Source organism: Caballeronia telluris (assembly GCF_001544495.1).
GTDB lineage: Bacteria > Pseudomonadota > Gammaproteobacteria > Burkholderiales > Burkholderiaceae > Caballeronia > Caballeronia telluris.
In genome coordinates, this window is sequence record NZ_FCNZ02000009.1 from 169,875 (window position 1) to 223,470 (window position 53,596).

General features: G+C 64.7%; 62 protein-coding genes and 1 riboswitch (2 of these 63 only partly in view). Of the genes, 27 read left to right on the plus strand and 35 right to left on the minus strand.

Going from position 1 to position 53,596, the window contains the following annotated elements; all coding sequences use genetic code 11:
* Positions 1-136: the 5' portion of a CBS domain-containing protein gene (locus AWB66_RS13950; protein ID WP_087630865.1), read on the minus strand. Its footprint begins 554 nt before the window's first position; only the first 136 of its 690 coding nucleotides appear in the window; its start codon is at positions 134-136; its stop codon lies off the left edge, out of view.
* Between the two features lie 276 nt (positions 137-412).
* On the opposite strand from AWB66_RS13950, the gene AWB66_RS13955 reads away from it, so the two are divergent.
* Positions 413-682, plus strand: a complete 270-nt coding sequence (locus AWB66_RS13955) for a hypothetical protein (protein ID WP_087630866.1) — start codon at positions 413-415, stop codon at positions 680-682.
* A gap of 145 nt (positions 683-827) precedes the next feature.
* Here the strand turns inward: AWB66_RS13955 and AWB66_RS13960 are convergent, their stop codons facing one another.
* The 8 genes from AWB66_RS13960 to AWB66_RS13995 all read right to left on the minus strand — a co-directional run bounded on the left by AWB66_RS13960 (position 828) and on the right by AWB66_RS13995 (position 8,446).
* Complete coding sequence (locus tag AWB66_RS13960; protein WP_087630867.1) at positions 828-1,658, minus strand: hypothetical protein; 831 nt, start codon at positions 1,656-1,658, stop codon at positions 828-830.
* Between the two features lie 107 nt (positions 1,659-1,765).
* Positions 1,766-2,146 (minus strand): potassium channel family protein, encoded by a 381-nt coding sequence (locus tag AWB66_RS13965; RefSeq protein WP_087630868.1) that lies wholly within the window; start codon positions 2,144-2,146, stop codon positions 1,766-1,768.
* 14 nt (positions 2,147-2,160) lie between these two features.
* Entirely contained in the window at positions 2,161-3,174 is a 1,014-nt protein-coding gene (locus tag AWB66_RS13970; RefSeq protein WP_087630869.1) for a DUF2955 domain-containing protein, read from the minus strand.
* 7 nt (positions 3,175-3,181) lie between these two features.
* Positions 3,182-4,318 (minus strand): HlyD family secretion protein, encoded by a 1,137-nt coding sequence (locus tag AWB66_RS13975; protein ID WP_087630870.1) that lies wholly within the window; start codon positions 4,316-4,318, stop codon positions 3,182-3,184.
* Positions 4,315-5,838 (minus strand): efflux transporter outer membrane subunit, encoded by a 1,524-nt coding sequence (locus tag AWB66_RS13980; RefSeq protein WP_200818985.1) that lies wholly within the window; start codon positions 5,836-5,838, stop codon positions 4,315-4,317. The genes AWB66_RS13975 and AWB66_RS13980 overlap by 4 nt, the downstream gene beginning before the upstream one ends.
* Positions 5,839-5,883: 45 nt before the next feature.
* Positions 5,884-6,993 carry an AI-2E family transporter gene (locus tag AWB66_RS13985; RefSeq protein WP_087630871.1) on the minus strand — a complete coding sequence of 370 codons (1,110 nt, stop codon included), beginning with the start codon at positions 6,991-6,993 and terminating at the stop codon, positions 5,884-5,886.
* A gap of 75 nt (positions 6,994-7,068) precedes the next feature.
* Complete coding sequence (locus AWB66_RS13990) at positions 7,069-7,638, minus strand: BPSL1445 family SYLF domain-containing lipoprotein (protein WP_087630872.1); 570 nt, start codon at positions 7,636-7,638, stop codon at positions 7,069-7,071.
* 304 nt (positions 7,639-7,942) lie between these two features.
* On the minus strand, positions 7,943-8,446 hold the full coding sequence (locus tag AWB66_RS13995; protein WP_087630873.1) for a hypothetical protein: 504 nt from the start codon (positions 8,444-8,446) through the stop codon (positions 7,943-7,945).
* A gap of 293 nt (positions 8,447-8,739) precedes the next feature.
* Here AWB66_RS13995 and AWB66_RS14000 point away from each other — a divergent pair, with 293 nt between their 5' ends.
* From AWB66_RS14000 to AWB66_RS14010, 3 genes are read left to right on the plus strand one after another with little or no spacing between them, the layout of a single operon-like run.
* Complete coding sequence (locus tag AWB66_RS14000; protein ID WP_087630874.1) at positions 8,740-9,036, plus strand: response regulator; 297 nt, start codon at positions 8,740-8,742, stop codon at positions 9,034-9,036.
* Positions 9,026-10,114, plus strand: coding sequence for a glycosyl hydrolase (locus AWB66_RS14005; protein WP_087630875.1), 1,089 nt, complete (start codon positions 9,026-9,028; stop codon positions 10,112-10,114). The genes AWB66_RS14000 and AWB66_RS14005 overlap by 11 nt, the downstream gene beginning before the upstream one ends.
* 50 nt (positions 10,115-10,164) lie before the next feature.
* Positions 10,165-10,998, plus strand: a complete 834-nt coding sequence (locus AWB66_RS14010; RefSeq protein WP_087630876.1) for a class II glutamine amidotransferase — start codon at positions 10,165-10,167, stop codon at positions 10,996-10,998.
* Positions 10,999-11,214: 216 nt separating this feature from the next.
* On the opposite strand, the gene sodB is transcribed toward AWB66_RS14010, so the two are convergent.
* Positions 11,215-11,796, minus strand: a complete 582-nt coding sequence (gene sodB / locus AWB66_RS14015; protein ID WP_087630877.1) for a superoxide dismutase [Fe] — start codon at positions 11,794-11,796, stop codon at positions 11,215-11,217.
* A gap of 211 nt (positions 11,797-12,007) precedes the next feature.
* Positions 12,008-13,375 carry an exodeoxyribonuclease VII large subunit gene (xseA, locus tag AWB66_RS14020; protein WP_087630878.1) on the minus strand — a complete coding sequence of 456 codons (1,368 nt, stop codon included), beginning with the start codon at positions 13,373-13,375 and terminating at the stop codon, positions 12,008-12,010.
* 492 nt (positions 13,376-13,867) lie between these two features.
* On the opposite strand from xseA, the gene lpxK reads away from it, so the two are divergent.
* The 5 genes from lpxK to AWB66_RS14045 all read left to right on the plus strand — a co-directional run bounded on the left by lpxK (position 13,868) and on the right by AWB66_RS14045 (position 17,748).
* Positions 13,868-14,884: a tetraacyldisaccharide 4'-kinase gene (lpxK, locus tag AWB66_RS14025; protein WP_087630879.1), complete on the plus strand. Its 1,017-nt coding sequence runs from the start codon at positions 13,868-13,870 to the stop codon at positions 14,882-14,884.
* A complete protein-coding gene (locus AWB66_RS14030; protein ID WP_087630880.1) occupies positions 14,865-15,068 on the plus strand; it encodes a Trm112 family protein in 204 nt (67 codons plus the stop codon). The genes lpxK and AWB66_RS14030 overlap by 20 nt, the downstream gene beginning before the upstream one ends.
* An 11-nt stretch (positions 15,069-15,079) precedes the next feature.
* Positions 15,080-15,877 carry a 3-deoxy-manno-octulosonate cytidylyltransferase gene (kdsB, locus tag AWB66_RS14035; protein ID WP_087630881.1) on the plus strand — a complete coding sequence of 266 codons (798 nt, stop codon included), beginning with the start codon at positions 15,080-15,082 and terminating at the stop codon, positions 15,875-15,877.
* Positions 15,878-16,174: 297 nt separating this feature from the next.
* A complete protein-coding gene (gene adk / locus AWB66_RS14040) occupies positions 16,175-16,837 on the plus strand; it encodes an adenylate kinase (protein ID WP_087630882.1) in 663 nt (220 codons plus the stop codon).
* Between the two features lie 152 nt (positions 16,838-16,989).
* A complete protein-coding gene (locus AWB66_RS14045) occupies positions 16,990-17,748 on the plus strand; it encodes a 3-hydroxyacyl-CoA dehydrogenase (protein WP_087630883.1) in 759 nt (252 codons plus the stop codon).
* A gap of 51 nt (positions 17,749-17,799) precedes the next feature.
* Here the strand turns inward: AWB66_RS14045 and AWB66_RS14050 are convergent, their stop codons facing one another.
* Both AWB66_RS14050 and murJ read right to left on the minus strand, forming a co-directional pair.
* Positions 17,800-18,645, minus strand: a complete 846-nt coding sequence (locus AWB66_RS14050) for a SirB1 family protein (RefSeq protein ID WP_087630884.1) — start codon at positions 18,643-18,645, stop codon at positions 17,800-17,802.
* Complete coding sequence (murJ, locus tag AWB66_RS14055) at positions 18,645-20,195, minus strand: murein biosynthesis integral membrane protein MurJ (protein WP_087630885.1); 1,551 nt, start codon at positions 20,193-20,195, stop codon at positions 18,645-18,647. The genes AWB66_RS14050 and murJ overlap by 1 nt, the downstream gene beginning before the upstream one ends.
* Before the next feature lie 363 nt (positions 20,196-20,558).
* Between murJ and rpsT the strand changes: the two genes are divergently transcribed.
* Positions 20,559-20,837 (plus strand): 30S ribosomal protein S20, encoded by a 279-nt coding sequence (gene rpsT, locus AWB66_RS14060; RefSeq protein WP_062632653.1) that lies wholly within the window; start codon positions 20,559-20,561, stop codon positions 20,835-20,837.
* Positions 20,838-21,001: 164 nt separating this feature from the next.
* Here rpsT and AWB66_RS14065 read toward each other — a convergent pair whose 3' ends face one another.
* Positions 21,002-21,334 (minus strand): DUF3579 domain-containing protein, encoded by a 333-nt coding sequence (locus AWB66_RS14065; RefSeq protein WP_087630886.1) that lies wholly within the window; start codon positions 21,332-21,334, stop codon positions 21,002-21,004.
* 495 nt (positions 21,335-21,829) lie between these two features.
* Here AWB66_RS14065 and argF point away from each other — a divergent pair, with 495 nt between their 5' ends.
* A complete protein-coding gene (argF, locus tag AWB66_RS14075) occupies positions 21,830-22,759 on the plus strand; it encodes an ornithine carbamoyltransferase (RefSeq protein ID WP_087630956.1) in 930 nt (309 codons plus the stop codon).
* Positions 22,760-22,825: 66 nt separating this feature from the next.
* Here argF and murB read toward each other — a convergent pair whose 3' ends face one another.
* Entirely contained in the window at positions 22,826-23,842 is a 1,017-nt protein-coding gene (gene murB / locus AWB66_RS14080) for a UDP-N-acetylmuramate dehydrogenase (protein WP_087630888.1), read from the minus strand.
* A 129-nt stretch (positions 23,843-23,971) separates the two neighbouring features.
* Here murB and AWB66_RS14085 point away from each other — a divergent pair, with 129 nt between their 5' ends.
* A complete protein-coding gene (locus AWB66_RS14085; RefSeq protein ID WP_087630957.1) occupies positions 23,972-24,457 on the plus strand; it encodes a YajQ family cyclic di-GMP-binding protein in 486 nt (161 codons plus the stop codon).
* Between the two features lie 62 nt (positions 24,458-24,519).
* Here the strand turns inward: AWB66_RS14085 and AWB66_RS14090 are convergent.
* The 6 genes from AWB66_RS14090 to queG form a co-directional block, all read right to left on the minus strand.
* A protein-coding gene (locus tag AWB66_RS14090; RefSeq protein WP_087630958.1) for an IS3 family transposase occupies positions 24,520-25,883 on the minus strand; the annotation gives its coding sequence in 2 pieces (ribosomal slippage) (positions 24,520-25,421 and positions 25,421-25,883; 1,365 coding nt in all).
* Between the two features lie 74 nt (positions 25,884-25,957).
* The gene (gene plsY, locus AWB66_RS14095; protein ID WP_087630889.1) at positions 25,958-26,581 is read right to left on the minus strand and encodes a glycerol-3-phosphate 1-O-acyltransferase PlsY; all 624 of its coding nucleotides are present in this window, start codon (positions 26,579-26,581) and stop codon (positions 25,958-25,960) included.
* Positions 26,582-26,620: 39 nt separating this feature from the next.
* Positions 26,621-27,112 carry a Cys-tRNA(Pro) deacylase gene (gene ybaK, locus AWB66_RS14100; protein ID WP_087630959.1) on the minus strand — a complete coding sequence of 164 codons (492 nt, stop codon included), beginning with the start codon at positions 27,110-27,112 and terminating at the stop codon, positions 26,621-26,623.
* A 97-nt stretch (positions 27,113-27,209) separates the two neighbouring features.
* Positions 27,210-28,139 carry a site-specific tyrosine recombinase XerD gene (gene xerD / locus AWB66_RS14105; protein WP_087630890.1) on the minus strand — a complete coding sequence of 310 codons (930 nt, stop codon included), beginning with the start codon at positions 28,137-28,139 and terminating at the stop codon, positions 27,210-27,212.
* Entirely contained in the window at positions 28,136-28,606 is a 471-nt protein-coding gene (locus AWB66_RS14110) for a methylated-DNA--[protein]-cysteine S-methyltransferase (RefSeq protein ID WP_087630960.1), read from the minus strand. Before AWB66_RS14110 ends, xerD begins: the two co-directional genes overlap by 4 nt.
* Before the next feature lie 7 nt (positions 28,607-28,613).
* Positions 28,614-29,864, minus strand: coding sequence for a tRNA epoxyqueuosine(34) reductase QueG (gene queG / locus AWB66_RS14115; RefSeq protein WP_087630891.1), 1,251 nt, complete (start codon positions 29,862-29,864; stop codon positions 28,614-28,616).
* An 18-nt stretch (positions 29,865-29,882) separates the two neighbouring features.
* Between queG and tsaE the strand changes: the two genes are divergently transcribed.
* Positions 29,883-30,440 (plus strand): tRNA (adenosine(37)-N6)-threonylcarbamoyltransferase complex ATPase subunit type 1 TsaE, encoded by a 558-nt coding sequence (gene tsaE / locus AWB66_RS14120; protein ID WP_087630892.1) that lies wholly within the window; start codon positions 29,883-29,885, stop codon positions 30,438-30,440.
* Complete coding sequence (locus AWB66_RS14125; RefSeq protein ID WP_087630893.1) at positions 30,422-31,945, plus strand: N-acetylmuramoyl-L-alanine amidase; 1,524 nt, start codon at positions 30,422-30,424, stop codon at positions 31,943-31,945. The genes tsaE and AWB66_RS14125 overlap by 19 nt, the downstream gene beginning before the upstream one ends.
* Before the next feature lie 45 nt (positions 31,946-31,990).
* Here AWB66_RS14125 and AWB66_RS14130 read toward each other — a convergent pair whose 3' ends face one another.
* Both AWB66_RS14130 and AWB66_RS14135 read right to left on the minus strand, forming a co-directional pair.
* A complete protein-coding gene (locus AWB66_RS14130; protein ID WP_087630894.1) occupies positions 31,991-32,875 on the minus strand; it encodes an EamA family transporter in 885 nt (294 codons plus the stop codon).
* Positions 32,876-33,011: 136 nt separating this feature from the next.
* Positions 33,012-33,281, minus strand: a complete 270-nt coding sequence (locus AWB66_RS14135) for a hypothetical protein (RefSeq protein ID WP_087630895.1) — start codon at positions 33,279-33,281, stop codon at positions 33,012-33,014.
* Between the two features lie 174 nt (positions 33,282-33,455).
* On the opposite strand from AWB66_RS14135, the gene AWB66_RS14140 reads away from it, so the two are divergent.
* The gene (locus AWB66_RS14140) at positions 33,456-34,355 is read left to right on the plus strand and encodes a pirin family protein (protein ID WP_087630896.1); all 900 of its coding nucleotides are present in this window, start codon (positions 33,456-33,458) and stop codon (positions 34,353-34,355) included.
* A gap of 86 nt (positions 34,356-34,441) precedes the next feature.
* On the plus strand, positions 34,442-35,290 hold the full coding sequence (trxA, locus tag AWB66_RS14145) for a thioredoxin (protein WP_087630897.1): 849 nt from the start codon (positions 34,442-34,444) through the stop codon (positions 35,288-35,290).
* 96 nt (positions 35,291-35,386) lie between these two features.
* On the opposite strand, the gene AWB66_RS14150 is transcribed toward trxA, so the two are convergent.
* The gene (locus tag AWB66_RS14150; RefSeq protein ID WP_087630898.1) at positions 35,387-36,235 is read right to left on the minus strand and encodes a tRNA threonylcarbamoyladenosine dehydratase; all 849 of its coding nucleotides are present in this window, start codon (positions 36,233-36,235) and stop codon (positions 35,387-35,389) included.
* A gap of 283 nt (positions 36,236-36,518) precedes the next feature.
* Between AWB66_RS14150 and pdxH the strand changes: the two genes are divergently transcribed.
* From pdxH to AWB66_RS14165, 3 genes are all read left to right on the plus strand, one after another.
* On the plus strand, positions 36,519-37,160 hold the full coding sequence (gene pdxH, locus AWB66_RS14155; RefSeq protein ID WP_087630899.1) for a pyridoxamine 5'-phosphate oxidase: 642 nt from the start codon (positions 36,519-36,521) through the stop codon (positions 37,158-37,160).
* Positions 37,161-37,361: 201 nt separating this feature from the next.
* The gene (locus tag AWB66_RS14160; protein WP_087630900.1) at positions 37,362-38,576 is read left to right on the plus strand and encodes an SAM-dependent methyltransferase; all 1,215 of its coding nucleotides are present in this window, start codon (positions 37,362-37,364) and stop codon (positions 38,574-38,576) included.
* Positions 38,573-39,640: a DUF72 domain-containing protein gene (locus AWB66_RS14165; protein WP_407642283.1), complete on the plus strand. Its 1,068-nt coding sequence runs from the start codon at positions 38,573-38,575 to the stop codon at positions 39,638-39,640. Before AWB66_RS14160 ends, AWB66_RS14165 begins: the two co-directional genes overlap by 4 nt.
* 33 nt (positions 39,641-39,673) lie before the next feature.
* Here the strand turns inward: AWB66_RS14165 and msrA are convergent, their stop codons facing one another.
* Entirely contained in the window at positions 39,674-40,243 is a 570-nt protein-coding gene (msrA, locus tag AWB66_RS14170; protein WP_087630901.1) for a peptide-methionine (S)-S-oxide reductase MsrA, read from the minus strand.
* Between the two features lie 238 nt (positions 40,244-40,481).
* Between msrA and AWB66_RS14175 the strand changes: the two genes are divergently transcribed.
* Complete coding sequence (locus AWB66_RS14175) at positions 40,482-40,994, plus strand: flavin reductase family protein (RefSeq protein WP_087630902.1); 513 nt, start codon at positions 40,482-40,484, stop codon at positions 40,992-40,994.
* 6 nt (positions 40,995-41,000) lie between these two features.
* Here the strand turns inward: AWB66_RS14175 and AWB66_RS14180 are convergent, their stop codons facing one another.
* A complete protein-coding gene (locus AWB66_RS14180) occupies positions 41,001-41,492 on the minus strand; it encodes an Lrp/AsnC family transcriptional regulator (RefSeq protein WP_062632669.1) in 492 nt (163 codons plus the stop codon).
* A 135-nt stretch (positions 41,493-41,627) separates the two neighbouring features.
* On the opposite strand from AWB66_RS14180, the gene kynB reads away from it, so the two are divergent.
* The 3 genes from kynB to kynA are packed head-to-tail and all read left to right on the plus strand — an operon-like array spanning position 41,628 to position 44,421.
* Complete coding sequence (gene kynB / locus AWB66_RS14185; protein WP_087630903.1) at positions 41,628-42,257, plus strand: arylformamidase; 630 nt, start codon at positions 41,628-41,630, stop codon at positions 42,255-42,257.
* A 26-nt stretch (positions 42,258-42,283) separates the two neighbouring features.
* Entirely contained in the window at positions 42,284-43,534 is a 1,251-nt protein-coding gene (kynU, locus tag AWB66_RS14190; protein ID WP_087630904.1) for a kynureninase, read from the plus strand.
* A gap of 11 nt (positions 43,535-43,545) precedes the next feature.
* Entirely contained in the window at positions 43,546-44,421 is an 876-nt protein-coding gene (gene kynA, locus AWB66_RS14195; protein ID WP_087630905.1) for a tryptophan 2,3-dioxygenase, read from the plus strand.
* A gap of 3 nt (positions 44,422-44,424) precedes the next feature.
* Here kynA and AWB66_RS14200 read toward each other — a convergent pair whose 3' ends face one another.
* Positions 44,425-45,213: an IclR family transcriptional regulator gene (locus AWB66_RS14200; RefSeq protein WP_087630906.1), complete on the minus strand. Its 789-nt coding sequence runs from the start codon at positions 45,211-45,213 to the stop codon at positions 44,425-44,427.
* A gap of 114 nt (positions 45,214-45,327) precedes the next feature.
* On the opposite strand from AWB66_RS14200, the gene AWB66_RS14205 reads away from it, so the two are divergent.
* From AWB66_RS14205 to AWB66_RS14220, 4 genes are all read left to right on the plus strand, one after another.
* On the plus strand, positions 45,328-46,518 hold the full coding sequence (locus AWB66_RS14205; RefSeq protein ID WP_087630907.1) for an acyl-CoA dehydrogenase: 1,191 nt from the start codon (positions 45,328-45,330) through the stop codon (positions 46,516-46,518).
* 292 nt (positions 46,519-46,810) lie between these two features.
* A complete protein-coding gene (locus tag AWB66_RS14210) occupies positions 46,811-47,113 on the plus strand; it encodes an ElaB/YgaM/YqjD family protein (RefSeq protein ID WP_062632675.1) in 303 nt (100 codons plus the stop codon).
* Between the two features lie 217 nt (positions 47,114-47,330).
* Positions 47,331-47,711 (plus strand): phage holin family protein, encoded by a 381-nt coding sequence (locus AWB66_RS14215; protein ID WP_087630908.1) that lies wholly within the window; start codon positions 47,331-47,333, stop codon positions 47,709-47,711.
* Positions 47,712-47,787: 76 nt separating this feature from the next.
* Positions 47,788-48,291 carry a DUF3318 domain-containing protein gene (locus AWB66_RS14220; protein ID WP_087630909.1) on the plus strand — a complete coding sequence of 168 codons (504 nt, stop codon included), beginning with the start codon at positions 47,788-47,790 and terminating at the stop codon, positions 48,289-48,291.
* A gap of 17 nt (positions 48,292-48,308) precedes the next feature.
* Here AWB66_RS14220 and AWB66_RS14225 read toward each other — a convergent pair whose 3' ends face one another.
* From AWB66_RS14225 to ltrA, 8 genes are all read right to left on the minus strand, one after another.
* Positions 48,309-48,755 carry a type IV pilin protein gene (locus AWB66_RS14225; RefSeq protein WP_087630962.1) on the minus strand — a complete coding sequence of 149 codons (447 nt, stop codon included), beginning with the start codon at positions 48,753-48,755 and terminating at the stop codon, positions 48,309-48,311.
* A gap of 20 nt (positions 48,756-48,775) precedes the next feature.
* Positions 48,776-49,279: a pilus assembly PilX family protein gene (locus tag AWB66_RS14230; RefSeq protein WP_087630910.1), complete on the minus strand. Its 504-nt coding sequence runs from the start codon at positions 49,277-49,279 to the stop codon at positions 48,776-48,778.
* Positions 49,276-50,064 (minus strand): PilW family protein, encoded by a 789-nt coding sequence (locus AWB66_RS14235; protein ID WP_087630911.1) that lies wholly within the window; start codon positions 50,062-50,064, stop codon positions 49,276-49,278. The genes AWB66_RS14230 and AWB66_RS14235 overlap by 4 nt, the downstream gene beginning before the upstream one ends.
* Positions 50,061-50,462, minus strand: coding sequence for a type IV pilus modification PilV family protein (locus AWB66_RS14240; RefSeq protein ID WP_087630912.1), 402 nt, complete (start codon positions 50,460-50,462; stop codon positions 50,061-50,063). Before AWB66_RS14240 ends, AWB66_RS14235 begins: the two co-directional genes overlap by 4 nt.
* Positions 50,459-50,998 (minus strand): GspH/FimT family pseudopilin, encoded by a 540-nt coding sequence (locus tag AWB66_RS14245; protein ID WP_407642282.1) that lies wholly within the window; start codon positions 50,996-50,998, stop codon positions 50,459-50,461. Before AWB66_RS14245 ends, AWB66_RS14240 begins: the two co-directional genes overlap by 4 nt.
* Before the next feature lie 160 nt (positions 50,999-51,158).
* Positions 51,159-51,641, minus strand: a complete 483-nt coding sequence (nrdR, locus tag AWB66_RS14250) for a transcriptional regulator NrdR (protein ID WP_062632682.1) — start codon at positions 51,639-51,641, stop codon at positions 51,159-51,161.
* A gap of 6 nt (positions 51,642-51,647) precedes the next feature.
* Positions 51,648-52,895 carry a serine hydroxymethyltransferase gene (glyA, locus tag AWB66_RS14255; protein WP_087630914.1) on the minus strand — a complete coding sequence of 416 codons (1,248 nt, stop codon included), beginning with the start codon at positions 52,893-52,895 and terminating at the stop codon, positions 51,648-51,650.
* Positions 52,896-53,067: 172 nt separating this feature from the next.
* Positions 53,068-53,166: riboswitch (ZMP/ZTP riboswitch) on the minus strand.
* Positions 53,167-53,260: 94 nt separating this feature from the next.
* On the minus strand, positions 53,261-53,596 hold the 3' portion of the coding sequence (ltrA, locus tag AWB66_RS14260) for a group II intron reverse transcriptase/maturase (protein WP_087630915.1). The gene runs 1,365 nt beyond the window's last position; 336 of the gene's 1,701 nt are visible here — the last part of the coding sequence; its start codon lies off the right edge, out of view — the gene reads right to left on this strand; its stop codon occupies positions 53,261-53,263.

The window sequence follows — 53,596 nt, forward strand, 5'->3', positions numbered from 1 at the left end:
CGACGAGTTTGCCGTCCGGATCGATCACCGGCATACCGCTGATGCCGGCGAAAACCATCGTTCCCGCCGCGATGCGCACGGTCATCTCCGGATCGGCGGTGATGACCGACGTCGTCATGATGTCGACAGCTCGCATGTGCGTCTCCTTCGGTTGGACGGCCCGTCTCGTCGACGGCGATGGACCCATTGTGCTATCGGAATCGTGCGACGATCAAGCCGCTCGCTGTTCTGTCCGCCGGAACTGAGAGAGTAGAACACGAGCTTGCACGAAGCCAGACGTTTCAAGGACGCCGCGTGTGAATTCGCTCCCGGCGGCGCGCGTTCGTGCCATCATGGGTCGTCGGCGATGGAAGGCTCGCGGCGAGCAAGCGAACGCGGACCGCCATTTCAACCAGACACGGAGGAGCGTGACATGGTCGAATCGAGATTCGGATTCTGGAGGGCGACGGGCGCAATGCTGGCCGCCGCCGGACTTCTGGCGCTATCGGACGCGGCACTCGCTACCACTCAGTCGCAACAACGCCAGCAAGGCAGGAACACAAACCAGGCTGCCAAGCACGAAGCGCGCACGGGCAAGGTCGACTGTCGCGCCGCAAACCAGAAGAGCAATTCGCAGTGCCGGCACGACAAGCGCGATACGAAGCAGGAAGGCCGTCAGCAAAAACGGGACATCAAGTACTGACGAAGCGCGCCGGTCGCATGGCGTGCCCGCCAGCGGCGGAAAACGCATCGGCCGCCGCGCGACGGTTGTGACCAGGCGTGTGCGTTTCGCCGGGTGCAACACCGCAGGCCGTTGTCTCGCGTTCGGGCCGAGCGCCGAAGCGCCATCAGAACTTGAAGGTCACGTTCACGCTCGGGCCGTTGAAGCGCAGCGTTTGCACGAGTTGATCGCCCGAGCCGTAAAACGCGAGGTAGCGATAGAGCAGGCCGAAGTCGACCCGCCTCGTGGCGTAGGCCACCCCCGTCAGCGCCTGCCATGTGAACTTCGAAGTGCCCGCCCCCACGTCGAGATAGAACGGGATGTACCACGCGCCGTCCCGCGTGATGGTCGCTCGTCCGCGCACGCCCGCAAAACCATTGAAGAGGTTCTGCATCTGTCCGACGTGGACGTCCGAACTGGCGCCGGGTCCTGAGCCGACTGTCGCCGCGATTCCGACGTCGAGTGTGCCCTTCACGCCGAGATAGCGCATCCCCGCGACCGCATCGAGGTATCCCCATTCCCGCCAGACGAGCGTGCGGCTGGCGCCCAGTTGGATCAGCGTGCCCGCGAAACTCGTCTGTACGTCCTGCTGCGTTTCGCGCGTGCCGAGGACACCGTTCGTCGCATTGACAGATGCCTCGTGCCGGCCGAAGTTGAGGTAGATGCCGTCGGCGAAGATGCTCCACTCGCCCTTGCGCGCCTCTCCCTGCAGCATCAGCGCGAACCTCAGGTTCTGAAGATAGTTGTACGGGCCGCTGGACGCGTCGGCGCCGCCGCCGGGCACCGTGAAGCGCAGCGTCCCGCTCACCTCGGGCAACCAGAGGTACGGTCCCACGGCGAACTGCCACGGCGTGCCGGCATCGACCGGAGCGGAGTCGGCCGCGAACGCCCAGCCGCCTGGCGCAGTCGTCAGCGCAGCCGTCGTCAACGCGGCGATGCAGGTCGAGCGTCGAGTCATGATGTCCTCCTGTCTCTCTCCACGCGGATGCGTATCCGCCACGCGCCGGCGCAGTGTTGCGAGACCGCCGAATTGCCAGTCCCGTTGTTCCGGCCGCGCTTCCAGGACTAGTCCTGAAGGCTCGCCCGGCGCGCCGCTTCCTGGACGCCCCTGACTGCCGCGGCAACAATCAGCCCCGTGAACACCATGCCGACCATGCCCAGCAAGATCGCGTCGATGCGCCCGAACGTCGACGTCGGGACCACGTCGCCGTATCCGATGGTCAGCGCCGTGATCGCGCAGAAGTACACGGTCTCCGCCATCGGCGAAGGCGTTCGCTTCACGGTCTCGACCGGGTTTCCCATGTAATACATGGCGAGCGTCAGCAACACGAACACGACCAGAAGCCCGGCCAGAATCGCTCGCAGATACCAGAGCGTCCTGCCCGATTCCCGCAGGATGTCGCGTGCGCGCAGGTGAACCACCGCGTCGCGCGTTGCATTGCCCATTGCCGGCACCTCCTTCATCGCGCGCGGCTTCGCTGCTCGAAAATCAGCAGCATCAGACACGCGTAAACCGTGACCGCCACGAAGAGCCCCATGCGCACCGCGAACGCCGTGTAGACGTCCTTTCCCGCTGCGCTGTCCTGCACCGACTGGCCGAGCAGGATGATCATCGTGATCAGGCTGTTCAGCCAGAAGCCCGTCGAGTAGCGCGTCGGGTCGATGCCATAGAGCTTGCGTCCCACCAGCAAGCCGAACAGCAGCATCCACAGAAAGAACATCCACAGATGCACGAAGAGCTTGAGCGCAAACCAGAACAGAATCGCGAGCAGACCCCCGAGCAACGTGGAACCGATCAGATCGCGCGCCGCGCTGCGAGCGGTCGTGGTGCAGCTTTGTCTGCCGAGACTGACGGACTTCATGATGATCGGCATGTAGCTCGCCGGATCGGCCATCGCGAGCAGATACGCCGGCATGACCACGAGCGCGGCGCGCAGCGCGATGCGCACCGCCTGATCGTCCGGCATGACCCGGGCGGCGGGCGGCGCCCGCGCGCTCGCGGGCTCGGGAAACAGCATGTGAGTGACGCCCGACACCAGCACGGCAAGCAAGAGTCCCTGCACCAGCGCGCCGACGACCGTCGCGGCCAGTTGGAAGTCGGCGGTTCCGGCAGCGGAGATCATCGTGAGTCCGGCCGCGAGGAACGTCGAGACCAGATTGTTCCCGCCGCGCAGACCATAGCGAAACGCAAGGAACAGCAGGAGGCCGACGAGCATCACGCCAGCGAACGCGTAATGCCGAAGCAACGGGACGAGCAAGAGGCCGCTGCCCGTCGTCAACGCGACGACCAACGCGAGGGCCACGCCGGTCTTGAACGACAGCGGACGCGTGTGCGTCGCGAGCAGAAAGACGGCGAAGACCGGCGCGACCACGGGAATCGGCAGGTCGAGTGCGAAGCTGATCGAGAGACACAGCGCGGTCCCGACGGCCATGCGCAAGGTTCGATAATCAGGCCGCCGAAGCTCGCGTTGCATGGGCGTCTCAGTAGAGGTATGAAAACCAGCTCATCACGCGCAGGAACACGCTGCCGAGCGGATTGAGCGGATTGCCCGAACCGGGAAACGCCATCACCTCGGCCTGCCCGCCGACGCGAACGTTATGCAGACGCGCCCGCTCCCCCTGATCGAACTCGACGATGACGGGAAAGCGTTGCGCAGGGCGCAGCCAGTCGCGGCTGTTCTGCACGGTCGGCAGGCTGCCGGGCGGCGCAGGCTGGCCCACGCTCACGCCATATCCGATAGTGCGAACCCGCCCCTGGAACACTTCGCCCGGCAGTGCGTCGAGCGCAATCGACACGGCCGTGCCGGGCTGCAGATGCGCCAGATTGTTTTCGGTCATGTCCGCGCTGATCCACACATCGCGGATGGCGATCAGCGTCATGACGGGGTTGCCGGCCGCGGCGAACTGGCCGACCTCCGCGCGCAAATCCGTGATGACGCCACCCGAGCGCGCCGTGATGCGCGTGTTGGCAAGATCGAGTTCGGCTTTTTCGAGCCCGGCGGCAGCGGCGCGCAACTGCGCGTTCTCCGACTCGTTGCCGCCCTGTTGCTCGCGTGCCCGCTCCACTTCGGCGCGTGCCGCGACGACCTGACTCTCTGCCTGCTCGTGCGCCGCCCGCGCCACTTCGAGACGTCGCAGGGAGACGGTGCCTTCGTCGTCGCGGTACAGCCTGTCGAGGCGCTCGCTGTCCTGACGCGCCTTGATCTCGTTCGCGATGGCCGCGCGCAACGAGGCGCGCGCCGCGTCGATCCCGGCCGTGCCCGCGCCGATCTGCCGGCGCGTCGACTCCAGGTCGGCCCGTGCGCGATCGACGGCGATCCGGTAGGGCTCGCCGTCGATCTCGAAGAGCACGTCGCCCGCGCTGACTTCCTGGTTGTTGTGCACGAAGACGCGGGTTACGCGCCCCGACGCTTCCGCCGCGACGGACACGACATAGGCCTGAACGCGCGCCTGTTGCGTGTAAGGCGTAAAACGATCGGCGAGCAGATACCAGATCAGGCTGACGACGATCACGCACACCACCACCTTCACCGCTTTGCCCGACGGCTCGGCGGAAGGCGCCGGCGGATTCGGCGGCGGATTCGGCGGCGTGGCGGTCGGCTCGGGCTTGTCGCTCATGGGGACGCTTCTTCAGACGGGCTTCTGGTGGCGGACGCAGCATTCGGCGCGTCCAGCAAGTCGCCCCAGTCGGTGCGTTGCTGCATCTGCCGGCGCGTCGCGGCATCGACGAGCGGCTGTTCCGAATACCAGCCGCCGCCGAGCGCCTTGTAGAGCGCAATCAGACCGCCCACCGCGTTGCTGCGGTTGACGACGTAGTTGTCCTGTTGCGCGAAAAGTGCACGCTGCGCATCGAGGACGCGCTGGAAGTCCGAGTACCCTTCGCGGTAGATCGTATTGGCGAGCGTGAGCGAGCGCCGCGCGGCCCCTTGCGCGTCGTTCAGGATGGTGTCTCGCTGCAAGGCGGCGATCAGCGCCGTGGCGGCGTCGTCGGCCTCGCGGGCCGCCGAGCGCACGGTGTTCTGGTAGGCGACGGTCAACTGTTGCAGGCGCGCGTCCTGCACGCGCACGTTGTTGGTGATTCGCCCGTGATCGAAAATGTTCCATGTGACGCTCGGGCCGGCCACCAGGGCCAGCGTGTTCGGTGAGCCGGTCAGCGAACTCGCGCTCCACACGAGCGAGCCCAGCAAGGAGACGGACGGATAGAGATCGGCTTTCGCCACGCCGATGAGCGCCGATTGCGCGGCCATCTGGTACTCGGCGGCGAGAACGTCGGGGCGACGCAACAGCAGATCCGCCGGCACGTCCTGCAACACCACATGGTCCACCAGCGGCACGACGCCCTCCTTGCCCGACTGCACGTCGAGTTCCGGCAGCGGGCCGGGCGGCCGCCCGATCAGCGCGGCCAGCGCATGATGCGCAAGCACGATCTGGCTTTCGAACTCGGGAATGCTGCTCAGTGTCCCGAGATACTGCGTCTTTGCCTGCTGGAGATCGAGTTCGTCGGTCTCGCCGCTCTTGAAGAGTTTCCGGGCAATCTCGAAGCTGCGCTTTTGCAACTGGGCGTTCTCGCGCGCAATGCGCAGACGCGCCTCGGCCGTGCGCAGCGTGAAATATGTATCCGCGACCTGCGCGTGCAACAGCACCAGCGCCGCATCGCGGTTGGCTTGCGCCGCGAAGAACGCGGCGTCGGCCGATTCGATCGCGCGGCTGAAACGCCCCCAGAAATCGAGTTCCCAGCCGATGCTCAAGCCCGCGCCGTACTGCCAGTAACCGCCCGAGCGGGTGTTGAATCCATCCGAACGCTTTCCCGCCGAGTAAAACACGTCGGCGTTGGCCTGCTGCACCTGCGGGTAGCGTCCCGCGAGCGCGATGCCCAGTTGGGCGCGGGCCTCGATGACACGCAGGCCGGCGATCTTCACATCGCCATTGCTGGCATCGGCTTGCGCGATCAGGCGATCGAGGTTTGCGTCGCTGAAAATTTGCCACCACTGCCGCACGTCGGGCTGCGCCGCCTGTTGCGTGACCCGCGCGATCGACTCGCTGCTCCAGTGCTCGCGCAAGCGCTCAGGCGGCGGCTGAAAGTCCGGACCCACTCGCATGCATCCGCTCAGACACCCTGCGCCGAGCAGTATCGCCATCCTGTAAGAGCGTATGAAAGGCGACACGGACACGTCCCCGCAGCATCAAGACTGCTTTTGTTCCTGGATCTCGACGGGCGGCGGCTGGTTCGGGTCTCTCACCCATCGCCAGAACAGCTGATACCCGACTGCCAGCATCACGGGTCCGATGAACAGGCCGATCACGCCGCCCGTCACCATGCCGCCGAGCGCGCCGATCAGCACCACGGGCATGGGCACGGCGACGCCGCGGCCGAGCATCATCGGCTTGAGCACGTTATCGGCAAGCCCCGCGACGAACACATAGACCGAGAAGATGATCGTCATGACGTTCGCGCCTTCCGTGACGATCACGAAGGCGATCACGGGCACGGTGATCAGCGTGGCGGGCAACTGCATGATGCCGATCAAGAGCACCGCGAGCGCGAGCAGACCCGCGCCCGGAATACCCATGACGATGAACGCGACGCCGATGAGCAGCATCTGGATGAACGCGATCCCGACCACGCCCTGCGCGACCGCGCGAATGGTGGCCGTGCAAAGACCGGCGATCTGCGAGCCGTTTTCCGGGCCGAAGATGCGCGCGGCGATCTCCACTGCGCTCTTGTGGCCCAACGCGCCATACGCCATGAGGATGCCGGCGACGATCAGGGCCGCGAAGAACAGCAGCAGCCCCGCGCCGAGACCGGTAATGGTTCCGAGCAGCGCGAGACCGGCCTCCTTGAGTTGCGGCGCGAACTTCTGCGCGAGACCGGTGAGGTCCGTCGATGCCTGCTGCCAGAAGTCATGCACCTTCTGGCCGACCAGCGGCCAGCTCGCCACCGAGTCGGCCGGCGGCGGCACGTGGAATTCACCGCTTTTGAACATGTCCTTCGCATGCTCGATCGAATCGCCGACCGCGACGCCGAGCAGATAAGTCGGCACGAGAATGACGACGAACGCGATGAGGATGATGAGCGTGGCGGTCAGTCCGTCCTTGTTGGCGAACCTGCGCCGGAGTCTGGCTTGAAGCGGATATAGCGTGATGGCGAGGATCAACGCCCAGACCATGAGGTTGAGGAACGGGGCGAAGATCCTGAAACAGAACATGGCGAGAACAGCCACGAGCCCCGCGCGGATCAGGACATCAAGCAGTTCCTTGGACAGCACCCGCCGGCTCGTCGGTGTGAGCAGCATGACTTTTCTCCCGGCAGGTCACTTCGCGCATGTGCCGCAACCGCGCTTCACCGGTTACGCGCCGCAGCACCGACATCAGATATCGAGCTTGCTGACCTTGGTGCCTTCGAAGCTGAGATTGGCCATCAGGCCGGTGTTGGTCAGCACGTAACCGACGATGGGCGAATTCGTCGTCGCGGTGTCGAGTGCACCGTTGGCGCCCGTCTTCGCCACCGCCACCGAGCCATCCACGCCGGCCGTCCAGCCCTTGTCGCTCGTGCGGAATTTATTCAGCGCGTCGTCGGTCATGAACATGAGAAACACCGCCTTGGACTGGGCGCCGATCTGCAAGCCGAACGATGCGGTACTGGTCTTGTAATAGCCGACCGACGACCCTCCTGCGCGCAGCGCGCCTTCGCCATATTCGCCGCCGACCACGAGACCCGCGGCGATCACCGACGGAAAGACGAGAATGGCACGGGCCTTGGCGCCCTGCGCCTGCGCACCGGGCGTCGAACTGTACAGCTTGCTGAGCGCGGCATCGACAGCGGAGTCGATTTCACGGCGCTTGTTGGACGCTTCCGTCGGTGTCGAAGCCGTGTTGCACGCGGCCAGCGAACTAGCCATGGCGATGGCGGTCAGCGAAAAGAAGGTACGACGGTTCATGAAAGTCTCCTCGATTGAAATGCGGCCGATTGGGCTGTCGCGCACCGGAGATTGCCGCTCTCGTCTCGTGCAAATCACGCCGAACCGACAACAGCCGCTAAGCGGCCGTTGAACTTGTCAGGTGAATCTCGGAACAAAAACACGTCAGGTCAAGAATAGGACTGACACACGTCGGCAGGTATTGGACTTTGGTCCAAGGTCACGGAGGCGGCGTGAGCCGACGTGACGCAATGCTTGACCCGCTCGGGACGGAAAACCTGGCGCTCGTAATGCGATGAACTCGAAGGGAACCAGCGAACGTGATCTAAAACCGCCCGCGCCGGTCGCGTTCGTACATCGGGTCGGGCATCTTCTGCGTCTCGCGCAGGACGCCCTGATTGTCGAACGAGAAGTTGTAGATCAGGTGATCGATGTTGTTCTCCATGTACCGATATGACCACACCTGCCGGTCCGTGCGCTTGAAGTAGGCCGTCTCGAAGGGCTTGCCGAAATTGACGAGCACGTCGTTGCGCGTCCATTTTCCGACTTCGGCGCGATAGAACTCCGTTTCCCGCAGCATCTGGCGCACGCTCACCACCTTGCCCGACGCATCGACGTCCGCTGCGGTGGTCGTCGAACCCATCGGCTGGGTCGGCCACATCAGGCGCTTGCCGCCGTTCTGGAGGTCGTACGTTTCGCGCGGCGGTCCGAGGCGCGCGATCAGCGCAGACGAATCCTCGCCGGGCGCGACCTGCTCGTGCGGCTGCGCACAGGCGAAGAGCGCGAGCGCCCCGAACGAGACCAGCCAGCTTGCGAATCGAATCGACATGGGTTCTCTCCCGCAATGGCGCCGCGACGGATTCGGGCACTCGCCCGCTGCTTTCTCAATCGTATTCCAGGTATTGAAGCGCGCAGGAAACCACGATTTCGATATGTGCGCCGTTGCGTCGCCACGCGATGAATGCGCGCGAAACGGCGGAGCAGACATTTATGCCGATCGAATGACGGGCGAATAAAAGTCTTTGAAAAAGGCACTTTGATAACGCGATGAGCCTTTATACACTGTCCGTTAGTGCCAGCTTCCTATCTTGAGGAGGTTTGTCCCTCGTTGGACTTCACGCCATGGACAGTCAGAGTCCGTTGCCGGCTGAGGATTTCCAGCTTCTGTTCGAAGCGATACCCAGCCCGCTCTTGATGTTGCGGCCCGACTGCGCCGGGCTGCCCGGCATGAACGGCTACGAACTGCCTCGCGAACTTCGCGCCTTGTCGGGCGCCGAGGACGCCATCTTTGTCGCGTACACCGGATATGGTCAGGACGAGGACCGCCGGCGGTCGGACGAAGCGGGGTTCGCACATCATCTCGTCAAACCGGCCGGGATTCATGAATTGCAACGGGCGCTCGCCGATCATGGCGACTAGTCGTCTCGCGACCGTCACGTCGCGCAGAACCTTTCTCTCGATGATGCTGGCCTCGGCGGGCAGCGGCGTGCTCGCGGCGTGCGGCGGGGGCGGGGGCGGCCCATCCACGGACAACGTCGGCAAGGCGCCCCAGCCGGTTTCATCGGCGCAAGGTCTTTTCTACGGCATGAACGGCCACATGGGATTTGGCACCGGCATCTACAAGACGATGTCGGCTGCCGAGCAACTCGCCATCCTCAAGGATCTCGGCGTGACCAACTACCGCTGCGACGTCGCGGGCAGCGTCATGTCGCAGGTGCTCGCCGATGCGTTGAAGGGCGCGTTCGCGGGCAGCGGCGTCTCGATCCTGCCTATGCTCAATCCGTACTCGGCCGGCTGGGACTGGAGCAGCACGGAAGCGGCGGCGTACACGCTCGGCCACGACCTCGGAGCGAACTGCGCGCGCCCGCTGAAGGGGCTCGTGACGCACATCGAATGCGGCAACGAACTCGATGTGCCGCTCAAGATCGGCGGCGACGGCAGTCTCTCGTCCGACTGGAACCCGGCCTACTGGCCGTCGTTTCGCGGCGCTTTGCGCGGGATGATCGACGGCGTGAAGTCGATCGATCCGTCCATCAAATGCGGCGTCAACGTCGGCATTCCGATGGCCTATCGCGCGTTGCAGATGCTGTGGAACGGCATGTCGCCCGATGGCAGCGCAGCGGGCGTGTCGGGCGCGGCGGCACTGCGCTGGGATTTCACGAGCTATCACTGGTACAAGACTTCCGGCGACATCCAGTGCGGCGGGCGTCTCAACGCCTGCGTGGACGTGTTGCAGGTGCTGAAGGATTCGTTCGGCGTGCCGATCTGGCTGACGGAATGGGGCTGGGCCGGCAGCGGGGACACGCAGCAGTCGGCAGCCGACTATGTGACGAAGGCGCTCAAACAATACCGGTCGATCAGGGACAAGTACGGCATCGAATCGGTGATGATGTACTGTGTTATCGATCCGGACTACGGGCTGATCCAGGCGGACGGCAAGTTGAAGAATCCCGCGTATTTTGCGTTCAGGGACTTCGTCGCGGCGAATCCGGCTTGAGTCGAAAGGACTTTGGAAGAAGTGCATCGACGTTCACCAGGAGACGCATCATGTGTCGTTGGCTCGCGTACAAGGGCAACCCCGTTCAACTCGAAGCGGTGCTGTTCCGCGCCCAGCATTCACTGATCGATCAGAGCCTGCATTCACGCCTCGGCCATACGACCACCAACGGCGATGGCTTCGGCGTCGGCTGGTACGCGCCTGCGTCGGACACCCCGTTTCGCTATCGCTGCGTGCAACCGGCCTGGAGCGACCGCAATCTGCGGGAAGCCGCGCGCGCCATCCGTTCGCCGCTTTTCGTCGCGCACATTCGCGCGGCCACCGATACGCCCGCCCAGGAAACCAACTGCCATCCGTTTCGTTATGGACGCTGGCTCTTCATGCACAACGGCCTGATACGCGAGTACCCCAAGGTCAGACGCGACCTGATGCTCGCGATCGATCCGGCGCTGTTCGCGTCGGTAGAAGGTTCCACCGATTCCGAAGTCATGTTCTTCCTCGCGCTCACGTTCGGCCTGCAAGTCGAACCGGTTCAGGCGATCGAGCGCATGGTCGCGGTCATCGAGGCAACGGGGCGAAGACATGGCATCGAGCATCCGCTCAACATGACCGTCTGCGCGACCGACGGCGAGCAGATCGTCGCCGTTCGCTATTCGAGTGAGACAGAGTCACGCTCGCTCTTTCACAGTAATTCGTTTCGGCATTTGCGCGAACTGTATCCCGACGATCCACGCATCAAGGTGGCGGGCGACGACGCCTTTCTGGTCTTGTCGGAGCCGCTGGTCGACCTTCCCGGCGCATGGCAGGAGATACCCGAGAGCGCGGCGCTCGTCGCGCGCGGGTCGAGCGTCGAACATCGTGCATTCACGCCCGCGCTGCCGTGAGCAGACACATCGTCGGCCTCACCGGCGTCAAGCGCGCCGCGCGCCAATGGCTGCGCGAACGCGTGCGGCCCACGGTGAAACTGAACCGACGCTGGCCGCGCGCCGGCTAAAAGCAGCGCACACCGCGAACGCATAAAAAAGCCCTCACGTCGGAGGGCTTTCAAACACGCTACATCTTTCAAATCCTGTCGCGAATCATCCCGCTGAACAAACGACTCACGCGCCGAAATTCTTCGTGGCGAAGTCCCAGTTAACGATGTTCCAGTAAGCCTCGACGAACTTCGGACGCGCATTGCGATAGTCGATGTAATACGCGTGTTCCCACACGTCGATCGTCAGGACCGCCTTCGAGTCGGTGGTGAGCGGCGTGGCGGCGTTGCTCGTCGACACGATGTCGAGCGTGCCGTCCGCCTTCTTCACGAGCCATGCCCAGCCCGAGCCGAACGTCGCGATGGCAACCTTCGCGAATTCTTCCTTGAACTTGTCGTAGGAGCCCCACTTGGCGTTGATCGCGTCGCCGAGCGCGCCCGACGGAGCGCCGCCGCCATTCGGCGACAGGCTGTTCCAGAAAAACGTGTGGTTCCAGACCTGAGCCGAGTTGTTGAACACACCGCCCGACGACTTCTTCACGATCTCTTCGAGGGGAAGGTTCTCGAATTCGGTGCCCGGAATCAACTTGTTCAGGTTCGTCACATAGGTCTGGTGATGCTTGCCATAGTGGTACTCAAGCGTTTCTTCCGACATGTGCGGAGCGAGCGCGTTCTTGTCGAACGGCAGCGGCGGGAGCGTATGTTCCATGGTGCGAGCTTCCTTCTATGTTGATTTGTGGGGACTGTGAGGAGTGAGGCAGTGGAGCAATGGATTGTAGGCGAGTTGGGATAACCCCGCAAACCGCATGCCCTTTATGAGCAGGATCGCTTTCGGCGCCTTCTGTGCGGCGTAAATAATGCTCGACTGCCTCGTTCGAGAGGCGTCAAAAATACATTCGCGGATGCAGAAAACGCATCCTTCAAAACTCGTCGGAGAGACGCGGCTGCACGTCGGCGATGAGGACATCCGCGCTGCCTTCGGCGAGATGCACGGTCAGCGCGCGCTTCGGTTTCAGCGCGCCCGGCGCGCGCAATGCACGGCCCGTCTGCGTATCGATCAGCGCCGCGTAGCCGCGTTCCAGTGTGCGCCGCGGACTCAGCACCTGCAAGCGCGCCGACAACTCCGACACGCGCGCCGCCTCCCGCTCGTGACGCCTGCCTTGCGATGTGCGCAATCGCTGCGCCACCCGCATCAGATGCTCGCGTTCGGCGCCGAGATCCGGGCGCAGGCGCTGCCAGCGCAACTGCGCCATCGCAAAGCGGGCGCGCGCTTCGCGCGCCGGACGCGCACCCGCAGAGACGAGCCGCATCGCCAGTTGCCGAAGATGCACGCGCTGACGCTCAAGCCGCTCGGCCGGGCTCACGAGCCGTCGCGCGAGCCAGTCGAGTTGCTGCTCGCGGCGTTCCATCATGCGCCCGAACGCGCGCGCGAGCGCCGCGTGCCGGTGATCCAGATCGCGCAGCAGCAGCACGCGCTGCGGACTGACGAGTTCGGCGGCGGCAGTCGGCGTCGGCGCGCGGACGTCGGCGGCAAAATCGGCGATCGTGAAATCGGTCTCGTGCCCGACGCCGCTCACCACCGGCAGCGCGCTCTCCGCGATCGCGCGCGCGAGCACTTCCTCGTTGAACGCCCACAGGTCCTCGATCGATCCGCCGCCCCGGCACACGATCAGCACATCCACTTCGCGCCGCGCGTTCGCCGCCTCGACCATCGCGGCGAGCTTCGCGCCGACGCCCGCGCCCTGCACCGGCGCCGGATAGACGATGACCGGCACGTGCGGCGCGCGGCGGCAAAGCGTGGTCAGCACGTCGCGCAACGCGGCGGCCTGTAGCGACGTCACGATGCCGACCGCGCGCGGATGCGCGGGCAGCGCGCGCTTTCGTTCGGCGGCGAACAGGCCCTCGCTTTCGAGTTGCGCCTTCAGGCGCAGGAACGCTTCGAAGAGCCGTCCCTGCCCCGTGCGCCTCACCGCTTCGACATTCAACTGCAATTCGCCGCGCGGCTCGTACATCGTGACGAGCGCGCGCACTTCGATCTTGTCGCCCTCGCGCGGCGTAAATTCGGCGTACTGCGCACGGCCGCGGAACATGACGCAGCGCATCTGCGCCTGCGCGTCCTTGATCGAGAAGTACCAGTGACCGCTCGCGGCGCGCGTGAAATTCGACACTTCGCCCGACACCCACACGAGCGGAAACGACCGTTCGAGCAGGGTGCCGATCGCGCGATTCAGCGCGGAAACGGGGACGACGGCATCGCCGCCTGGCGATGACAGAGGATCGGAATTCATGGCAGCGCGGAGTGTTTGTAGACCTGCCGGACGATACGCCATTCGGCCAGGACACGTTAAAAAAGGACTCGGAGTGTAGCAAGTGTCCACACAGCAGGACTTACCGACCGGCGCTGCGAAGTCGCTCCGGAAGGCCGTAGCATGGAAATAAGTCGTTGATTTTGAAGGAGAATATTTATGGAACCGTTCGCATTGCCGGAGCAACTCTTTCCTGACGCGGCTTTGGGCGATTTCGGGCGCAAGTTCTTCACAGAGTTATCCACAGGTTGTGGATTCCCGCGCGGCGCGCTCCGGCCGGCCATTGCCGCCAGTTTTCGCGACTGGCGCGCGCGGCCCGCCCGCGCTAGAGTGCCGGGTTCGTGCACCGGTCGCGATCGCGAGCGGTCGAGCAAGTTTCTCGGAGATCCATGCCGATGCTGAATCCGTCGCACCCTTTCACGCCGGTCGTCCCTGCGCGCGTCCACGTCAACATCCGCGGCCGGCGGGCGGTCCATGTCTGATCTCAAGCCGCCGATCGAAACCTTCCTCGCGCGCGAATGGCGCAAGCGCGGCTACGTCGCGTGGGCGCTCACGCCGTTCGCCTGCGTGTTCGGCGCCATCGCCGCAACGCGCCGCGCGCTCTTCGACCTCGGCTGGATGAAGCGGGTCGATGTCGGCGTGCCGGTCGTGATCGTCGGCAACGTGACCGTCGGCGGGACCGGCAAGACGCCGACCGTGATCGCGCTCGTCGAGGCGCTACGCGCCGCCGGGTTCCAGCCGGGCGTCGTGTCGCGCGGTTACGGCGCGAAGATCGAAGCGCCGACCGCCGTCACCGCATCGAGTTCGCCGGACAAGGTCGGCGACGAACCGCTCCTGATCGCGCGCCGCACGCATGCGCCGGTGTACGTGAGCCCCGACCGCGTCGCGGCGGCGCAGGCGCTGCTGAAGGCGAATGCGTCGGTGGACGTGATCGTGAGCGACGACGGCCTGCAGCATTACCGGCTCGCCCGCGCGTTCGAGCTCGTCGTGTTCGACGACCGGCTCGGCGGCAACAACTTCCTGCTGCCCGCCGGTCCCCTGCGCGAACCGATGTCGCGACGCCGCGATGCGACGCTCGTCAACAGTCCCTACGAGCGCACGCTGCCGCCGTGGCCGAACACGTTCCCGCTCGACCTCTCGCCCGGCGACGCGTGGCTCCTCGACGATCCGTCCATGCGCCGGTCGCTCGCGCAGTTCGCGGGCGAGAGGGTCGTGGCGGCGGCGGGCATCGGCTCGCCCGAGCGCTTCTTCGCGACGCTGCGCGCGGCGGGCATCACGCCCGCGACGCGCGCCTTCCCCGATCACTACGCGTATCGCGAGAATCCGTTCGCCGGCATCGACGCCGACGCCATCCTGATCACCGAGAAGGATGCAGTAAAATTCGGGGCCTGGCGCGACGCGCGCATCTGGGTCGTCCCAGTGGAAGCCGTGCTGAAGCCCCGCCTCATCGCCCTAGTTGTGGAGAAACTCCGTGGACGCACGCCTCTTTGAAATCCTCGTCTGCCCGATCTGCAAGGGCCCGCTCAACTACGATCGCGCGGCGCAGGAGCTCATCTGCAGCGCGGACAAGCTCGCCTATCCGATCCGCGACGGCATCCCCGTGATGCTCGCCGACGAAGCGCGCCAGACCGTCGAAGGCACGCCCGTCGAGCCGCTCAAGCCCAGCGGCAACTGAGCGCCGCGACGATGAACGCTCCCGTCGATTTCGTCGCCGTGATTCCGGCGCGGCTCGCGTCCACGCGGCTGCCGAACAAGCCGCTCGCCGACATCGGCGGCAAACCGATGGTCGTGCGCGTCGCCGAGCGCGCGCGGCTTTCGGGCGCGCAGCAGGTGCTGATCGCGACCGACTCGCCGCGCGTCGTGGACATCGCGAAGGAACACGGGATCGACGTGCTGCAAACGCGCGCCGATCATCCGACCGGCACGGACCGCCTCGCCGAAGTCGCGACGCATTTCGGCTGGAGCGACGACACCATCGTCGTCAACGTTCAGGGCGACGAACCGCTGATCGACCCGCAACTCGTGCGCGATGTCGCCGCGCATCTCGCGGCGCATTCGTTGTGCGCGATCGCGACCGCCGCGCATCCGATCCACGATCCCGCCGACGTCTTCAGCCCGAACGTCGTGAAGGTCGTGCTCGACGCGCGGAGCGTCGCGCTCTACTTCTCGCGCGCGCCGATTCCCTGGTCGCGCGACGCGTGGCAATCGCGCTGGCCCGATGTCGCTGCGCTCGCCGCGCTGCCCGCCGTGCCGCCGAACGTGCTGCGCCACATCGGCCTCTATGCGTATCGCGCGAAATTCCTGCGCGTCTATCCGACGCTCGCGCAGGCGCCGATCGAAGAAGCCGAAGCGCTCGAACAATTGCGCGCGCTCTGGCATGGCGAGCGCATCGCCGTGCTCGTCACGCACGACGCGCCGCCGCCGGGTGTCGATACCCCCGCCGATCTCGCGCGCGTACAGGCGCTTTTCGAGCGAGGAAACTGACGCGCGAAGGCGCATGCCGCGTCTTCGGCACAAGTCGTGTAAACCCCCGCTCTCGCCCGAATAACGGGCATCACAGCCGTTTTTAACGGTCGCGATTATGACGAGCCGTGGCATAATCAAACGATTAGCGCGAGCCATCCGGTCAGCGCCACGCTCAACATCGCGCCGCTGTCGACTGGTGCCGCGCCGTCTCTCCGACCGGCCGCGCCGCCACGCTTGACGCCGCACGAGCGCGGCATCACCGGATGCATGTCAAGCCTCGCGACGCAGGTTTCAATACGATTCGGAGATATCACCATGCGTTTGATCCTGTTGGGCGCACCCGGCGCGGGCAAGGGCACCCAGGCAAACTTCATCAAGGAAAAGTTCGGCATTCCGCAGATCTCGACGGGCGACATGCTGCGCGCCGCGGTCAAGGCGGGGTCGCCACTCGGCGTCGAGGCGAAGGGTTTCATGGACGCCGGCGAGCTGGTTCCGGACACGCTCATCATCAATCTCGTGAAGGAACGGCTGCAACAGCCGGACTGCGCGAACGGCTATCTGTTCGACGGCTTCCCGCGCACGCTGCCGCAGGCGGAAGCCATGAAGCAGGCGAACGTCGCGATCGACTACGTGCTCGAAATCGACGTCCCGTTCGACGAGATCATCGTGCGCATGAGCGGACGTCGCGTGCATGCGGCGTCGGGGCGCACGTATCACGTGAAGTTCAACCCGCCGAAGAACGACATGGTCGACGACGTCACCGGCGAACCGCTGATCCAGCGCGACGACGACAAGGAAGAGACCGTGAAGAAGCGGCTCGACGTGTATGTCGCGCAGACCAAGCCGCTCATCCAGTACTACAACGACTGGGCGCAGCACGGCGGCGCGAGCGGCCTGAAGGCGCCGCAGTACCGGAAGATCTCGGGCCTCGGCAGCGTTGACGACATCCGCACGCGCGTGTTCGATGCGCTGAAATAAGCGCTTTCGTTTTTCGATTTGCATTGGCAAACCCGCTCTTCGTGAGCGGGTTTTGTTTTTCCGCGCGTGGAGAATCGAAGCCGCGCGAGCTGGCGGATACAATCGTCCGGCCTCAAAACACGCATAGCGACACTCAAGCCAAGGAGCGAGACATGGACATCCAAGACAACGTCTTTTTGATCACCGGCGGCGCATCTGGCCTCGGCGCCGCGACCGCGCGCCTCGTCACGGAACACGGCGGCAAGGTCGTGCTCGCCGACATGAACGAAGCGGCGGGCGAAGCGCTCGCGAAAGAACTGGGCGGCGTGTTCGTGAAATGCGACGTGAGTCAGGAAGCGGACGGCAAACAGGCCGTCGAGGCCGCGACGCAACTCGGCAGCCTGCGCGGCCTCGTGAACTGCGCGGGCGTCGCGCCGGCATCGAAGACCGTCGGCCGGGACGGCCCTCACCCGCTCGACCTGTTCGCGAAGACGATCGCCGTCAACCTGATCGGCACGTTCAACATGATCCGGCTCGCGGCGGCCGCGATGTCGAAGAACGAGCCGAACGCAGCGGGCGAGCGCGGCGTGATCGTCAGCACGGCGTCGGTCGCGGCTTTCGACGGACAAATCGGACAGGCGGCCTATGCGGCATCGAAGAGCGGCGTCGCGGGCATGACGCTGCCGATCGCACGCGACCTCTCGCGCAACGCGATCCGCGTGATGACGATCGCGCCCGGCATCTTCGAGACGCCGATGCTGCTCGGCATGCCGCAGGACGTCCAGGACGCGCTCGGCGCGATGGTGCCGTTTCCCTCGCGGCTTGGCCGGCCGGCCGAATTCGCGATGCTCGTCAAGCAGATCTTCGACAATCCGATGCTCAACGGCGAAGTGATCCGGCTGGACGGCGCGATTCGCATGCAGCCGAAATGAAAAACGGCGGCCTTCGCGGGCCGCCGTCTTCGTTCTCGCTGCAAGAGCGCTTCAATCGCCGTCGTGCTGGGTGCGCTGCCGGAGCTCGTGCAATTCCGTTTCGACGACGGTCGCGTCTTCCGCCTCGGGCCGGTCTTCGAGATAGCGTTGCAAATCTTCCAGCGCCGGGCGCAGGTAATCGAGCCGCGCGTACGCGAAACCGCGATCGCGCACTTCCTCGATGTTCTCGGGCAGCAGAATCACGAGCCGCTGCTGGACGGCGAGCAGCCGCTGCCAGCGCTCCGTTTGCAGATAGACGCTCTTCAGGTTGCGCAGCATCCGCGCGACGATTTCACGGCGTGTCGCCGGTTGCAGCAGCACGCGCAGCGCGCTCCCGAGCGATTCGCCGACGCGCTGCACATACGGCTCCAGCATCTCCACCATCTGCGATTCGGACAGATAGTGGCCCGTGGTCGGATCGAGCATCACGTCGCCGTCGGGCGCGCTGACGCGCAGCAGGAAGTGTCCCGGAAACGACACGCCGCGCACCGGAATGCCGAGCTGCTCGGCCATCTCCAGATAGATCACCGCGAGCGAAATCGGGATGCCGCGCCGGCGCTTCAGCACGACGTTCAGATGGCTGTTGTCCGGATCGTAATAGTCGTTGAGGTTGCTCGTGAAACCGAGTTCGCGGAAGAAATAACGATTCAGCACGCCGACTTTCTGCTTGATGTCGGCGTCCTCGGGCATGCGGCGGCGCACCCGCAGGACGAGTTCATCGACTTCGGCGAGCACGCCCTGCAAGTCGAGATCGGGATAGGCGTCCTGCGCCAGCGACAAAGCCGACTCCGTGAGCGGCAGCGTTTCGTCTTCCGCCACGAGCGAGCTGAAATAGTCGAGGATGCGCGTTGTCGTCATCAGAGCGTTCGCCTTCGGAAATACGCGTATTTAAAGCCCATCGCGGAGAGCATACCGAAATATAGCGCGGCGAAGATAACCAGGCTCGCTCCGAGCAGCACAATTCGTGCGAGCGGCGTCGCGCCCATGCCGATCCAGTCGAAGTTCGCCGACACCCAGTGCATCACGCCCGCGAGCACGAGACACGCGCCCAGCAGTTGCACGAAAAAGCGCGTCCAGCCCGCCGACGGCTGATAGATTCCGCGCCTGCGCAAGCCGAGGAACAACAAGAGCGCGTTGGCGAGCGCGCCGAGACCGATCGAAAGTGTCAGGCCCGCGTGCGAAAAAATCGGCACGAAAATGTAATTGCTGACCTGCGTCATCACCAGCACACCGACCGCGATCTTCACCGGCGTCTTGATGTCCTGTTTCGCGTAGAAGCCGGGCGCGAGAATCTTGATGAGGATCAGGCCGATCAGCCCGATGCCATACGCCGAGAGCGCCCGGCCGACCATCACGACGGAGTGCGCGTCGAACTTGCCGTAGTGGAAAAGCGTCGCGGTGAGCGGCTCCGCGAAGAAGAACAGCGCGACGGCGCTCGGCGCGGCCAGCAGGAACGTGATGCGCAGACCCCAGTCGAGGAGCGCGGAATATTCGACGGGATCGGCGTCGACGTGCGCTTTCGAGAGGCTCGGCAGCAGGATCGTGCCGAGCGCGGCGCCGAGGAGCGCGGTCGGGAATTCCATCAGGCGGTCAGCGTAATTGATCCACGAGACGGCGCCTTGCCCGATCTGCGAGGCGATATTCGTATTGATGATGAGGCTCAACTGGCCGACGGAGACGGCGAAGGTCGCCGGGACCATCTTGAGGAGTACGCGCTTCACGCCGGGATGCCGCAGCGCGCGAAAGAAATTGAGCCCGATGCGCGGGATCATGTCGATTTTCTTGAGCCCCGGCAGCTGCACGAGAAACTGCAAAACCCCGCCGACGATCACCGCGTATGCGAGCGCGAACACCGGCACTTTCAGGTGCGGCGCGACGAACACGGCCGCGCCGATGAACGAGACGTTCAGCAGCACCGGCGCGAACGCCGGCAGCGAAAACTGCTTGTAGGTGTTGAGCACGCCGGACGCGAGCGTCGTCAGCGAGATCAAGATGATGTAGGGGAACATGATCCGCGTCATCGAGACGGCGAGCACGTAAGCCTGGCCGTCGTGCTTCAGCCCCGACGCCACCGCGAACACCACCCACGACGCGCCCGCCGCGCCCGCGAGCGAGAGCACGGCGAGGCTCCAGGCGAGCACGGTGGACATCGCGTCGACGAGCGCCTTGGTCGGGTCGTGCCCTTCGGTATTCTTGAACTCCGCGAGGATCGGCACGAACGCCTGCGCGAACGCGCCTTCCGCGGACAGACGCCGCAGCAGGTTCGGTATTCGGAAGGCGACGTAAAAGGCGTCGGTGAACTGGCTCGCGCCGAAGGCTCGGGCGATCAGCGTTTCGCGGACCAGCCCGGTCACGCGCGACAGCAGCGTGAAGCCGCTGACCGTCAAAAGGGCGCGGAATAGATTCATGGGGCGCTTATTATACGGGCGGCGCGTGCCGGTCTCAGATCGGCTCCGCACAAAGACGGGAGCGGCGCCGCCGGCCCGCCCTACGAGGCCTCAGGCACCCGTGCGGTACGCGGCTCGAATCGGCGCTTGTCACATCTTGTGGTTGCTTGCTATACTCGTCGGTTTCGAAGCTCCGCAAAGGCAGCTTCACGTGTTTTTTCCACGATTTTTGCGCTCTTGGGCAATCGTTCCCGGGAGTTCCGATCAAAGCAGCGCGTAGGAAGCCACCTTCGCACTCTCGTCTGGTCCACGGCCAGAGCAGTAGCGAGCGGGGTGAACACTCGCTGACACAAGTAAACAGCTGGAACAGGATAAGGAACCGTCATGGCAAATACCGCACAAGCTCGCAAGCGCGCCCGTCAGGCCGCCAAAGCAAACTCGCACAACTCGGCACTGCGCTCGAAGTTCCGCACCGCCATCAAGGCAGTTCGCAAGGCGATCGACGCCGGCGATCAAGCCAAGGCTGCTGAAATCTTCAAGTCGTCGTCGAAGACGATCGACATCATCGCCGACAAGAAAATCGTTCACAAGAACAAGGCCGCTCGCCATAAGAGCCGCCTGGCTGCAGCCATCAAGGGTCTGCAAGCTCCCGCAGCCCAGTAATTCCGGCTCGCTGCCGGCTGTATCCGCCGCCGGGCGCGCATTCTCTGCGCACTTCCGGCGTTCGCGCGATTCAGCCGGCCGCTGCTTCCTGTTTCCGCTGTCGCAGCATCGAAAAAGCCCGCTTTCGCGGGCTTTTTTGTCGTCGACAGCGCGCCTTGAACCGTTCAGCGCTGATTCGTCTGCGTGCCGTGATGCGGCGGCAGTTCGCACGCTTCGGTGACCACCAGATCGTTGTCCTTCGCGAAGTTCATCACGAAATCGAATGCCATCGGTTCGACGTCGCGCAGGCGCGAGTCGAGGATCACCGTCTTCACGTTGCCGAGCATCGTCGGACGGACATACGACGAATATTGCAGGCGCGCATTCGGTCCCCTCGCCCCCGGCCCGAACGCCGACATCACGCCGCACAGTCGCTCCGACCAGTCGCTCGGGCGAAAGGTCTTTCCGCTCTTGGTCACGCCTTGAATGAAGTACTCGGTTGGGGTTGCTTCGGCCATGTAGGAATACCTGTTTGACGGCCGGCTGGCACGCCGGCGAACACGCACGCATCATGCACAAACCGCGTCGGCGGGCGCTGCCGATGCGGTTTCATCGGATACGGCCTTTCGTGGTTCTGTCGGTTCCGGGCTCGTGGTCTCGGCCGGACCCGCTTCGGACATCCGGCGCGACGCTGCATCTGAAAAAGCGTGCGCGTCATGCGCATTGGATCGCGCGTTTCGGCCAGTCGAACCTGCGCCGCGAACACGCGTTGGAAGCTGCGAAATGTCAGTGATGTGTTGAAAAAACCAGCGCAATTATACAGCAGCGGCCTTCTTTCCGCAGTGCACCCAAACGGCCGGATGCCCTGCTCTCGCGCCCTGCGGCGCGGTTCTGCGCGTTTTGGCCAACTCGTCAAACAGGGCGAAATCCTTTATGCTCAAATGTGATACCACCAACGACGGCGGCGCCGTCCGGCTCATTCCGGGCCGGGTCGAAGCCGCCGTATGCGTTTCATGACCTCCAAAAAAATTCGCCACTATCTGCAGTTCAAGGATTTCTCGCTCGACGATTACGACTACGTCCTCGAACGCGCGCGCATCCTGAAGCGCAAGTTCAAGAGCTACGAGACCTATCATCCGCTGCACGACCGCACGCTTGCGATGATCTTCGAAAAGAATTCGACGCGCACGCGTCTTTCGTTCGAAGCCGGCATCTTCCAGCTCGGCGGCCACGCGGTGTTTCTCAGCACGCGCGACACGCAGCTCGGTCGCGGCGAGCCGATCGAGGACGCGGCGCAGGTCGTCTCGCGGATGGTCGACATCATCATGATCCGCACGTTCGGGCAGGAGATCATCCAGCGTTTCGCCGAGAATTCGCGCGTGCCGGTGATCAACGGTCTGACGAACGAATATCACCCGTGTCAGGTGCTCGCCGACATCTTCACGTACTACGAGCATCGCGGGCCGATCCACGGCAAGACGGTCGCGTGGGTCGGCGACGCCAACAACATGCTCTACACGTGGATCGAGGCGGCACAGATTCTCGGTTTCAAGCTGCGGCTCTCGACGCCGCCGGGCTACAAGCTCGACCGAGCGCTCGTCCCGGACGAAAGCGCGCCGTTCTACGAGGAATTCGACGATCCGAACGACGCCTGCGCCGGCGCCGACCTCGTCACGACGGACGTATGGACCAGCATGGGTTTCGAGGCCGAGAACGAGGCGCGCAAGAAGGCGTTCGCCGACTGGTGCGTCGATGCCGAAATGATGGCGCGCGCCAATCCGGACGCGCTTTTCATGCACTGCCTGCCCGCGCATCGCGGCGAGGAAGTGAGCGCGGAAGTGATCGACGGTCCGCAGAGCGTCGTCTGGGACGAGGCGGAAAACCGTCTGCACGTGCAAAAGGCGCTCATGGAGTACCTGCTGCTCGGAAAGCTTAATCACTGATTCGACGCGAGCTTCAACGTCAAAACCCGCCGGCAACGGCGGGTCTTGACCTTTTGGCGCAGCGCTTCAGAGACAGACCGGCTCGGCTTCCAGTTCGACGTCGAAGCGCGCGAGGACATCGCGTCTGATTGCGGCCGCGAGTTCCAGTACTTGCGCCCCGGTCGCGCCGCCGCGATTGACGAGCACGAGCGCCTGCCGGTCGTGCACCGCCGCGCCGCCGATCGAGCGCCCTTTCCAGCCGCAGCGGTCGATCAACCATCCCGCTGCGAGTTTCGCCGATCCATCCGGCTGGCGGTACGAAACGACGCCGGGTTCGCGTGACCGGAGGGTTTCGAACGCCTCGGCGCTCACCACCGGATTCTTGAAGAAACTGCCCGCGTTGCCGAGCACGGTCCAGTCGGGCAGTTTCGCCCGCCGCACCGCGACGACCGCATCGAAGATGGCCTGCGCATCGCGCTTGCCCGAGCCTTCGAGCGCGCGCGCGACGTCCGCGTAATCCGCGCGCGGCGTCCACGCTTTTGAAAGCCGGAACACCACCGACGTGATCACGAACCGCCCGCGTCCGGCCCGCTTGAAAAAGCTGTCGCGATAACCGAATGCGCACGCGTCGCGGTCGAAGTCGTGCGCAACGCCTGTCGCCAGTTCGATTGCTCGCAGACGCTCGAAGCGCTCGCCCATTTCGAGCCCATACGCGCCGATGTTCTGGATCGGCGCGGCGCCCACCGTGCCCGGAATCAGCGCGAGATTTTCGAGCCCGGGCATGCCCTGGGCGAGCGTCCACGCGACGAAGTCGTGCCAGTTCTCGCCCGCGCCGGCTTCGACGAGATACGCGTCGCCGTCTTCGCCGATCACGCGCTTGCCCGGAATGCCGACCAGGAACGCGACGCCGTCGAAGTCGCGCGTCAGCACGACGTTGCTGCCGCCGCCGAGCACGAGCCGCGCCAGGTTCGCGATGCGTTCGTCGCGCGCGAGCGCCGCGACTTGCGCTTCGCTTTCGAGTTTCATCGCGTAACGCGCGCTCACGTCGAAGCCGAACGTGTTGTGCGAACGAAGCGAGTAGTGGTCGACGAGGGACGGGAGCATGAAAAACCGCGTGCGGAGAAGAGGCGTCCTTGGGCAAAGCGGGACGCATCGGTAGAATGGCGATGGTCCGTGATTATAGCGAGTGCGCGGGTGCGTTTCCGCGCCTCGCCTCAACGAAGGGGAATGCAGATGCCATCGTTTGACGTCGTCAGCGAAGCAAACATGATCGAGGTGAAGAACTCGATCGAGCAGTCGAACAAGGAAATTTCCACGCGCTTCGACTTCAAGGGTTCCGACGCGCGCGTCGAGCAGAAGGAGCGCGAACTGACGCTCTACGCCGACGACGACTTCAAGCTCGGTCAGGTGAAGGACGTGTTGCTGTCCAAAATGGCGAAGCGCAACGTCGACGTGCGTTTTCTCGACTACAAGAAAATCGAGAAGATCGGCGGCGACAAGGTGAAACAGGTCGTCGAGATCAAGAAAGGCGTGACGGGCGACCTCGCGAAGAAGATCGTCAAGCTCGTGAAGGACAGCAAGATCAAGGTGCAGGCGAGCATTCAGGGCGATGCGGTGCGCGTCTCCGGCACGAAGCGCGACGACCTGCAAAGCACGATCGCGATGCTGAAGAAGGACGTGACGGACACCCCGCTCGACTTCAATAATTTCCGCGACTGAGGCCTGCGCCGCGCATGAAGAAGCCGCCTTGAACTGACCCCGCAAAGTTGGACAGTTTTCGGCTAGGGCCGCGAGGGCTGAGTCCTGTACATCACGGGACTCAGCCCGTTTAGCTTGAGCTTGATGCGTTTGTGGTTGTAGTAGTGGATGTACTGTCTGATGCCTGCCTTGAGCGCCTCGACGCTGTCAAACCGGTTCAGGCGGAAGAACTCTGACTTGAGCGTGCCGAAGAAGCTTTCCATTGCCGCATTGTCGTAGCAGTTTGCCTTGCGCGACATGCTCTGCGTCAGACCGTGTTGATCCAGCAGCCTTCGGTAAGCCGGCATCTGGTACTGCCAGCCCTGATCCGAATGCAGCATCGGCCTGTCCTGAGCGCCTAGTTTTGCCAACGCTTTCCTGAGCATGCCGCCAACCAGTTCGAAGACCGGGCGCGTGTTCATCTGATAGGCCACGATCTCGCCGTTGTACAGATCCATGACCGGTGAGAGATACAGTTTCTGCCCCAGCACGTTGAACTCCGTCACGTCCGTGACCCACTTCTGATTGGGCTGCTGCGCGCTGAACTCCCGTTTCAGCAGGTTCGACGCAATACGCCCGACTTCGCCGCGCCAGGCGCGGTATTTCTTCACCCACACCACCGACTTCAGTTGCAGCTCGCCCATCAGACGTTGCACCTTCTTGCGGTTGACCGTCTGGCCCATCTGCCGGATCGCCGCCGTGATACGCCGATAGCCATACCGGCCCTTGTGGCGTTCATACACCGCCTTGATCCTGGACTTGAGGTCCTTGTGCCGGTCGCCGGCGCCCATCACCTTCAACTGGTAGTAGAACGTGCTGCGCGCCAGACCCGCCGCCTTGAGCAACGCCGGCACCGGGTGGTGCTGTCTGAGATCCTGCACTATTTGCGCTTTTTCTTTGGCGCGCCCTGCTTGTTCCCCTGAAGCAGGGCATCGAGCTTTTTTAGGTACGCCACCTCCGCGCGCAAGTACTCGTTTTCCTTGAGCAACTGCTCACGCGTGCGTTCATCTGGCGCACGCTCTTCGGTCGGCTTGTCGGGTGCTGGCTGGGTCATGGTTTTGCGGCGGCCTCGACGACGAGGCGCCAGAGCGTCGATACCGCCATCATGATACTGGCGTTCCCATTTCGCGATGCAGCTCGGGCTGCGAATGTCGAACACCGCGGCCACCTGCCGATACGACAGCTCCTTTTTCCACATGCGAGTGAGGACCGACATTCTAAACTGCGCATCATAGTGATGGTATTTCTTGCGCAATCCGTCACGGCCATGATGCTCATACGTCGCCACCCAGCGCTGCAAATCCGCGCGACTCACGCCGTGCCGATCAGCAAGCCTGCGCGTCCCGACGCCGCCCGCCAGATACTGCTTCACCAATTCAAGCTTTAACTGCTCACTGTACTTCGCCATGAAAAACACCCCAAAGGTTGGATCAGTGTCCAACTTTTGGGGTGCAGTTCACCTCCGGGCGGCTTTTCTTTTGCTTATTGCCCCGCCTGCGCGGCCCGCTTCTTGTCACCGATGCGGCTTTCCTGCCCGTTGAGCAGCTTCTTGATATTGCCGCGATGGCGCCAGATCAACAGCGCGCTCATTGCGGCGACCGCGAGCGAAATGCGGCTCGGCCCGAACAAAAACACCTGGAAGAACGGCGCGAACACGGCCGCGACGAGCGCGGCGAGCGACGAATAGCGGAAGAAAAACGCGATGATGAGCCACGTCAACAAGGTGGCGAGCCCGAGCGCGGGATGGATCGCGAGCAGCACGCCGGCCGCCGTCGCCACGCCCTTGCCGCCCTGGAACCGGAAGAAGACCGGGTACAGGTGGCCGAGAAACACGGCGATCGCCGCGAGCGCGATGGCCGTCGAGTCGAGGCCGAAACGCGCGCCGAAATGCACGACGAGCCATACCGGCAGCCAGCCCTTGAACGCATCGCCGAGAAGTGTCAGGACGGCCGCGAGCTTGTTGCCGGTGCGCAGCACGTTGGTCGCGCCGGGGTTGCCGGAGCCGTAGGAGCGCGGATCGGCGAGACCCATCACGCGGCTCACGACGACGGCAAACGAAATCGAGCCGATCAGGTAAGCCGCGAGCGCGACGATCAGATTGTTCATGGGTTCAGCTCATTCAACAAGGCGGGAGTGGCGCGCATTTTAATCGACGCTCGCGCACTGCACGGGTTTCGCGCGCAATAGCTCGGTCAGCACCGACGGCCTGATGCTCACGAGATAGCCGCGCCGCCCGCCGTTCAGGTAGATCGTGTCGAGGTCGAGGATGCTCGATTCGACGTACACCGGCATCGCCTTTTTCGTTCCGAACGGCGACGTGCCGCCGACCAGAAACCCGCTGTGCCGGTTCGCGACTTCCGGCTTGCACGGCTCGATGCGCTTCGCGCCCGTCTGCCGCGCCAGGTTTTTCGTCGAGACGGTGCGGTCGCCGTGCATCAGCACGATGAGCGGCTTCGAGTGCTCGTCTTCCATCACGAGCGTCTTGACGACGCGATGTTCGTCGACGCCGAGTTGCCGCGCCGATTCCTCGGTGCCGCCGTGCTCGACATAGTCATACGGATGCTCGCCGAATTCGACCTTGTTGCGGCGCAGGAACTGCGTCGCGGGCGTTTCGGACACGTGTTTCGCTTTGGACATGTGCGCATTGTAGCGGCGGCGATTGCCCTCCACCATCGGCCGAACGGCCTATTGCGCGCGTCATCGCGTGCGTGGCACGATCGTTCGAAAGGGTCGTCTAGCCGCGCGGATGATGCTGCTGATGAAGCGTCTTCAGCCGCTCCCGCGCGACGTGTGTATAGATTTGCGTCGTGGAGATGTCCGAGTGACCGAGGAGCAACTGCACGACGCGCAGGTCCGCGCCGTGATTGAGCAGATGCGTCGCGAACGCGTGCCGCAGCGTGTGCGGCGAAAGCGGCGCGTTCACGCCGCCCGTCAACGCATGGCGCTTGATGATGTTCCAGAACTGCTGGCGCGTCATGCCCTCGCCGCGCCCGGTGACGAAGAGCGCATCGGCGGCACGCGCGCCGAGCAGTGCGGGTCGCGACTCGCGCAGGTAGCGGTCGATCCAGCCGTGCGCGGTTTCGCCGAACGGCACGAGCCGCTCCTTCGAGCCCTTGCCCATCACGCGCAGCACGCCGTCGTTCAGGCTGATCTCGACGGTCTTCAGCGTGACGAGTTCGGTCACCCGCAGGCCGCTTGCGTACATCAGTTCGAGCATCGTGCGATCGCGCAGGCCAAGCGGTGTCTCGATGTCCGGCGCATGCAGCAGCGCTTCGACTTGCGATTCGTTGAGCGTCTTCGGAAAACGCGGCGGCTGCTTCGCGGAGCGCAGCTTGAGCGTCGGATCGGCGGCGGCGCGGTGTTCGCGCAACGCCCAGCCGTAGTAGCGGCGAAACACGGAAAGCCGCCGGTTCGCGGACGTCGCCTTGTCGCCGCGGCGCACGGCCATATAGCGGTTCAGGTCGGCTTCGGTCGCGCTGTCGATCGAGCCGCCGCGTGTCTTCGCGAGCCAGTCGCCGAAGAGCGTGAGATCGCGCCGGTAGGCTTCGAGCGTGTTTTTCGCGAGGCCGTGCTCCAGCCAGAGCGCGTCGCAAAAGAGATCGATCGATGCGTTGCTCGCGGTGAATTCCGGAGTCTGCGTGGCTTCGGTGAGTTCGGTGCTCATGCGATCTTGACGCCTTCGTGCGCCAGCAGCCAGCGCTTGATGTCGGTGAAAAAATTCTGGCCCGCATGATGCGCGAATCCGCCGAGCCCGTTCGATCCCACCACGCGATGGCACGGCACGACGATCGGCAGCGGATTCGACCCGCACGCCTGCCCGACCGCGCGCGGCACGCTGTCGATCGATTGCGCGAGCTGGCCGTAGGTCCAGACTTCGCCGGGCGGGATACGGCTGATCGCGCGCCACACGCGCCGCTGGAACGCGGTCCCGCGCGACGCGAGCGGAAGGTCGAAATGCATCGAGGCCTCTTCGAAATAACGGTGAATCTGCGCGGCAGCCTCGCGGGCGAGCGGCGTATCCGGCGCGAAACCGGCCGTCGACGCCGGCAGGTAGACGATCTCGCGCACGAGCGAAGCCTCGGTCCGGATGCCGATCTTGCCGAACGGCGCATCGATTATCGCGTTGAACATCATCGCATCACGCCTCGATCGCCGCCCCGCGCAATGCCCACTCGACATGCTCGCGCACGAGCGCCGACGCATCGTCCGCGCGCGAACGCAGCGCGTCGACAATCTCGGCGCGCAGCGCGGGTTCCAGCTTCGCGCGCAACGCATTGCCCATCGCCACCGCGATATTGCGCGACCACCGCTCGTAACCGATGCGCCGGATCGCGCTGCCCTGCATCCTGACATCGAAATCGGCGGCGCTCCAGCGGAACAGATCGACGAGCGATGCCTCGTTCAGCCCGTGGCGCACGTCGAAATCCGCGACTGGCGCGGCCTGCGCGAACTTGTTCCACGGACACACGAGCTGGCAGTCGTCGCAGCCGTACACGCGGTTGCCGATCAGCGGGCGCAGGTCCTCGGGGATGCTGCCCGCCAACTCGATCGTCAGGTACGAAATGCAGCGCCGCGCATCCACGCGATACGGCGCGACGATCGCGCCGGTCGGACACGCCGCGATGCATCGCGTGCACTGACCGCAGTGGGCGCCTTCGTGCTCGGGCGCGCTCGACGGATGCGTTTCGGCATCCGTCGGCAGCGGAATGTCGACGTAGATCTCGCCGAGAAAAAAGAGCGAACCGGCGTCGCGCTGGAGCAGCAGCGTATGCTTCCCGCGCCAGCCGACGCCCGCCTTCTGCGCCAGTTCGACTTCGAGCACCGGCGCCGAATCGGTGAACGCGCGATAGCCGAAGCGCCCGATTTCCGCCTCGATGCGCTCCGCCAGTTGCTGCAGCCGGTTGCGCATGACCTTGTGATAATCGCGTCCGCGAGCGTAGATCGACACGACGGCCGCGGCCGGATCGGCGAGCCGCGACCACTCTACAGCGCGCCAGTCGTTGCGTTGACCATCCACTGTCATGACGCTTTCGTCGCCGGCGGATTCGAGCGTCGAAGCCGGCAAATACGCGATGCGGGCCGTGATGACGCGTCGCGTGCCGGCCACAAGCTCGGCCGGCCTTGCGCGTTTCATGCCATGTTTCGCCATATAATCCATTTCGCCGTGATAGCCTGCTTCGAGCCATGAGGCTAGGCCCTTCTCGGCATCCGTCAGGTCGGCATCGCTGATGCCGACGGCACCGAACCCCAGCTCGCGACCCCACGCCTTGATGCGTTGCGCGAGTTCCGCCAGCGCGGCTTCATCGCGGATATCGAAGACGCGCGCGTCATCGGCGGCGTTCCCGGACGCGGCCGCGACTTCAGTGGAGTGTTCCGGCAATCGGTTCATCACGACATTTTACGAGCAATGCCCGCAGCCCAAGCACGATCGACGCATCCTCTTCCCCCCGCGCTATTCGAACGCCGCTTCGAACTGCCGGACGAAGACGCGACGCTCGCCTTCGGCTCACGCTTCGCGCAGGCGCTCGACGCTGTCCGCCACGCTCTAGCTTCCAATCCAGATAACGAACGTTTCACCGGCCTGCAGGTCCAGTTGACTGGCGACCTCGGCGCGGGAAAGACCACGCTCGTGCGCGCGACGTTGCGCGCGCTCGGCCACCACGGACGCGTGCGCAGCCCGACCTACACGCTCGTCGAGCCTTATTCGCTCGAAACGAAGGCGGGCCCGCTCGATGTCTATCACTTCGATCTCTACCGCTTCGCCGATCCCGCCGAATGGGCCGATGCCGGCTTTCGCGAATATTTCGACCGCGGCGCGGTCTGTCTCGTCGAATGGCCGCAGCAGGCAGGCGGTCTGCTCGGCGTGCCCGATCTCGAGTTCGCGCTGGATATCGAGGGAGAAGGCCGCGTTCTGATTGCGCGGGCGTTTAGCGAAACAGGAAAGACATGTCTCGAAAGATGTTGATCAAGCCGTTCCGTTCGATCGAATCGACGGCCACTGCCTCGCACAACTGGAAACGCCGTCAGGTGCTGCGCGCGGGCGTCTCGACGATCGCGCTCGCGCTCGTCGCTCCGCGTCTCGCACACGCGAGTTCCGTGCTCGGCGTGCGCGTGTGGCCGGCGCGCGATTACACGCGCGTCACCATCGAATCCGACCAGCCGCTCGCGAACAACCAGCAATTGTTGCAAGGGCCGGACCGGCTCGTCGTCGATCTGAACGGTCTCGATCTCGACCAGGAACTGAAGGACCTCGTCTCCAAGATCACGCCGAACGATCCGCAGATCCAGGCCGTGCGCATCGGTCAATATCAGCCGCATGTCGTGCGCATGGTGTTCGACCTGAAGGGCTCGGTGAAGCCGCAGGTTTTCACGTTGACGCCGATCGGCAGCTACAAGTACCGGCTCGTGTTCGACCTGTATCCGGCGGTCGCGCCCGATCCGCTGATGGAACTGCTCGCGCAGTCCGAGCACAAGCAGGAGGCGTTCGACAAGTCGAACCCGAATCCCGCGCCGCCGCCTGCCACGCTGAGCGGCCCCACGCAGCCGCAGCGCTCGCCCGCGCCCGACAACCCCGACGATTTCTTCCAGAAGTACGCGGACAACACCGACCCGCCGCGCCCGGCCGCCCCGGTCGTGCCGGCGCCGAGACCGTCGGTGAAGCCGGCCGTTCCGCTCGCACCGCCCGTCGCAACAAAGAACGACAGCGACGACGATACCTACGCCTTTTCCACGCCGAAGCAGAAAAGCAAATCCGCGACGACGCGCCTTCTGACCGTCGCGATCGATCCGGGGCATGGCGGCGAGGACCCGGGCGCGATCGGCGGCGGCGGAACCTACGAGAAGCACATCGCGCTCGACATCGCGAAGAAACTGCGCGCGAAGATCGACGCCCAGCCGAACATGCGCGCGATGATGACGCGCGACGCCGATTTCTTCGTGCCGCTCAACGTGCGCGTGCAGAAGGCGCGGCGAGTCGAGGCGGACCTGTTCGTGTCGATTCACGCCGATGCATTCACGTCTCCGGAGGCGCGGGGCTCGTCGGTGTTCGCGCTGTCGGATCATGGCGCGTCGAGCGCCGCCGCGCGGTGGTTGGCGAACAAGGAGAACGAGTCGGATTCGGTCGGCGGGATCAACGTGCGCTCGCAGGATGTGAGCGTCAATCGCGCGCTGTTCGATATGTCGACGACGGCGCAGATTCGCGATTCGATGCGCTATGGCAATTTCGTGCTGAACGAGATCGGCGGCATCAACAAGCTGCACAAGGGGTCGGTGGAGCAGGCGGGGTTCGCGGTGCTCAAAGCGCCCGACATTCCTTCGATTCTTGTCGAAACCGCCTTCATCAGCAATCCGGACGAGGAAGCGCGGCTCAACGACGACGCCTATCGCGAGAAGATGGCGAACGCGATCCTCAAAGGAATCAAGCGGTATTTCGCGGCGAATCCGCCGCTCGCCAAGAGTCGCATGACCTGAGCAAGACCCGGGCTTTCGGGCGGGCGCGCAGGCGCCCGCCCCCGCTCACTGCGTCGCGGCAAAAAATCGCTGCACGATCCGCCCGCCAAATACGTTCACGACGAGGCCTGCCATGACGAGCGCCGCGCCCGCGATCTGCATGGGCGTCAAGGCCTCGCCCAGCAGAACGGCCGCCGAAGCGAGCCCGATGATCGGCACGAGCAGCGAGAACGGCGCGACCTGGCTCGCCGGATACCGCGCAAGCAACTTGCCCCACAGGCTATAGCCGATCAGCGTGGCGACGAACGCAAGATACGCAATCGCGAACACCGAGAGCGCAGAAATCGACCGCAGACTCGCCTCGATCCGTTCAGGTCCCTCGAATATCAGCGACAGCGCGAGGAAAGGCAGCGGCGGAATCAGGCTCGCCCACACGACGAGCGATACCAGGTCCACCTGCCCCATCCGCTTCGTGACGACATTCCCGAGCCCCCACATCGCGGACGCGACGAGCGTCAACGCAAAGCCGACGAAAGTCATCGCGTGGCCGCCCTGCGCGCCGACCAGCGCGAGTCCACCCGCCGCGATCGCGAGCCCGACGAGATTCGCCGCCCGAATGCGCTCGCGAAGGAACATCGCGGCGAAGATCAACGTGAAGAACGCCTGCGCCTGAAGGACGAGCGATGCGAGTCCCGCCGGCATGCCGACATACATCGCGTAAAAGAGAAACGCGAACTGTCCGAGCGATATGGATAAGCCATAAGCGAACAGCCAGCGCAGCGGCACCTTGGGCCGCTTGACGAAGAACACCGCCGGAAAGGCGGCGAGCGTGAAGCGCAGCGCGCCGAGCAGCATCGGCGGGACACCGTGCAGTCCCACCTTGATGACGACGAAATTCACGCCCCACGCGAGAATGACGATACAGGCAAGCAGCAAATCCTTGGGCGACATCCCCGGCTCCGTAGTTGTTGGCCTTGTTGCGCAAACGGCCAGTTTAGCGGAGGACTTTGCAGCGAGCCTGTAAAAATGCGGGAGAGAAAGGAACGCGATGGAGCCGCCCGGCCGCGGCCGTCCATCGCGATTCCGTCTACTTGCCCTGGCCGTTTTCCGTGCCGGCGGCACCGCCGGCCGTCGTCTGGTCCGGGGTCTTCTTGCCGGTCGAAGGCCCGTGGCTGCTCGTGTGATGGTGCTTCGACTTGTGCTTCGAAGACGTCCCCGACGACATGTCGTCCTGCATCGGCGATGCGGTCGGCGCGGCCGTCGCATTCGACGAGTTGCCCGACGACGTCTGCGCGATCGCGCCGGTCGCTGCAAAAAGTCCTGCGGTGATGGCGATCAAAAGCTTGCTCTTGCTCATTTTCAAACTCCTATCAAGGTTGCCGAGACTCACTCTTTGCTCACTGTTACTGCGTCGATAACCGAAACCCGCTCGCGGGACGGCTCGGCCCGCGGCACGATCCGTCACGAACGCTGCGCCGCTCCGGTTCGGCCAGTAGAATCGGCAGTTCCAGGACTCATTGCGGCGGCTCCCATGTCTTCGACCATCCACGTCTCGCTCAAGCCGCATCAACATGATGTCGGCGGCCTCACCGTGCGGCGCGTGCTGCCCGCGCTCGCCGTGCGGACCATCGGCCCGTTCATCTTCTTCGACCACATCGGACCCGCAACGCTCGTGCCCGGCAAAGGCCTGGACGTGCGCCCGCATCCGCACATCGGGCTTGCCACCGTCACCTATCTCTTCGACGGCGCGATCATGCATCGCGACAGCGTCGGCTCGGTGCAGAAGATCGTCCCCGGCGATGTCAACTGGATGACGGCCGGACGCGGCATCGTCCATTCCGAGCGCACGCCCGACGAGGAACGCGCGTCCGGCCAGTCGATGCACGGCATCCAGACGTGGGTGGCGCTGCCGGTCGCGAGCGAGGACGTCGAGCCGTCGTTCGAGCATCATCCGGGCCCGACCCTGCCGCAGATCAAGCGCGACGGCGTGACGTTGCGCGTGATCGCCGGCAGCGCTTTCGGCGAGACGGCGCCGACAAAAACCTTCTCGCCGACGCTCTACGTCGCCGCGCATTTCGCCGCCGACGGCGAGATCGCGCTCGACGCCGAGCACGAGGAGCGCGGCGTGTATCTGGTGGAAGGCGATCTGTCGATCGACGGCACGCCGGTCGCCGAACGCGAGATGGCGGTGCTAACGCCGGGCGCGAGCGTGACGCTCGCGAGCGCGAACGGCGCCATCGCGATGCTGCTCGGCGGCGCGCCGCTCGATGGCAAGCGGTTCATCGAATGGAATTTCGTCTCGAGTTCGCGCGAGAAGATCGAAGCCGCGAAGCGCGCGTGGAGCGAGCAACGCATGGGCCACGTCCCCGGCGAAACCGAGTTCATTCCGCTGCCGCCGCCGCGCCGTGAGGACAAGGCGCCGGAGGCCTGACAGCCGGATTCGAAGACCTGAATTGATAACTGCGCAACGCGCCCCAACATGAGCGCCAATCGAAGCGCAAAGGAAAGGAGAACATCATGGATACGACGCTGGCAACTTTTGAAAACGATGTGATCGCGGCCTCGACGCTCGCGCCGGTGCTCGTCGATTTCTGGGCGCCGTGGTGCGGCCCGTGCAAGACGCTCGGTCCGATGCTCGAACGGCTCGAAGCCGAAGGCGCGGGCAAGTGGAAGCTCGTGAAGGTGAACGTCGACGAGAATCAGGAGCTTGCCGCCCACTTTCAGGTGCGCAGCATTCCGCACGTCATCGCGTTCGCGGACGGCCACGCGGTCGACCAGTTCGTCGGCGTGCTGCCGGAAGGCCAGTTGCGCGCGTTCCTCGACAAGCTGGTCCCGGACGGCGCCGACGCCGAGCGCCGCGCCGCGCACGGAATGTGGGCGGCGGGCAACAAAGCGGGCGCAATCGACCAGATCAAGGCCGCGCTCGCGCTGGACCCGGGCTACGACGAGGCGCGACTCGACCTGATCGAGTGGCTGCTCGCCGAGCGCCGCACCGACGAGGCGCGCGAGGAAGACAAGCTGCTGTCGCCGAAGACGACGCAGGGCATCGACGCGCGCTACAACGCGCTGAAGACCGAACTGGACGCCGCCGACGCCGCGGCCGCGCTGCCGCCCGCCGACGCGCTGGTCGAAGCGGTGCAAAAAAATCCGGAAGATCTCGACGCGCGCTTCGCGCTCGCGAACCGGCTGATCGCGGGCCGCGACTATGGCGGCGCGCTGGAACACCTGTTCGAGATCGTCCTGCGCGACCGCGCGTTCATGGACGACGTCGGCCGCAAAACGATGCTGTCGGTTTTCGACCTCGCCGCGAATCAGCCGGAACTGGTCGCGCAATGGCGGCGCAAATTGAGCGCGGCGCTCAATTAATCGACGTCGATAAAAGCTTTCATTTTTATAAATCCGGGTTTTTAAAAAAAATCGGCCGCCTTTCACGAGGCGGCCGATTTTTATTTATGCGGGCTTTCAAACCCGCTTTGCCAGATCGCGCAATACATAGGCGACGGCCGCGAAGCCAAAACTCGCCGTCACGCACACGCTCGATCCGAATCCCGCGCAGTTCAGACCGACCGGCCCCGCGTAGCCCGGCGCGGTTTCGAGGTGCTCGGACGCTTCGCCGATATCGCAGGCGGGCGCCTCCGGATAGATCAGCGGCTCGTCCGAATAGACGGCGTTCACCTTGAACTTCGACTTCGGCCCGCGCGGAAAGCCGTGCAGCTTGCGCAACTGGCCGCGCACCTTGGAGAGCAGCGGGTCCTGGATCGTCTGCGCGAGATCGTCGATGCGGATGCGCGTCGGGTCGAGCTGGCCGCCCGCGCCGCCCACGGTGATGAGCGGCTGCCGGCGCTCGACGCACCACGCGATCAGCGCGGTCTTGGTGCGCACGCTGTCGATCGCGTCGATGACGAAGTCGAAGCCGCCGCCGAGCACCGCCTCGAAATTCGACGGCTCCACGAAATCCTCGACCTGCCGGACCTCGCACGCCGGATCGATCGCGTGGATGCGCTCGGCCATCGCGGTCACCTTGGCCTTGCCGTAGTTGCCGTCGAGCGCGTGGATCTGCCGGTTGGTGTTGCTTTCCGCGACGTTGTCCAGGTCGATCAGCGTGATGCGCCCGACGGCGCTGCGCGCAAGCGCCTCCGCCGCCCACGAGCCCACACCGCCGATGCCGATCACCGCGACGTGCGCGCGTTCGAACGCGGCGAGCGCGGGTGCGCCATATAGCCGCGCGACGCCGCCGAAACGCCGCGCGCGGTCGGCCTGCGCTTCGGTGTCGTCGGCGGGATCGAGCTTGGAATCGGATGGCGCGGTCATGTGAGGTCGGAAGATGGGCGGCAGTGCGCTCGCGGCGCGTCACGCATTATCTGCAGGTTTTTATCGGATTGCGTATTCTGCCTTAAACGCGCTGCTCTAAACGCGCTGCCCCGAGGCATCGCCTTATCGCGGATTCGCGGCATGGCGGACGGCTCGCCATTCGTACATTGACGCTGGATTTACGCCGGGCTTTGCGCGCGCGACAATGGTCGCATGGGGATGAATCGGGGCACGAATGTGCGGCCTTGGCTATACTGATGCGACTGTAGCGTTTGCCTAAAACATGACAACTCTCGCCGATCTTCGTAAGAGCTATACCCTCGGATCGCTCGACGCTGCCGACGTCGATCCGAATCCGGTGCGCCAGTTCGAGACCTGGTTCGCCCAGGCGCTCGACGCCAAACTGCCCGAGCCGAACACCATGACGCTCGCCACCGTCGACGAGCGCGGCCGGCCATCGGCGCGCATCGTCCTGATCAAGGGTGTCGACGAGCGCGGGTTCGTCTTCTTTACGAATTACGAGAGCCGCAAGGGCCGCGAACTCGCCGCCAATTCCGCCGCGAGCCTCCTCTTCTACTGGATCGAACTCGAGCGCCAGGTGCGCATCGAGGGCTCCGTCGTCAAGACGAGCGCCGAAGAAAGCGACGCGTACTTCGCGTCGCGGCCGCTCGGATCGCGCATCGGCGCGTGGGCGTCGGAGCAGAGTCAGGTGCTCGAAAGCCGTGCGGCGCTCGAAGCCCGTGAGCGCGAAGTGATCGCGCAATACGGCGACAGCCCGCCGCGCCCTGCGCACTGGGGCGGCTACCGGCTCGTGCCCGACACCATCGAATTCTGGCAAGGCCGTCCTTCACGGCTGCACGACCGTATCGTGTACCGGCGCGAAGACACGGGCGGCGATTGGAGCATCGTCAGGCTCGCGCCCTGATCCGGCTTTCACGGGTCAAAAGCGCGCGCGCGTTGCATCGCCTTCGGTCCATCGCGGACCATGCAGTTTCACGCGCGCCGCAACGCAATAGTGGCGGTGCGCGTGGCCCGTCGGTCGTTCACGGAGCGTAGAAGCAGAAGATCAGGACGAACTGAAGATGCGAGCCTTCCCTTAATTTCATCTAAGCGCGGAGAAACAAGCATGTTCTGGGAGAAGAAGCTGACGCAGTGGGTGCAGGACGTTCGGGACCGGGCCAACCTGCCCGCGCGTCTGGTGTTGTGGGACGGGCAACAGCATGACTTCGGCAGTTTCGCCGCCCCGCAGGTCACGCTGCACGTGAAGAGCGCCACCGCGCTGCCCTACCTGCTCGAACCTAGCCTCGACAATCTCGGCGAAGCCTACGTGAAGGGCAAGATCGACATCGAAGGCAAGCTGTCGGACATCATCAACATCAGCTACTCGCTCGCGAAGAGCACCGTCACCAGCGCGAGCAAGCTGGCGCGCGTGCGGCGCTACTTCACCCATACGAAGTCGTCGGACAAAAAGGCGATCCAGTATCACTACGACGTCTCCAACGACTTCTATCGGCTCTGGCTCGACCGCAACATGGTCTACTCCTGCGCGTACTTCGAGAACGGCGACGAAGACATCGATACCGCGCAGTTGAAGAAGATCGACCACATTCTCACCAAGATCCGTTTGCAGCCCGGCCAGCGTCTGCTCGATATCGGCTGCGGCTGGGGCGCGCTTGTGATCCGCGCGGCGCAGAAGTTCGGCGCGAAGTGCGTCGGCGTGACGCTGTCGCAAAACCAGTTCGATCTCGCGACCCAACGCGTGAAGGAAGCCGGCCTCGAAGGCCAGGTCGAGATCCGCCTGCAGGACTATCGCGACGTCGACGGCCAGTTCGACCGCATCACGAGCGTCGGCATGTTCGAGCATGTCGGGCGCAAGAATCTGCCGGTGTATTTCCGCAAGGTGTGCGATCTTCTGACCGACGACGGCGTGGCGATGAACCACGGCATCACGTCGACGGATTCCGACAGCGGCGAAACCGCCTACGGCGGCGGCGAATTCATCGACCGATACGTGTTCCCCGAGGGCGAGCTTCCGCACATTGGCCTCGCGCTCGAATCGTTGCAACGCGGCGGACTGGAGGCGATCGACGTCGAAAGCTTGCGCCGTCATTACGCGCGCACGCTCGACGCCTGGGCCGAGCGCTTCGAGTCGCACGCGGAACAGGCAAAGCAACTCGTCGGCGACGAGCGATTCCGCATCTGGCGCGTGTATCTCGCGGGCTGCGCGTACGCGTTCGAAAACGACGACGTGTCGATCTACCAGATCGTGTGCCGCAAGGCGGGGCGCAGCGCGACGACGCTGCCGTGGTCGCGCCGCTACATGTACGAGAAGGCGCTCTGAGCGGGCCGCCCGACGAGCAAGGCGATTTGTTCGGTGCCTCGGCCGCGCCTGAAGCCGCAGTCGAAGCCACGCCTCGAGAACCCGCGCCCCGCAAGCCGCGCGGCGTGCTGCCCGCGACCGTCCCGCCCGAACTCGACGCGCTCTCGCGACGCCTTCCGGCCACCGTGCATCTGGGCACGTCGACGTGGTCGTTTCCGGGCTGGCGCGACATCGTCTACGGCGACGATTACTCGAACACCAAGCTCTCCCGCGACGGCCTGAACGCTTACGGCGCGCATCCGCTGCTGAAATGCGTGTCGATCGACCGGTCGTTCTACGCGCCGCTTTCACTCGCCGAGTACGCGCGCTACGCGAGTCAGGTGCCCGGCCATTTCCGCTTCATCGTGAAGGCGCCCGCCTCCGTCACCGACGCCGTGCTGCGCGGCGAACGCGGCGTGCCCGCAGGCGACAACCCGTCGTTCCTGAACGCGCAGATCGCCATCGACGAATTCGTGCGCCCGTGCATCGGCGGGCTCGGCGCGAAAGCCGGCGCGCTCGTGTTCCAGTTCTCGCCGCTGCCCGATGCGATGATCGTCGAGCCGTCGCTGTTCATCGACCGGCTCGCCGCGTTTCTGCGCGCGCTCCCGCCGCTCGAAGGCGAAAGCCGCTACGCGGTGGAACTGCGCGACGCGGTCATGCTGACGCCGCGCTTCATCCGCGCGCTGCGCGACGCGAACGTGCGCTACTGCATCGGTGTGCACGCGCGCATGCCCGAAACGTGGCGCCAGGCAAAGGCGCTCGCACTGCTGGACGAAAACGAATTGGGACCGTTGATCGTGCGCTGGAGCCTGCACAGCGGCTTCAGGTACGAGCAGGCGAAGTCGAAGTACGAGCCGTTCGACACGCTCGTCGACGAAGACCCGGACACCCGGCGCGACCTGGCGGAACTGGCCGCACGCTATGTGTTTGCGGGCCAGCCCGTCGTGATAGCGGTGAACAATAAGGCTGAAGGCTCAGCGCCGCTCACCTGCTTCAAACTGGCAGAAGCGATCGCGCTCGCTTGCGAGCGGCGGCGCGAAGCATAAAAAACGGCGCCGCGCGGCGCCGTCGAAAAACCATCAGCGTTTGAGCCGGCTCGCGAACTTCTGCCGGAACTTCGCCACCTTCGGCGCGATCACGAACGAGCAATAGCCCTGGTTCGGATGCTGCGCGAAGTAGTTCTGGTGATAGGCCTCGGCGGGGAAGTAATTGCCGTCGAGCGGCGTCACTTCGGTCACGATCTTGCCGTCGTAGACGTCTTCGCGCTGCAGTGTGTCGATCACGTCGAGCGCGATGCTGCGCTCTTCGTCCGATTCCGTGAACACGGCCGACCGGTACTGCGTGCCGACATCGTTGCCTTGCCGGTTGAGTTGCGTCGGATCGTGCGTCGCGAAGAAGATCTCGAGCACCTCGCGATAACCGATCACCGACGGATCGAACTCCACCTTCACCACTTCGGCGTGACCGGTGTTGCCGTCGCAGACCTGCTCGTAGGACGGATTGCGCACCTGGCCGCCAGCGTAGCCCGACTCCACCGACAACACGCCCTCGACGCCGAGAAACACCGCCTCCGTGCACCAGAAGCAACCGCCGCCGACAACGGCCGTCTCGCGCGAGGCGGGCTGATTCTGCTGGTTCTGTTCAGTCATGGTTCGCTCCGGTTGTGCGCATCGGTGACTTATATGGGTGCGCGAACTGAGTCCTCAAGCCGGCGAGCTTACTGTCTTTTCAAAGGCCACGCCGGCGACGCGGACTTCAAAAGCCGCTGCAAAGGCGATTCCGCTAGAATCCAGACAATTCGAATTTCTTTACATGACTTCAGAAAAAGTCCTTCCGTCTCCCGCGCGACAAGCGGCCGGTCCGGTCGTCCATGACACAGTTGCTCCGATGAAACGCGCCAAATCCCCGAATTTCGACCACCCCGCCTTTCGCGACGCCCTGAGCCAGTTCGCGACCGGCGTCACGGTCATCACGACGCGCTCGCCCTCCGGCCAGTTGATCGGCATCACCGCGAGTTCGTTCAATTCCGTGTCGCTCGATCCGCCGCTCGTGTTGTGGAGCCTCGCGACCAAATCGGCGTCGATGCCGGTGTTCCAGTCGAATAGTCACTACGTGGTGAACGTGCTGGCGGCATCGCAGATCGACCTGTGCAAGCGCTTCGCCACGGTCAAGGGCGACCGCTTCGCGGGCGTCTCGCACGCGGCCGGCGACACCGGCATGCCCGTGCTCGACGGCGCGCTCGCCTGGTTCGAATGCCACAACCGCAGCCGCTATCAGGAAGGCGACCACGTGATTTTCGTCGGTGAAGTGGAGCGCTGCGGCGTGCATGAGAACGCGAAGGACATCGCCCCGCTGGTCTTCCAGGCGGGGGCGTTCCACACGATCAAGCCGATCGGCTGATCCCGACTACGGGCGCGGCTGTTCGATCAGCGCGACCGGCACGCCGCCTTCGTCCTTCATGGTCTGCAAGACGATGTTCGAGCGGATGTCGATGACGCCCGGCGCCTTGTACAGCTTGCTCAGGATGAAATCGGAGTAATGCTTGAGGTTGTGCGCGAGCACGCGCAGCACGTAGTGCGTGTCGCCCGTCACCACGAACGCGCTGACCACTTCCGGCCATTCCCGCACGGCCGCCGCGAAGGTCTCGTGCCAGTTCTCCTGGTCGTTGCGCATCGAGACGTGGACGAACGCCTCCAGTTCGATGCCGAGCCGCTCACGATCCAGACAGGCGCGGTAGCTCGCGATGACGCCCTCTTCCTCCAGAAGACGCATCCGGCGCAGACACGCCGATGGTGACAGCGAGATGCGCTCCGCCAAATCCAGGTTGCTGATCCGTCCGTCTTCCTGCAGTACCGCCAAAATACGGCAATCCGTTGCATCGAGCGTGAACCCAGTCATTTTTTAGTCTCCCTGGCCCGTTTCATCGAATTATGTTCTAAGACGCGCCGTTTTGGGTGGTTATTTCGCAAGCACTTTCCAGGGCTTGACGACTATGATTTGACGCATATTCACAATTCTGGCAGGCGCTCCGCGATGACCATCCTCTGGGACATTTCCCCGCCGATCCGCCCGGAAACGCCCGTCTGGCCGGGCGATACGCCGGTCGGCGTCGAGCGCGCCTGGCGCATGGAGGCGGGGTCGCCGGTGAACGTCGGGCGTCTGACGCTGTCGCCCCACACCGGCGCGCACGCCGACGCACCGCTGCACTACGACGCCGAAGGCGCGCCGATCGGCGAAGTCGCGCTCGATACTTACCTCGGCCCGTGCCGCGTCATTCATTGCGTCGGCGCGGCGCCGGTCGTGACGCCGGAGCAGATCGCGCGCTTTCTTCACGACACCCCGCCGCGCGTGCTGCTGCGCACCTACGACCGCGCGCCGCTCGATGCCTGGGACCCGCGCTTTTGCGCTGTCGCGCCGGAAACCGTCGATCTGCTGGAGAAAAGCGGCGTGCGCCTGATCGGCATCGATACGCCCTCGCTCGACCCGCAGGAGTCGAAGACGATGGACGCCCACCGGCGCATCCGCGCGCATCGCATGGCGATTCTCGAAGGCCTCGTGCTCGACGCAATCGTCCCCGGCGACTACGAACTGATCGCGCTGCCGCTCAAGTTCACAACGCTCGACGCCAGCCCCGTGCGCGCGGTGCTGCGCCCGCTTCCCTGATTTTCCTGACCCAACCGGACATTTCGATGAACCATCGTGACGAAGCAGCGGCGCTCGACCGCGACGACCCGCTTCACGCCCTGCGCGACCAGTTCGCGCTCCAGCGCGACGTGATCTACCTCGACGGCAACTCGCTCGGCGTTCCGCCCAAAACGGCCGCCGCGCGCGCCGCCGCCGTGATCGCCGAAGAATGGGGCGAAGGCCTCATCCGAAGCTGGAACACGGCGGGCTGGTTCGCGCTGCCGAAGCGCCTCGGCAACAAGCTCGCGCCGCTGATCGGCGCGGGCGCGGACGAAGTCGTCGTCACCGATACGATTTCGATCAACCTGTTCAAGGTGCTGTCGGCGGCGTTGAAGATGGCAAACGCGCGCGATCCGAAGCGTCGCGTGATCGTGTCGGAGCGCTCGAATTTCCCGACCGACCTGTACATCGCGCAGGGGCTCATCGAGCAACTGGATCGCGGCTATGAACTGCGTCTCGTCGACAATCCGTCGGAACTCGCCGCCGCGATCGACGACAGCACCGCCATCGCGATGATCACGCACGTCAATTACCGCACCGGCTACATGCACGACATGAGCGCCGTCACGCAACTGATCCACCGCGCGGGCGCGCTCGCCGTGTGGGATCTGGCGCACTCGGCGGGCGCGGTGCCGGTCGATCTGAACGGCGTCGGCGCGGATTACGCGGTCGGCTGCACGTACAAGTACCTGAACGGCGGCCCGGGTTCGCCCGCGTTCGTCTGGGTGCCGAAGCGCCACCAGAACGCGTTCTCGCAGCCGCTTTCCGGCTGGTGGGGCCACAGGAAACCGTTCGAGATGAGTCCGACCTACCGTCCCGACGACGGCATCGGCCGCTTCCTGTGCGGCACGCAGCCGGTGGTGTCGATGGCGCTCGTCGAATGCGGGCTCGACGTCTTCCTGCAAACCGACATGGCGACGCTGCGCCGCAAGTCGCTCGCGCTCTCCGATCTGTTCATCCGGCTCGTCGAGACGCGCTGCGGGAAGTTTCCGCTGACGCTCGTCACGCCGCGCGCGCAACCGCAGCGCGGCTCGCAGGCGAGCTTCGAGCATCCGCACGGCTACGAGGTGATGCAGGCGCTGATCGCACGCAACGTGATCGGCGATTATCGCGAGCCGCACGTGCTGCGGTTCGGCTTCACGCCGCTTTACACGCGCTTCGTCGACGTCTGGGACGCCGTGGAAGTGCTGCGCGACGTGCTCGAAACCGAAGCGTGGCGCGCGCCCGACTTCGCCGAGCGCGGCGCGGTGACCTGAGAGAGATCGACATGACACAGACCACAACTGGCTGCCCGATGGGCCACGGCGCCGCGACGCCCGCGCAGGAAGGCTGGCACGACGCCCAGCTCGATTTCTCCGACTCGATGAGCTACGGCGATTACCTCTCGCTCGACGCGATCCTCTCGGCGCAGCATCCGCTTTCGCCCGATCACAACGAGATGCTCTTCATCGTCCAGCATCAGACGAGCGAGCTCTGGATGAAGCTCGCGCTCTACGAATTGCGCGCGGCGCTCGATGCCGTGCATCGCGACGAACTGCCGCCCGCGTTCAAGATGCTCGCGCGCGTCTCGCGGATCTTCGAGCAGCTCGTGCAGGCATGGAACGTCCTCTCGACGATGACGCCGTCCGAATACACGGCGATGCGGCCTTACCTGGGCGCGTCGTCGGGATTCCAGTCGCATCAGTACCGGCAGATCGAGTTCCTGCTCGGCAACAAGAACGTTGAGATGCTCAAGCCGCACGCGCACCGGCCGGCGGTACTCGCCGAGGTTCAGGCAACGTTGGATGCACCCTCCTTCTACGACGAAGTCATCCGGCTGCTCGCGCGGCGCGGTTTCCCGATCGCGCCCGAGCGGCTCGAACGCGACTGGACCCAGCCGACGACCCACGACGCCTCGGTCGAAGCGGCGTGGCTCGCGGTTTATCGCGATCCGTCGAAGTATTGGGAGCTGTACGAGATGGCGGAAGAACTGGTCGATCTGGAAGACGCGTTCCGGCAGTGGCGCTTTCGCCATGTGACGACCGTCGAGCGGATCATCGGCTTCAAGCAGGGCACGGGCGGCACGAACGGCGCGCCGTATCTGCGCAAGATGCTCGATGTCGTGCTGTTCCCGGAGCTGTGGCACGTGAGGACCGTGCTCTGAGCATCACGCGAGTCGCGCCGCCAACGCCCTGAGCTTCGGCGCGATGACTTCGCGAAACATCGCCTCCCCCATCGACGACGCCGGCCCGCTGCTGCTCAAGACGAGCCAGCGGCCGTTCCTCACGTCGCGAAACGGCGCGGCGATCGCGTTGACGTCCTCGTGCCAGTCGCGAAACGAATAGCAACAGCCGTCGCGGGCGAAATCCTCGATCGCACCTTCCGCCGCCTGCACGAGTGCCGCGCCATCCGCGCCGGCCGCCGCCGACAGTTCCGCGAGCAACGCGGCGCGCGCCGCCGGCTCCTGCACCGCGAGATAGGCGCGGCCCATCGAACTCGTCAGCATCGAGAGCCGCGAGCCGGGCGCGAGACCGAGCGTCAGCGCGGTTTCGCTGCGGATCGTCTCCAGATAGATCATGTCGAGCCCGTCGCGGCATCCGAGCGACACCGCCGCGCCGATCTCCCGCGCGAGTTCGCGCATGTGCGGGCGCGCGAGTTCGAGCGTGTCCGCGCCCGCGAGCAGCGCGAATCCGAGCGACAGCACGCCCGTGTCGAGCGCGTATTTGCCGGCCGCTTCGTCGAAACGCAGATAGCCGAGCGTCGTGAGCGTGTAGGCAAGCCGATTGACCGTCGCCTTCGGCAGACCGGTGCGGTCGGCGAAATCGCGATTGCCGAGCAGCACTTCGCCCGGCCGGAACGCGCGCAGCAACTCCAGCCCGCGAGCGAGCGCGACGACGAATTTGCGCTCGTCCAACGCGTCCGGCGACGCGAAATTGCGGATGGAATCCGATGTCATCGAGTGCTAGACTCCAGATTGATTTGCAAAACATTGTTCCGCACAGCGGAATTCAAGTCAAGCGCCGGGCGTTTCCGAAGCCGGCGCGTCTTTAGGAAAGTCAGGAGAAAGCACATGGCCGACGCCGCCCGTTTCAACTGGGAAGACCCGCTCTTGCTCGATCAGCAGTTGAGCGACGAAGAACGCATGATCCGCGACGCCGCGCGCGCCTACGCGCAGGACAAGCTCGCGCCGCGCGTCCTCGCCGCGTTTCGCGAGGAAAAGACCGATCCGGCGATCTTCCGCGAGATGGGCGAAATGGGTCTCCTCGGCCCGACGATTCCCGAGCAGTACGGCGGCCCCGGTCTCAACTACGTGAGCTACGGCCTGATCGCGCGCGAAGTGGAGCGCGTGGATTCGGGCTACCGGTCGATGATGTCGGTGCAGTCGTCGCTCGTGATGGTGCCGATCAACGCCTTCGGCAGCGACGCGCAGAAGGAAAAATATCTGCCGAAGCTCGCGACCGGCGAATGGATCGGCTGCTTCGGCCTGACCGAGCCGAACGCCGGCTCGGACCCGGCCAGCATGACGACGCGCGCGAAGAAGGTGAACGGCGGCTATTCGCTGTCGGGATCGAAGATGTGGATTTCGAACTCGCCGATCGCCGATGTGTTCGTCGTCTGGGCGAAGCTCGAAGAAGACGGCCGCGACGACATCCGCGGCTTCATCCTCGAGAAAGGGTGGAAAGGGCTGTCGGCGCCCGCGATTCACGGCAAGGTCGGCCTGCGCGCCTCGATCACCGGCGAAATCGTGATGGACGAGGTTTTCGTCCCCGAAGACAACCTGATGCCGGACGTGCGCGGCCTCAAAGGTCCGTTCACCTGTCTGAACTCGGCACGCTACGGCATCGCGTGGGGCGCGCTCGGCGCGGCGGAGGCGTGCTGGCACACGGCGCGTCAATACGTGCTCGATCGCAAGCAGTTCGGCCGGCCGCTCGCCGCCAACCAGTTGATCCAAAAGAAACTCGCCGACATGCAGACCGAAATCACGCTCGGCCTGCAAGGCGTGCTGCGCCTCGGCCGCATGAAGGACGAAGGCACGGCGGCCGTCGAAATCACGTCGATCATGAAGCGCAATTCGTGCGGCAAGGCGCTCGATATCGCCCGGCTCGCACGCGATATGCTCGGCGGCAACGGCATCTCGGACGAATTCGGCATCGCGCGGCATCTCGTGAATCTCGAAGTGGTGAACACCTACGAAGGGACGCACGATATCCACGCGCTGATCCTCGGCCGCGCTCAGACCGGTATTCAGGCGTTCTTCTGACGCGTTGCCGCAACCGTTCTCAAGGAAGCCAACGCAATCTCCGCGTTGGCTTTTTTTTGAGCGTTTCGCCTCATCGTTCATGCGCCCGTTGTAATTTTTCGGCCGCCCGCAGGAAACTTTTACGGGCCAGATCGTCTCCATTCCCTTCATGCGCATCGTGCAGCGCTGCGCCGGCGGCCATCTGGCGGGAACAAAACGTGCGTACCGAGCTTTTCAAGACGCCCGAGGGCGCTCGTCAGCGACCGCATCTTTGGTTACGATTCGCGTAGCCTCACCCCGATTGGAGTCATCAATGTCAGAAATCAATAAGGAGCGATTCATGTCGGATATCAAAACCGTTCTCTCCGATGCCGAGGACCTGCTCAAGCAAGCAGCCAGCGCCACCGGCGAGCGTGCATCCGAATTGCGCGAGACCGCTCTGACCCGGTTGAAGCAGGCGAAGGAGAAGGCAGCGGACGCGCAGGTCGTGGTCGTCGAGCGCGGCAAGAAGGCAGCGCGCGCAACCGACGACTACGTGCACGAGCATCCGTGGGCATCGATCGGTATCGCGGCGGGCCTGGGCGTGATGATCGGTCTCTTGATCAACCGCCGCTGACCTTGCATCTTGAAGCGGCAACGGTCGCAATTGTCTGGTAACGGCCAGCAGCGACCGTGTGGGCAGCGAAGCGATCCTTCGCGATAGCCGGCGGTGGCCTGATCATTGCTAAGACCGTTGCCAATGCTTCGAACCGGTTCGAAGCCCTCGCGCCGGTGGTCCTCGACGAGGTCCGCCGGCCCCCTCAGCGCTACTCAACGCGCCTCGCGCCCACGCCATGACGACTGAAAGGCCCTCTCCGCAATCGTCCCCCGGACCTTTGCGACGTATCGTGAGTTCCGCGTTCGCCATCTTCGAGACGCGCCTGGAACTGCTCGGCATCGAGCTTCAGGAGGAGAAGGAGCGTCTGATCGGCGTGCTGTTCCTTGGCCTCGCCGCGATGATGCTGACGATGATGGCCCTGATCACGCTGACGGTGCTGATCGCCATCTTCTTCTGGGACACCTACCGCTGGCAGTCGCTCGTGGGCGTGACGGTCGCTTATGCGCTCGTCGCGTTGTTCTGCGGCTTGCGGGCGAGAAGCGGCCTGCACGACGCGCCGAACATGTTCGACGAAACGCTCTCGGAATTCCGCAAGGACCGCGACACGTTCCGCTGAGCCGCGCAACGCCACGACACGTCGCCCCGATATCGCGCCCAACTCCCAACCGCCGACCCCGAACGAGCCGCCCGACATGAGCCAATCCGACGACACCTTCAAGGCGCAGAAGCGCGCCCAGGCGCACAAGCTGAGCACGCCGCACATGCGCGCGCTGCGCAAGGAACTGCTGATCGCGCGCGCGGACGTGGAACGCATGGAGATCGCGCAGGCGAGCGCCGACCTGCGCCACTCGGTGACGCACTTCAGCTTTCTCAAGTTCCTGATCCCGCGCCGCGCCACCGCCGGCTTCGGCCGCAACCGCGCGGCTGGCGGTGGCAGCGGCATCGCTTCGTTGCTGACTGGTCTTCTTTCCGGCGGCGGGTTCAGTTCGCTCTTGAGGCAATACCCGATCATCGGTTCGCTCGCCTCGCTGATTCTGACGAAACCGGTGCTCAGCAAGCTCGCGCGCGGTGCGAAGCCCGCGCTCAAGTGGGGCGGACTCGGGTTGCTCGTCTGGGAAGGCTTTCGCGTCTGGCAGCAGATGAAGACCACGTCCACCGAAACCTCGACCGACGCCGTCGATCCGACCGTCTTCTGAACGTTTCGAGTTTCCATTCACCGGCCGCTCCAGCAGGCGGCGGAGTCGACCGTCCCGGCCGACGCCGGCGCACGGTTCGAACGTGCGCCGGTTGCGTCGATGACGAAGACACCACAGGCATCGTCCTGCATTGCGCCGGGCGCGACGGGCTCGGCCTCGATCGCGTAGCCGCCGTTGGTCGCCGATTCGGCCGTCGCGCGCAGCCGGTACACCGGCGTTCCGTTCGCGGGCGCCTGATCGAAGCCGGCGGGCAACGAAGGCGCGTCGGCATTCGGTGCGGGTTGCGCCGCGCGAGCCGTCTCGATGAACTGGGCGGCGCGGTGCAGCGCCGCCGATGCCTCCATGCGATGCGCTTTCGCGACGTGACCGCGATACGCGGGAATCGCGAACGTCGCGATGATCGCGACGACTGCCAGCGCGATCATCAGTTCGAGCAGCGTGAAGCCTGCCCGGCGCGTGCTCATCAGGTTCATGTCGAATCCCCTCAAAACGGTTTTGCGACGACGCGTCGCCAGCGGCGCGTGACGCTGTTGCCGGCCACTTCGATTTCGAGTTGCAGCCAGCTTTCCGCATCGCCGGACGCTCCGAAGCCGCGCGCCGTCACCAGATACGAGCGCGCGTCGGCGTCGCCAGAGCGGGACCAGGATTCGATCAGGCACTGCGGAACGCGCCGCGCATAAGGCCAGGCGACGAACGGCGCAATCGCCGACGCGCCCGCTCCTTCGAACGACGCCTTTACGCGCCAGCCCGCCGGCTCGTTCGTGGAAGCGTTTTGCGGCGGATCGGGCGAATCGACGGCCATCCGGCCGCAACGCGCGAGCGCGCTGTCCGCCGCATGAAACGCCTGCACCCGATCGCGCAGGCTCGCAGCCGAACGCGTCGCGACGATCGAGGTTTCCAGCCATGCACCCGCCGTCACCAACATCATCGATGACAGCAGCAGCACGATCGGCAGGACCGTGCCGCGCGATTTCGAACGCGGGGTCATGAAGACCTCCCGCCGTCGGCCGTGACTGCATTGCGGATCGCCACGCGCCGCCAGAATGCCTGCCGGGCGCGTGAATCGGTGGAAACGGCGAGCGAGCCATCGCAATCGACGTAGCGCGTGCCCTTCGCCGATACGAGCGGATCGCCGCGCACCAGCACGCAGAGGTCGGCTGCGACCACCGCCGGCCAGCGCTCGCGCGGAACGCTGGCGGCATCGACGGCCGTCGCCGCGTTGTCGAACCAGTACGTGAGGCGCAGCCGTTCGATGCCTTCCACCATCGGCTGCGCTTGTCGGCCAACGCCCTCGCAGTACAACTCCGGCTCACCGGTCGAGGTGCTGGCCTTCGCGTAGAAGCGCCCGACGACATAGGCGCCGACGGCTTGTCCCTGGCAATCGGTCGGCGCGCCCGACGACGACGGCCACGTCGCGATGGCATCGGCGGCGTAGCGGATCATCACGCCGTCCGAATGGCTCGTGAGCGATTCGCACGCCGGCGCATCGTCCGACCCGACTGCACGCCCTTGCGAGCAGCCGAATAATCCGACGCCTGTCGCGCTCCCGAGCGGCGCGAACGCGGCCATCTGCACTTGCTGGCCGACAAGATCGAGCGCCGCGGTCGCCGCTTCGTGCATGCGCACGATGTCGGCGGCGCGATCGTGCGACGCGCGCTGTCCGCGATAAAGCACCAGCGCCGCGACCGCGACGAGAAGGCCGAGCGCCATTGAGATCGCGAGTTCGAGCAGCGTGTGGCCGCGAGAGACGGGACGACGACCAAGCGCGCTCATCGTGCGAACGCCACTGCAACACACGCCGAATGCGGCTTCGCCTGCGGCTCGACGCACCCTTCGGCCGAGTCCTCCGCTCGCCAGCTCACGACCGCGACGCGCACGCCGTCCGCCCGGTCGAACACGTCGACGTCGCCCTGCGGCAGGGCCGACGCCGCTCGCGGACGCCATCGCGACATCACCGGTTCGCGATCTTCCTCGCGCCAGATGCCCTCGGCGACGGAATCGGCAATCCGCATCGCGCGTTCGCGCGCCAGCACCATCCGTTCGCTGCGCGCGAGCCACGTTTGCGCCGCGATCAGGCCGAGCGTCGTGATCGCGATGAGCGACAGCGCGATCATCACTTCGATCAGCGAGTCGCCGCGCTGCCCTCGATGTTGCGTGTCAAGGACGATCATGCCGCCGCTCCACAGGCGCCTTGTGTCATGCGTGGGCGGCCGCCGGTCGCGAGGCGGATGCAGCGGCCGGAACGCGCGGTCGCCGCGAGCTTGCTGTTGCGCGCGCTGAAGTCGAAGCTCCGGAAGCCGCCGATCACCTGGCCGGCCGGTGGCGTGAACGAAAGATCGGTCGTCGCGCCGGCGATGGCGATCGAAGGCGAAGCCGATTGCGCTCGCAACAGCACGGGGGCGCCGTCGCGTTCGACGAAGAGCGCCCAGCCGCACGACCAGTCGGCCATGCCCGAATCGCAGTTCTTGCCGGGCGCGAGGCAGTGGCGCGCGGCGTCGATCCGGCACAGCGTCACGCGCGCGCCCCGCTTCACGGCTTCGGAGCGCGCGAGCGAGAGCGTGGAGAAGAGCGCCCGGGCGCGCGCGTCGACCTGGTCACGCAGGTGCCAGGCAAGAAAAGAAGGCGTCGCGAACGTCGCGACGATCGCCATCACGGCGAGCACCACGGACAGTTCGACAAGCGTGAAGCCGTAAAAGCGAAGTTTCATTCGCATCCCTCATCGTTCGAGTGAGAACAGCGCTCAATCTAGAGAGAAATGCCGGCGGCCGCCATCGGCCGAATGGCCGACTACCGGACGCGCGAAAGCCGCGACAGACTCGGCTTCGTCGTCGGTTCTCAATGCACGGGAAGGGAAAATGCAGAAACGCTCAGCGTTTGCGGGATGTCGATTTCTTCGGCGCGGCTCGCCGGAATTCATCGAGCACGTCTTCGAACTCGGAGACGTCTTCGAAGCGTTTATAGACGGAGGCGAATCGCACGTAGGCGATGGTGTCGAGCTGGCGCAACTCGTTCATGACGAGTTCGCCCAAGCGCTCGCTGCGCACTTCGCGCTCGCCGCTGCCGAGCAACTGGTATTCGATGCGGGCGACTGCCGCGTCGATGGCATCGGCTGCAACCGGGCGCTTTCTGAGCGCCAGTTGCATGCTCGCGACGATCTTGCGGCGATCGAATTCGGTGCGGCTGCCATCCTTCTTCACCACCGACGGCAGCGCCAGCTCGACCCGCTCATACGTCGTGAAACGCTTGTCGCAGGACGGGCAGCGCCGCCGGCGCCGGATCGCGGCGCCATCTTCGGACACGCGCGAATCCACCACTTGCGTGTCGTCGTGACGGCAGAAGGGGCAGCGCATCGTACTTTAGCCGTAGACCGGGAATTGCTTGGTCAGCTCGGCGACCTTCGCGCGCACGCGCTCGAGATTCGCCTGATCTTCCGGGCTGTCCAACACGTCCGCGATCAGGTTGCCGACGATTTCCGCTTCCTTCACGCCGAAGCCGCGCGTCGTCATGGCGGGCGAACCGAGGCGCACGCCGCTCGTGACGAACGGCTTTTCCGGATCGTTCGGAATCGCGTTCTTGTTGACCGTGATGTGCGCGGCGCCGAGCGCGGCTTCCGCGGCCTTGCCGGTGATATTCTTCGCGCGCAGGTCGACGAGCATCACGTGGCTTTCGGTGCGGCCGGAGACGATGCGCAGTCCGCGCTTCACCAGCGTTTCGGCGAGCACGCGCGCGTTGTCGACCACGCGCTGCTGGTATTCCTTGAATTCCGGCGACAGCGCTTCCTTGAACGCGACGGCCTTCGCGGCGATCACGTGCATGAGCGGACCGCCCTGGATGCCCGGGAAGATGGCCGAGTTGATCGGCTTCTCGAACTCGGACTTCATCAGGATCACGCCGCCGCGCGGGCCGCGCAGGCTCTTGTGCGTCGTGGTCGTGACGAAGTCGGCGTGCGGCACCGGATTCGGATAGACGCCCGCGGCGACGAGCCCCGCGTAGTGCGCCATGTCGACCATGAAGTACGCGCCGACGCTCTTCGCAATCTGCGACATGCGCTCGAAGTCGATCTTCAGCGCGAACGCGGACGCGCCCGCCACGATCAGCTTCGGCTTGTGTTCCTTCGCGAGTTCTTCGGTCCGGGCGTAGTCGATGTCTTCGGCTTCGTTCAGTCCGTAGCTCACGACCTTGAACCACTTGCCCGACATGTTCACGGGCGAGCCGTGCGTGAGGTGGCCGCCTTCGGCGAGGCTCATGCCCATGATGGTGTCGCCGGGCTTGAGCATCGCGAAGAAGACGCCCTGGTTCGCCTGCGAGCCGGAGTTCGGCTGCACGTTCGCCGCTTCCGCGCCGAACAGCTGCTTCACGCGGTCGATGGCGAGCTGCTCGACGATGTCGACATACTCGCAGCCGCCGTAGTAGCGCTTGCCGGGGTAGCCTTCCGCGTACTTGTTGGTGAGTTGCGAGCCCTGCGCTTCCATGACGGCCGGGCTCGTGTAGTTTTCCGACGCGATCAGTTCGATGTGATCTTCCTGGCGGCGGTTCTCCAGCTCGATGGCCTTGAACAGTTCGGGATCGACGTTGGCGATGGTGCTTTGGGCTCTGTTAAACATACGTTTTCCGTTAGATCTAAACAGGTTGACCGGATCGCGCGTGCGCGGGCATGGCTGCTTCACGCTGCCTTTCGGCACGGCGGGCGGCATGCAGGATGGGTCCAGGCGTGGGAGGAATACTGCGTTCACGCGAGACGGACAGCCACCGGCAGCGCAGCGACGGCGCGCGGATCTCAGCTGCCCAGGCGAACGGCAAAACGATGCTCCGCGCTTCCCGGTGGGTCGTTCCACCTTGAATCCGAAGATTCTATCGCCAGTCACGCGGAGTTGTAGGGTAGCCCCCCTTCCTTATGGAAGAAGGGCCCCCTAAGAACTGTACGTGCGAGTTTCCCCGCATACAGCTCAAGCCTACTACAAAGTTCGCCCTATTGGGGAACCGGCTTAGTTACAGCAAGTGTACCCGCGTGCACTTTTTGGTGACAGTGGGGATGGAGCAACACACGGTTGGACAATGCGTCCGCACCACCATGCATCCGATACACCAAATGATGGTCGTGCCAGCGTGTTTCTTGAGTCAAGGCACAGTTACAAAGCGCACACAGCCCACTTTGCGACATGAACAACTTAACCAATTGCTTTTGATGGCGCATCGAGTGCAGCATGCGCTCCTGTCGCAACTCCTCCCCATACTGCTCCCATGCGGGATCAAAAGGGTTGTATTCCCCTTTGATTTTCGTCGGATACTTGATCGCCGTCCCACT

Excerpts from the sequence above, each read along its gene's own strand:
- AWB66_RS13955 (WP_087630866.1), top strand. The coding sequence starts at position 413 with ATGGTCGAATCGAGATTCGGATTCTGGAGGGCGACGGGCGCAATGCTG.
- AWB66_RS13960 (WP_087630867.1), bottom strand. The coding sequence starts at position 1,658 with ATGACTCGACGCTCGACCTGCATCGCCGCGTTGACGACGGCTGCGCTG.
- AWB66_RS13965 (WP_087630868.1), bottom strand. The coding sequence starts at position 2,146 with ATGGGCAATGCAACGCGCGACGCGGTGGTTCACCTGCGCGCACGCGAC.
- AWB66_RS13970 (WP_087630869.1), bottom strand. The coding sequence starts at position 3,174 with ATGCAACGCGAGCTTCGGCGGCCTGATTATCGAACCTTGCGCATGGCC.
- AWB66_RS13975 (WP_087630870.1), bottom strand. The coding sequence starts at position 4,318 with ATGAGCGACAAGCCCGAGCCGACCGCCACGCCGCCGAATCCGCCGCCG.
- AWB66_RS13980 (WP_200818985.1), bottom strand. The coding sequence starts at position 5,838 with ATGGCGATACTGCTCGGCGCAGGGTGTCTGAGCGGATGCATGCGAGTG.
- AWB66_RS13985 (WP_087630871.1), bottom strand. The coding sequence starts at position 6,993 with ATGCTGCTCACACCGACGAGCCGGCGGGTGCTGTCCAAGGAACTGCTT.
- AWB66_RS13990 (WP_087630872.1), bottom strand. The coding sequence starts at position 7,638 with ATGAACCGTCGTACCTTCTTTTCGCTGACCGCCATCGCCATGGCTAGT.
- AWB66_RS13995 (WP_087630873.1), bottom strand. The coding sequence starts at position 8,446 with ATGTCGATTCGATTCGCAAGCTGGCTGGTCTCGTTCGGGGCGCTCGCG.
- AWB66_RS14000 (WP_087630874.1), top strand. The coding sequence starts at position 8,740 with ATGGACAGTCAGAGTCCGTTGCCGGCTGAGGATTTCCAGCTTCTGTTC.
- AWB66_RS14005 (WP_087630875.1), top strand. The coding sequence starts at position 9,026 with ATGGCGACTAGTCGTCTCGCGACCGTCACGTCGCGCAGAACCTTTCTC.
- AWB66_RS14010 (WP_087630876.1), top strand. The coding sequence starts at position 10,165 with ATGTGTCGTTGGCTCGCGTACAAGGGCAACCCCGTTCAACTCGAAGCG.
- sodB (WP_087630877.1), bottom strand. The coding sequence starts at position 11,796 with ATGGAACATACGCTCCCGCCGCTGCCGTTCGACAAGAACGCGCTCGCT.
- xseA (WP_087630878.1), bottom strand. The coding sequence starts at position 13,375 with ATGAATTCCGATCCTCTGTCATCGCCAGGCGGCGATGCCGTCGTCCCC.
- lpxK (WP_087630879.1), top strand. The coding sequence starts at position 13,868 with ATGTCTGATCTCAAGCCGCCGATCGAAACCTTCCTCGCGCGCGAATGG.
- kdsB (WP_087630881.1), top strand. The coding sequence starts at position 15,080 with ATGAACGCTCCCGTCGATTTCGTCGCCGTGATTCCGGCGCGGCTCGCG.
- adk (WP_087630882.1), top strand. The coding sequence starts at position 16,175 with ATGCGTTTGATCCTGTTGGGCGCACCCGGCGCGGGCAAGGGCACCCAG.
- AWB66_RS14045 (WP_087630883.1), top strand. The coding sequence starts at position 16,990 with ATGGACATCCAAGACAACGTCTTTTTGATCACCGGCGGCGCATCTGGC.
- AWB66_RS14050 (WP_087630884.1), bottom strand. The coding sequence starts at position 18,645 with ATGACGACAACGCGCATCCTCGACTATTTCAGCTCGCTCGTGGCGGAA.
- murJ (WP_087630885.1), bottom strand. The coding sequence starts at position 20,195 with ATGAATCTATTCCGCGCCCTTTTGACGGTCAGCGGCTTCACGCTGCTG.
- rpsT (WP_062632653.1), top strand. The coding sequence starts at position 20,559 with ATGGCAAATACCGCACAAGCTCGCAAGCGCGCCCGTCAGGCCGCCAAA.
- AWB66_RS14065 (WP_087630886.1), bottom strand. The coding sequence starts at position 21,334 with ATGGCCGAAGCAACCCCAACCGAGTACTTCATTCAAGGCGTGACCAAG.
- argF (WP_087630956.1), top strand. The coding sequence starts at position 21,830 with ATGACCTCCAAAAAAATTCGCCACTATCTGCAGTTCAAGGATTTCTCG.
- murB (WP_087630888.1), bottom strand. The coding sequence starts at position 23,842 with ATGCTCCCGTCCCTCGTCGACCACTACTCGCTTCGTTCGCACAACACG.
- AWB66_RS14085 (WP_087630957.1), top strand. The coding sequence starts at position 23,972 with ATGCCATCGTTTGACGTCGTCAGCGAAGCAAACATGATCGAGGTGAAG.
- plsY (WP_087630889.1), bottom strand. The coding sequence starts at position 26,581 with ATGAACAATCTGATCGTCGCGCTCGCGGCTTACCTGATCGGCTCGATT.
- ybaK (WP_087630959.1), bottom strand. The coding sequence starts at position 27,112 with ATGTCCAAAGCGAAACACGTGTCCGAAACGCCCGCGACGCAGTTCCTG.
- xerD (WP_087630890.1), bottom strand. The coding sequence starts at position 28,139 with ATGAGCACCGAACTCACCGAAGCCACGCAGACTCCGGAATTCACCGCG.
- AWB66_RS14110 (WP_087630960.1), bottom strand. The coding sequence starts at position 28,606 with ATGTTCAACGCGATAATCGATGCGCCGTTCGGCAAGATCGGCATCCGG.
- queG (WP_087630891.1), bottom strand. The coding sequence starts at position 29,864 with ATGAACCGATTGCCGGAACACTCCACTGAAGTCGCGGCCGCGTCCGGG.
- tsaE (WP_087630892.1), top strand. The coding sequence starts at position 29,883 with ATGCCCGCAGCCCAAGCACGATCGACGCATCCTCTTCCCCCCGCGCTA.
- AWB66_RS14125 (WP_087630893.1), top strand. The coding sequence starts at position 30,422 with ATGTCTCGAAAGATGTTGATCAAGCCGTTCCGTTCGATCGAATCGACG.
- AWB66_RS14130 (WP_087630894.1), bottom strand. The coding sequence starts at position 32,875 with ATGTCGCCCAAGGATTTGCTGCTTGCCTGTATCGTCATTCTCGCGTGG.
- AWB66_RS14135 (WP_087630895.1), bottom strand. The coding sequence starts at position 33,281 with ATGAGCAAGAGCAAGCTTTTGATCGCCATCACCGCAGGACTTTTTGCA.
- AWB66_RS14140 (WP_087630896.1), top strand. The coding sequence starts at position 33,456 with ATGTCTTCGACCATCCACGTCTCGCTCAAGCCGCATCAACATGATGTC.
- trxA (WP_087630897.1), top strand. The coding sequence starts at position 34,442 with ATGGATACGACGCTGGCAACTTTTGAAAACGATGTGATCGCGGCCTCG.
- AWB66_RS14150 (WP_087630898.1), bottom strand. The coding sequence starts at position 36,235 with ATGACCGCGCCATCCGATTCCAAGCTCGATCCCGCCGACGACACCGAA.
- pdxH (WP_087630899.1), top strand. The coding sequence starts at position 36,519 with ATGACAACTCTCGCCGATCTTCGTAAGAGCTATACCCTCGGATCGCTC.
- AWB66_RS14160 (WP_087630900.1), top strand. The coding sequence starts at position 37,362 with ATGTTCTGGGAGAAGAAGCTGACGCAGTGGGTGCAGGACGTTCGGGAC.
- msrA (WP_087630901.1), bottom strand. The coding sequence starts at position 40,243 with ATGACTGAACAGAACCAGCAGAATCAGCCCGCCTCGCGCGAGACGGCC.
- AWB66_RS14175 (WP_087630902.1), top strand. The coding sequence starts at position 40,482 with ATGAAACGCGCCAAATCCCCGAATTTCGACCACCCCGCCTTTCGCGAC.
- AWB66_RS14180 (WP_062632669.1), bottom strand. The coding sequence starts at position 41,492 with ATGACTGGGTTCACGCTCGATGCAACGGATTGCCGTATTTTGGCGGTA.
- kynB (WP_087630903.1), top strand. The coding sequence starts at position 41,628 with ATGACCATCCTCTGGGACATTTCCCCGCCGATCCGCCCGGAAACGCCC.
- kynU (WP_087630904.1), top strand. The coding sequence starts at position 42,284 with ATGAACCATCGTGACGAAGCAGCGGCGCTCGACCGCGACGACCCGCTT.
- kynA (WP_087630905.1), top strand. The coding sequence starts at position 43,546 with ATGACACAGACCACAACTGGCTGCCCGATGGGCCACGGCGCCGCGACG.
- AWB66_RS14200 (WP_087630906.1), bottom strand. The coding sequence starts at position 45,213 with ATGACATCGGATTCCATCCGCAATTTCGCGTCGCCGGACGCGTTGGAC.
- AWB66_RS14205 (WP_087630907.1), top strand. The coding sequence starts at position 45,328 with ATGGCCGACGCCGCCCGTTTCAACTGGGAAGACCCGCTCTTGCTCGAT.
- AWB66_RS14210 (WP_062632675.1), top strand. The coding sequence starts at position 46,811 with ATGTCAGAAATCAATAAGGAGCGATTCATGTCGGATATCAAAACCGTT.
- AWB66_RS14215 (WP_087630908.1), top strand. The coding sequence starts at position 47,331 with ATGACGACTGAAAGGCCCTCTCCGCAATCGTCCCCCGGACCTTTGCGA.
- AWB66_RS14220 (WP_087630909.1), top strand. The coding sequence starts at position 47,788 with ATGAGCCAATCCGACGACACCTTCAAGGCGCAGAAGCGCGCCCAGGCG.
- AWB66_RS14225 (WP_087630962.1), bottom strand. The coding sequence starts at position 48,755 with ATGAGCACGCGCCGGGCAGGCTTCACGCTGCTCGAACTGATGATCGCG.
- AWB66_RS14230 (WP_087630910.1), bottom strand. The coding sequence starts at position 49,279 with ATGACCCCGCGTTCGAAATCGCGCGGCACGGTCCTGCCGATCGTGCTG.
- AWB66_RS14235 (WP_087630911.1), bottom strand. The coding sequence starts at position 50,064 with ATGAGCGCGCTTGGTCGTCGTCCCGTCTCTCGCGGCCACACGCTGCTC.
- AWB66_RS14240 (WP_087630912.1), bottom strand. The coding sequence starts at position 50,462 with ATGATCGTCCTTGACACGCAACATCGAGGGCAGCGCGGCGACTCGCTG.
- AWB66_RS14245 (WP_407642282.1), bottom strand. The coding sequence starts at position 50,998 with ATGAAACTTCGCTTTTACGGCTTCACGCTTGTCGAACTGTCCGTGGTG.
- nrdR (WP_062632682.1), bottom strand. The coding sequence starts at position 51,641 with ATGCGCTGCCCCTTCTGCCGTCACGACGACACGCAAGTGGTGGATTCG.
- glyA (WP_087630914.1), bottom strand. The coding sequence starts at position 52,895 with ATGTTTAACAGAGCCCAAAGCACCATCGCCAACGTCGATCCCGAACTG.